The sequence below is a fragment of the Lactobacillus selangorensis genome, from assembly GCF_001437205.1.
In the GTDB taxonomy this organism is placed as follows: Bacteria; Bacillota; Bacilli; order Lactobacillales; family Lactobacillaceae; genus Paralactobacillus; species Paralactobacillus selangorensis.
The window spans coordinates 1-57671 of record NZ_JQAZ01000006.1 but is presented as its reverse complement, the minus strand read 5'-3'; the positions used below and the strand labels follow the sequence as shown (position 1 = coordinate 57671).

57 protein-coding genes (1 of these 57 running past the window's edge) are annotated in these 57671 nt (G+C 45.2%); 27 read left to right on the top strand and 30 right to left on the bottom strand.

From position 1 onward, the window contains the following. The 3 genes from IV40_RS08210 to IV40_RS08200 form a co-directional block, all read left to right on the top strand. Nucleotides 1-240, top strand: partial view of a DeoR/GlpR family DNA-binding transcription regulator gene (locus tag IV40_RS08210; RefSeq protein ID WP_057770486.1) — the 3' portion only. Its footprint begins 528 nt before the window's first position; 240 of the gene's 768 nt are visible here — the last part of the coding sequence; its start codon lies beyond the left edge, outside the window; the stop codon is at nucleotides 238-240. Between the two features lie 11 nt (nucleotides 241-251). Further along, nucleotides 252-1193 carry a sugar-binding transcriptional regulator gene (locus tag IV40_RS08205; protein ID WP_057770483.1) on the top strand — a complete coding sequence of 314 codons (942 nt, stop codon included), beginning with the start codon at nucleotides 252-254 and terminating at the stop codon, nucleotides 1191-1193. A gap of 163 nt (nucleotides 1194-1356) precedes the next feature. Further along, complete coding sequence (locus tag IV40_RS08200; protein ID WP_057770480.1) at nucleotides 1357-2043, top strand: fructose-6-phosphate aldolase; 687 nt, start codon at nucleotides 1357-1359, stop codon at nucleotides 2041-2043. Nucleotides 2044-2209: 166 nt separating this feature from the next. Here the strand turns inward: IV40_RS08200 and IV40_RS08195 are convergent, their stop codons facing one another. Together IV40_RS08195 and IV40_RS08190 are read right to left on the bottom strand one after the other, a co-directional pair. Continuing rightward, on the bottom strand, nucleotides 2210-4660 hold the full coding sequence (locus tag IV40_RS08195) for a glycyl radical protein (RefSeq protein ID WP_057770477.1): 2451 nt from the start codon (nucleotides 4658-4660) through the stop codon (nucleotides 2210-2212). Between the two features lie 150 nt (nucleotides 4661-4810). After that, a complete protein-coding gene (locus IV40_RS08190) occupies nucleotides 4811-5557 on the bottom strand; it encodes a DeoR/GlpR family DNA-binding transcription regulator (protein ID WP_057770474.1) in 747 nt (248 codons plus the stop codon). A gap of 138 nt (nucleotides 5558-5695) precedes the next feature. Here IV40_RS08190 and IV40_RS08185 point away from each other — a divergent pair, with 138 nt between their 5' ends. From IV40_RS08185 to IV40_RS08175, 3 genes are all read left to right on the top strand, one after another. Then, nucleotides 5696-6514: a glycyl-radical enzyme activating protein gene (locus tag IV40_RS08185; RefSeq protein WP_057770472.1), complete on the top strand. Its 819-nt coding sequence runs from the start codon at nucleotides 5696-5698 to the stop codon at nucleotides 6512-6514. Nucleotides 6515-6629: 115 nt separating this feature from the next. Further along, entirely contained in the window at nucleotides 6630-9170 is a 2541-nt protein-coding gene (locus IV40_RS08180; protein ID WP_057770469.1) for an excinuclease ABC subunit UvrA, read from the top strand. Between the two features lies 1 nt (nucleotide 9171). Further along, nucleotides 9172-9630 carry a hypothetical protein gene (locus IV40_RS08175; protein WP_057770467.1) on the top strand — a complete coding sequence of 153 codons (459 nt, stop codon included), beginning with the start codon at nucleotides 9172-9174 and terminating at the stop codon, nucleotides 9628-9630. Between the two features lie 44 nt (nucleotides 9631-9674). Here the strand turns inward: IV40_RS08175 and IV40_RS08170 are convergent, their stop codons facing one another. Together IV40_RS08170 and IV40_RS08165 are read right to left on the bottom strand one after the other, a co-directional pair. Then, the gene (locus tag IV40_RS08170) at nucleotides 9675-10487 is read right to left on the bottom strand and encodes a Cof-type HAD-IIB family hydrolase (RefSeq protein ID WP_057770464.1); all 813 of its coding nucleotides are present in this window, start codon (nucleotides 10485-10487) and stop codon (nucleotides 9675-9677) included. 28 nt (nucleotides 10488-10515) lie between these two features. Then, on the bottom strand, nucleotides 10516-10872 hold the full coding sequence (locus tag IV40_RS08165; RefSeq protein WP_057770460.1) for a hypothetical protein: 357 nt from the start codon (nucleotides 10870-10872) through the stop codon (nucleotides 10516-10518). Between the two features lie 216 nt (nucleotides 10873-11088). Here IV40_RS08165 and IV40_RS08160 point away from each other — a divergent pair, with 216 nt between their 5' ends. After that, entirely contained in the window at nucleotides 11089-11325 is a 237-nt protein-coding gene (locus IV40_RS08160) for a hypothetical protein (protein WP_057770457.1), read from the top strand. Between the two features lie 50 nt (nucleotides 11326-11375). Here the strand turns inward: IV40_RS08160 and IV40_RS08155 are convergent, their stop codons facing one another. Further along, nucleotides 11376-12251 (bottom strand): ROK family protein, encoded by an 876-nt coding sequence (locus tag IV40_RS08155; RefSeq protein WP_057770454.1) that lies wholly within the window; start codon nucleotides 12249-12251, stop codon nucleotides 11376-11378. Nucleotides 12252-12374: 123 nt separating this feature from the next. Further along, complete coding sequence (locus tag IV40_RS08150) at nucleotides 12375-13097, bottom strand: histidine phosphatase family protein (protein WP_057770451.1); 723 nt, start codon at nucleotides 13095-13097, stop codon at nucleotides 12375-12377. A 179-nt stretch (nucleotides 13098-13276) separates the two neighbouring features. On the opposite strand from IV40_RS08150, the gene IV40_RS08145 reads away from it, so the two are divergent. Continuing rightward, nucleotides 13277-14479 (top strand): DUF3114 domain-containing protein, encoded by a 1203-nt coding sequence (locus tag IV40_RS08145; protein WP_057770450.1) that lies wholly within the window; start codon nucleotides 13277-13279, stop codon nucleotides 14477-14479. Then, complete coding sequence (locus tag IV40_RS08140; RefSeq protein ID WP_057770447.1) at nucleotides 14476-15228, top strand: hypothetical protein; 753 nt, start codon at nucleotides 14476-14478, stop codon at nucleotides 15226-15228. The genes IV40_RS08145 and IV40_RS08140 overlap by 4 nt, the downstream gene beginning before the upstream one ends. A 116-nt stretch (nucleotides 15229-15344) precedes the next feature. Here the strand turns inward: IV40_RS08140 and IV40_RS08135 are convergent, their stop codons facing one another. From IV40_RS08135 to spx, 3 genes are all read right to left on the bottom strand, one after another. Further along, complete coding sequence (locus tag IV40_RS08135) at nucleotides 15345-16031, bottom strand: hypothetical protein (RefSeq protein WP_057770444.1); 687 nt, start codon at nucleotides 16029-16031, stop codon at nucleotides 15345-15347. Between the two features lie 110 nt (nucleotides 16032-16141). After that, nucleotides 16142-16888: a GH25 family lysozyme gene (locus IV40_RS08130; RefSeq protein WP_057770441.1), complete on the bottom strand. Its 747-nt coding sequence runs from the start codon at nucleotides 16886-16888 to the stop codon at nucleotides 16142-16144. 278 nt (nucleotides 16889-17166) lie between these two features. Continuing rightward, nucleotides 17167-17565, bottom strand: a complete 399-nt coding sequence (gene spx, locus IV40_RS08125; protein ID WP_057770438.1) for a transcriptional regulator Spx — start codon at nucleotides 17563-17565, stop codon at nucleotides 17167-17169. A 388-nt stretch (nucleotides 17566-17953) separates the two neighbouring features. Here spx and IV40_RS08120 point away from each other — a divergent pair, with 388 nt between their 5' ends. After that, nucleotides 17954-20332, top strand: a complete 2379-nt coding sequence (locus IV40_RS08120; RefSeq protein WP_057770435.1) for an ATP-dependent DNA helicase — start codon at nucleotides 17954-17956, stop codon at nucleotides 20330-20332. A gap of 19 nt (nucleotides 20333-20351) precedes the next feature. Here the strand turns inward: IV40_RS08120 and IV40_RS08115 are convergent, their stop codons facing one another. After that, nucleotides 20352-21011 carry an NAD(P)-dependent oxidoreductase gene (locus IV40_RS08115; protein ID WP_057770433.1) on the bottom strand — a complete coding sequence of 220 codons (660 nt, stop codon included), beginning with the start codon at nucleotides 21009-21011 and terminating at the stop codon, nucleotides 20352-20354. 151 nt (nucleotides 21012-21162) lie between these two features. Here IV40_RS08115 and IV40_RS10775 point away from each other — a divergent pair, with 151 nt between their 5' ends. Genes IV40_RS10775 through IV40_RS08100 form a run of 3 tightly spaced genes read left to right on the top strand, consistent with a single transcriptional unit; the run spans nucleotide 21163 to nucleotide 22870 of the window. After that, nucleotides 21163-22023 (top strand): GRP family sugar transporter, encoded by an 861-nt coding sequence (locus IV40_RS10775; protein ID WP_057770430.1) that lies wholly within the window; start codon nucleotides 21163-21165, stop codon nucleotides 22021-22023. An 18-nt stretch (nucleotides 22024-22041) separates the two neighbouring features. Further along, on the top strand, nucleotides 22042-22665 hold the full coding sequence (locus IV40_RS10770) for an NAD(P)H-dependent oxidoreductase (RefSeq protein WP_057770427.1): 624 nt from the start codon (nucleotides 22042-22044) through the stop codon (nucleotides 22663-22665). A gap of 16 nt (nucleotides 22666-22681) precedes the next feature. Beyond that, a complete protein-coding gene (locus tag IV40_RS08100; protein WP_057770424.1) occupies nucleotides 22682-22870 on the top strand; it encodes a hypothetical protein in 189 nt (62 codons plus the stop codon). Nucleotides 22871-22914: 44 nt separating this feature from the next. On the opposite strand, the gene IV40_RS08095 is transcribed toward IV40_RS08100, so the two are convergent. From IV40_RS08095 to IV40_RS08075, 5 genes are all read right to left on the bottom strand, one after another. Further along, a complete protein-coding gene (locus tag IV40_RS08095) occupies nucleotides 22915-23430 on the bottom strand; it encodes a GNAT family N-acetyltransferase (protein ID WP_057770421.1) in 516 nt (171 codons plus the stop codon). A 194-nt stretch (nucleotides 23431-23624) separates the two neighbouring features. Then, nucleotides 23625-23954 carry a DUF1801 domain-containing protein gene (locus IV40_RS08090; protein ID WP_057770419.1) on the bottom strand — a complete coding sequence of 110 codons (330 nt, stop codon included), beginning with the start codon at nucleotides 23952-23954 and terminating at the stop codon, nucleotides 23625-23627. Next, the gene (locus IV40_RS08085) at nucleotides 23941-25473 is read right to left on the bottom strand and encodes a glycosyltransferase (RefSeq protein WP_057770417.1); all 1533 of its coding nucleotides are present in this window, start codon (nucleotides 25471-25473) and stop codon (nucleotides 23941-23943) included. The genes IV40_RS08090 and IV40_RS08085 overlap by 14 nt, the downstream gene beginning before the upstream one ends. A 349-nt stretch (nucleotides 25474-25822) precedes the next feature. Then, nucleotides 25823-26743, bottom strand: a complete 921-nt coding sequence (locus IV40_RS08080; protein WP_057770414.1) for an aldo/keto reductase — start codon at nucleotides 26741-26743, stop codon at nucleotides 25823-25825. Nucleotides 26744-26839: 96 nt separating this feature from the next. Further along, nucleotides 26840-28681 (bottom strand): NlpC/P60 family protein, encoded by a 1842-nt coding sequence (locus tag IV40_RS08075; protein WP_057770410.1) that lies wholly within the window; start codon nucleotides 28679-28681, stop codon nucleotides 26840-26842. A gap of 233 nt (nucleotides 28682-28914) precedes the next feature. Here IV40_RS08075 and IV40_RS08070 point away from each other — a divergent pair, with 233 nt between their 5' ends. From IV40_RS08070 to IV40_RS08060, 3 genes are read left to right on the top strand one after another with little or no spacing between them, the layout of a single operon-like run. After that, entirely contained in the window at nucleotides 28915-29205 is a 291-nt protein-coding gene (locus IV40_RS08070) for a hypothetical protein (protein WP_057770407.1), read from the top strand. Between the two features lie 15 nt (nucleotides 29206-29220). Then, nucleotides 29221-30186 (top strand): hypothetical protein, encoded by a 966-nt coding sequence (locus IV40_RS08065; protein WP_057770403.1) that lies wholly within the window; start codon nucleotides 29221-29223, stop codon nucleotides 30184-30186. A gap of 9 nt (nucleotides 30187-30195) precedes the next feature. After that, a complete protein-coding gene (locus IV40_RS08060; protein ID WP_057770400.1) occupies nucleotides 30196-30579 on the top strand; it encodes a VOC family protein in 384 nt (127 codons plus the stop codon). 36 nt (nucleotides 30580-30615) lie between these two features. On the opposite strand, the gene IV40_RS08055 is transcribed toward IV40_RS08060, so the two are convergent. Next, nucleotides 30616-31170: an NUDIX hydrolase gene (locus tag IV40_RS08055; protein WP_057770397.1), complete on the bottom strand. Its 555-nt coding sequence runs from the start codon at nucleotides 31168-31170 to the stop codon at nucleotides 30616-30618. 200 nt (nucleotides 31171-31370) lie between these two features. Between IV40_RS08055 and IV40_RS08050 the strand changes: the two genes are divergently transcribed. After that, nucleotides 31371-32255, top strand: coding sequence for a hypothetical protein (locus tag IV40_RS08050; protein WP_057770394.1), 885 nt, complete (start codon nucleotides 31371-31373; stop codon nucleotides 32253-32255). A 5-nt stretch (nucleotides 32256-32260) separates the two neighbouring features. Next, on the top strand, nucleotides 32261-33304 hold the full coding sequence (locus IV40_RS08045) for a hypothetical protein (RefSeq protein WP_057770391.1): 1044 nt from the start codon (nucleotides 32261-32263) through the stop codon (nucleotides 33302-33304). Between the two features lie 68 nt (nucleotides 33305-33372). On the opposite strand, the gene IV40_RS08040 is transcribed toward IV40_RS08045, so the two are convergent. Then, nucleotides 33373-33978, bottom strand: coding sequence for a TetR/AcrR family transcriptional regulator (locus IV40_RS08040; protein WP_057770388.1), 606 nt, complete (start codon nucleotides 33976-33978; stop codon nucleotides 33373-33375). A 180-nt stretch (nucleotides 33979-34158) separates the two neighbouring features. On the opposite strand from IV40_RS08040, the gene IV40_RS08035 reads away from it, so the two are divergent. From IV40_RS08035 to IV40_RS08025, 3 genes are all read left to right on the top strand, one after another. Beyond that, on the top strand, nucleotides 34159-35091 hold the full coding sequence (locus IV40_RS08035; RefSeq protein WP_057770385.1) for an ABC transporter ATP-binding protein: 933 nt from the start codon (nucleotides 34159-34161) through the stop codon (nucleotides 35089-35091). Further along, the gene (locus tag IV40_RS08030) at nucleotides 35072-36697 is read left to right on the top strand and encodes an ABC transporter permease (RefSeq protein ID WP_057770382.1); all 1626 of its coding nucleotides are present in this window, start codon (nucleotides 35072-35074) and stop codon (nucleotides 36695-36697) included. Before IV40_RS08035 ends, IV40_RS08030 begins: the two co-directional genes overlap by 20 nt. A 213-nt stretch (nucleotides 36698-36910) precedes the next feature. Beyond that, complete coding sequence (locus tag IV40_RS08025) at nucleotides 36911-37822, top strand: type I phosphomannose isomerase catalytic subunit (RefSeq protein WP_057770378.1); 912 nt, start codon at nucleotides 36911-36913, stop codon at nucleotides 37820-37822. Between the two features lie 147 nt (nucleotides 37823-37969). Here the strand turns inward: IV40_RS08025 and IV40_RS08020 are convergent, their stop codons facing one another. The 5 genes from IV40_RS08020 to IV40_RS08000 are packed head-to-tail and all read right to left on the bottom strand — an operon-like array spanning nucleotide 37970 to nucleotide 41046. Beyond that, nucleotides 37970-38299: a hypothetical protein gene (locus tag IV40_RS08020; protein ID WP_057770375.1), complete on the bottom strand. Its 330-nt coding sequence runs from the start codon at nucleotides 38297-38299 to the stop codon at nucleotides 37970-37972. A gap of 42 nt (nucleotides 38300-38341) precedes the next feature. Beyond that, nucleotides 38342-39202 (bottom strand): PTS system mannose/fructose/sorbose family transporter subunit IID, encoded by an 861-nt coding sequence (locus tag IV40_RS08015; RefSeq protein WP_057770372.1) that lies wholly within the window; start codon nucleotides 39200-39202, stop codon nucleotides 38342-38344. 2 nt (nucleotides 39203-39204) lie between these two features. Then, nucleotides 39205-40059 carry a PTS mannose/fructose/sorbose/N-acetylgalactosamine transporter subunit IIC gene (locus tag IV40_RS08010; RefSeq protein ID WP_057770370.1) on the bottom strand — a complete coding sequence of 285 codons (855 nt, stop codon included), beginning with the start codon at nucleotides 40057-40059 and terminating at the stop codon, nucleotides 39205-39207. A gap of 37 nt (nucleotides 40060-40096) precedes the next feature. Next, nucleotides 40097-40591, bottom strand: coding sequence for a PTS sugar transporter subunit IIB (locus IV40_RS08005; protein WP_057770367.1), 495 nt, complete (start codon nucleotides 40589-40591; stop codon nucleotides 40097-40099). Nucleotides 40592-40605: 14 nt separating this feature from the next. After that, on the bottom strand, nucleotides 40606-41046 hold the full coding sequence (locus IV40_RS08000) for a PTS sugar transporter subunit IIA (RefSeq protein WP_057770671.1): 441 nt from the start codon (nucleotides 41044-41046) through the stop codon (nucleotides 40606-40608). 286 nt (nucleotides 41047-41332) lie between these two features. On the opposite strand from IV40_RS08000, the gene IV40_RS07995 reads away from it, so the two are divergent. Beyond that, nucleotides 41333-43867, top strand: a complete 2535-nt coding sequence (locus IV40_RS07995) for a PRD domain-containing protein (protein ID WP_057770364.1) — start codon at nucleotides 41333-41335, stop codon at nucleotides 43865-43867. A gap of 45 nt (nucleotides 43868-43912) precedes the next feature. Here IV40_RS07995 and hxlB read toward each other — a convergent pair whose 3' ends face one another. Together hxlB and hxlA are read right to left on the bottom strand one after the other, a co-directional pair. Further along, nucleotides 43913-44482 carry a 6-phospho-3-hexuloisomerase gene (hxlB, locus tag IV40_RS07990; RefSeq protein WP_057770361.1) on the bottom strand — a complete coding sequence of 190 codons (570 nt, stop codon included), beginning with the start codon at nucleotides 44480-44482 and terminating at the stop codon, nucleotides 43913-43915. A gap of 24 nt (nucleotides 44483-44506) precedes the next feature. Further along, complete coding sequence (hxlA, locus tag IV40_RS07985; RefSeq protein WP_057770358.1) at nucleotides 44507-45136, bottom strand: 3-hexulose-6-phosphate synthase; 630 nt, start codon at nucleotides 45134-45136, stop codon at nucleotides 44507-44509. A 144-nt stretch (nucleotides 45137-45280) separates the two neighbouring features. On the opposite strand from hxlA, the gene IV40_RS07980 reads away from it, so the two are divergent. After that, nucleotides 45281-46060, top strand: a complete 780-nt coding sequence (locus IV40_RS07980; protein ID WP_057770356.1) for a DeoR/GlpR family DNA-binding transcription regulator — start codon at nucleotides 45281-45283, stop codon at nucleotides 46058-46060. A 700-nt stretch (nucleotides 46061-46760) separates the two neighbouring features. Here IV40_RS07980 and IV40_RS07975 read toward each other — a convergent pair. Next, entirely contained in the window at nucleotides 46761-48530 is a 1770-nt protein-coding gene (locus tag IV40_RS07975) for an ABC transporter ATP-binding protein (RefSeq protein WP_057770353.1), read from the bottom strand. Then, entirely contained in the window at nucleotides 48523-50265 is a 1743-nt protein-coding gene (locus IV40_RS07970) for an ABC transporter ATP-binding protein (RefSeq protein WP_057770350.1), read from the bottom strand. The genes IV40_RS07975 and IV40_RS07970 overlap by 8 nt, the downstream gene beginning before the upstream one ends. A gap of 165 nt (nucleotides 50266-50430) precedes the next feature. Here IV40_RS07970 and IV40_RS07965 point away from each other — a divergent pair, with 165 nt between their 5' ends. After that, nucleotides 50431-51618, top strand: a complete 1188-nt coding sequence (locus IV40_RS07965; RefSeq protein ID WP_057770348.1) for a serine hydrolase domain-containing protein — start codon at nucleotides 50431-50433, stop codon at nucleotides 51616-51618. Between the two features lie 62 nt (nucleotides 51619-51680). Here IV40_RS07965 and IV40_RS07960 read toward each other — a convergent pair whose 3' ends face one another. Together IV40_RS07960 and IV40_RS07955 are read right to left on the bottom strand one after the other, a co-directional pair. Then, nucleotides 51681-52013 carry an MPN domain-containing protein gene (locus tag IV40_RS07960; protein ID WP_057770343.1) on the bottom strand — a complete coding sequence of 111 codons (333 nt, stop codon included), beginning with the start codon at nucleotides 52011-52013 and terminating at the stop codon, nucleotides 51681-51683. A gap of 169 nt (nucleotides 52014-52182) precedes the next feature. Then, nucleotides 52183-52836 carry an MIP/aquaporin family protein gene (locus tag IV40_RS07955; RefSeq protein ID WP_057770340.1) on the bottom strand — a complete coding sequence of 218 codons (654 nt, stop codon included), beginning with the start codon at nucleotides 52834-52836 and terminating at the stop codon, nucleotides 52183-52185. 113 nt (nucleotides 52837-52949) lie between these two features. On the opposite strand from IV40_RS07955, the gene IV40_RS07950 reads away from it, so the two are divergent. The 3 genes from IV40_RS07950 (at nucleotide 52950) to IV40_RS07940 (ending at nucleotide 56025) form a co-directional block, all read left to right on the top strand. Further along, the gene (locus IV40_RS07950; RefSeq protein ID WP_057770338.1) at nucleotides 52950-54272 is read left to right on the top strand and encodes a PTS transporter subunit EIIC; all 1323 of its coding nucleotides are present in this window, start codon (nucleotides 52950-52952) and stop codon (nucleotides 54270-54272) included. Beyond that, nucleotides 54269-55135, top strand: a complete 867-nt coding sequence (locus tag IV40_RS07945; protein WP_057770335.1) for an alpha/beta hydrolase — start codon at nucleotides 54269-54271, stop codon at nucleotides 55133-55135. The genes IV40_RS07950 and IV40_RS07945 overlap by 4 nt, the downstream gene beginning before the upstream one ends. Before the next feature lie 77 nt (nucleotides 55136-55212). Beyond that, nucleotides 55213-56025 (top strand): Cof-type HAD-IIB family hydrolase, encoded by an 813-nt coding sequence (locus IV40_RS07940; RefSeq protein ID WP_057770333.1) that lies wholly within the window; start codon nucleotides 55213-55215, stop codon nucleotides 56023-56025. 252 nt (nucleotides 56026-56277) lie between these two features. On the opposite strand, the gene IV40_RS07935 is transcribed toward IV40_RS07940, so the two are convergent. Further along, a complete protein-coding gene (locus tag IV40_RS07935; RefSeq protein WP_057770330.1) occupies nucleotides 56278-56760 on the bottom strand; it encodes a threonine/serine exporter family protein in 483 nt (160 codons plus the stop codon). An 11-nt stretch (nucleotides 56761-56771) separates the two neighbouring features. Further along, entirely contained in the window at nucleotides 56772-57488 is a 717-nt protein-coding gene (locus tag IV40_RS07930) for a threonine/serine exporter family protein (protein WP_057770668.1), read from the bottom strand. Nucleotides 57489-57671: the final 183 nt, after the last annotated feature.

Sequence of the window (57671 nt, the reverse complement as noted above, 5' to 3'; positions counted from 1 at the left end):
GGCGTTTTAGGCCGCGATGGGATTTGTTCCTCGAATTTTGCCGATGCCGAAATGAAACGTAAAATGATCGCCAATAGCAATGTCTGCATCGCTTTAGTCGATGCCACCAAGTTCAAGCAATCCTCGTTAGTCAAAGTTGCTGGCTGGGATCAAGTCGACTATGTGATCACCGATTTGCCAAGCGACGATCCTGCCCTAACGGATATTCAAAAGGAAACACATGTGATCAGTACCAATTAGGAGATGTAATGATGAAACAAGAACGAAATCATTTACTCGCTAAAGTCGCTTATCTGTATTATGAACAAGATTATACTCAGGCACAGATCGCCAAGGAATTAGGCATCTATCGCACCACAATCAGTCGTATGTTGAAACAGGCTCGTGATCAGCATATCGTCGAGATCCACATTCAAGGCATGGATACTGGTTTGTTTAACTTGGAATTCCAAATCAAAAATAAATACCACCTACAAAGTGTCGTTGTTATTGCAAGCCAAGCCCATGATTCACATCAGCAAAAAAATCAACGCTTGTCGCAAGCAGCAGCCTTACACTTAAAGCAAATCATTAAGCCACATGACATTGTTGGCTTTTCTTGGGGTTCTGTCCTCGCTGGGATCGTTTGGCAATTGCACAACCCAACTAAGACCGATGCGACTTTTGTGCCGCTTGTTGGTGGTCCTAGTCCGAGCAATTCGCAATATCATGTCAATGGCATCGTCTACGATATGGCACGGCAATTTGGCGGCAAGAGCCTTTTTGTCGATGCCGCTGCCGTCCAAGAATCAAAATATGTGCGCGATGGCATTATGAATTCGCATTATTTCCAAGAAATCCGCTACGACTGGGATCATTTGAACATTGCCATGGTCGGCATTGGCGGCCCGCTTTCAACCCAAACCAGTCACTGGCGCGATTTATTAAGTGTCGAAGACGAAGAGATGCTACGTCAGCGTGAAGCGATCGGTGATTGTTGCTGCACTTTCTTTGATCGTTACGGCAAAATTCTGAGTGGCGATTTGCTTGACCGGACGATTGCCATTCCGCTTGATCAGCTGCAAAAAGCCGACATTCGTGTTGGGGTCGCGCGCTCCGTCACGAAAGTCCCGGCAATCAAGGCACTGTTGAAAATGGGCACTTTAAATTCGTTGATCACCGATGAAGAAACAGCTCAACGCATCCTTGCCTAAAAGACTGCACATATGTGCAAATGGCAAATAACCATTTGAAAGCGATTGCCGGCCTAACAGTATTTGGACTATACCTCAAAAAACTTTGAATTTGAGAAATGTTCAAAGTTTCTTATCCCGATGGTATGCTTTAACCATCAAATAAACATATGAGGTGAAAGACATGGAATTCCTATTAGACACAATCAACATTGACCAAATCAAAAAATATCAGGCAATCATTCCTTTAAGTGGGATCACTTCCAACCCAACGATCGTTAAAAAAGAAGCACCAGCTGATCTTTTTAAGCATTTAAATGAAATTCGTCAAATCATCGGACCAGATGCAAAAATGCACGTTCAAGTTGTCGGTCAAACAACTGACGAAATGATCACCGATGCACACACGATCCTAAATCAAATCGATAAAAACGTTTATATCAAGATTCCCACCAACGAGGCTGGTTTAGCTGCAATTAAGGAATTAAAACAGGAAGGCATTCACATTACTGCAACTGCCATCTACACTAAGTTCCAAGGTTACTTAGCCATGGCTGCTGGTGCTGATTACTTAGCTCCTTACTACAACCGGATGGTCAACATGAACATCAATGCCGATGAAGTTATTTTCAACTTGGCACAAGAAATTGAACGGAATCATTATTCCAGCAAGATCTTAGCTGCCAGTTTCCATACTGTTCAGCAAGTCAACAGTGCTCTTGAAAACGGTGCTCAAGCTGTGACAATGGGTGCTGATATCATGGCAACTGCTTTAGGTGTTCCAGCCATCAGCGCTGCTGTTCAGGACTTTACCAATGATTTCGAAGGCGTCTATGGCAAGGGCGCCACAATGACAAGTATCGTTAAATAAAAACAATTACTCCCATAAAATACCGTCCTCCCTGACGGTATTTTTTTGCTTCAAAAGTGAATAAAAAAATAAATGGAAGCTTTTTGCTGCCAAAACAAAATGACCGTTTCGACATCAAATTCGATATCGAAACGGTCATTTTTTCGTTGGCTAATTTAAATTATTTTTAAAGAGATTGTTCCGTCCGGGCAATGATATCATCCTGTGTTTCCTTCGATAACCCGACGAAGAAGGCTGAATAACCAGCAACACGAACAATCAAATCACGATAACTAGCCGGATCTTTTTGTGCAGCAATCAATGTATTCCGATCAACAATATTGTACTGGACATGATAACCGTGCAGCCGATTGAAGAAAGTGCGTAATAAAGCAATCAGCTTATCGCAGCTTTCAGGCGTCCGTAAAATCTGCGGCGACATTTTCTGGTTCAAGAGGACACCGCCAGTAATATCTTTCGTTGGCAACTTAGAAACAGATTTGAAGACCGCCGTTGGACCTTCAACATCCATTGCATGTTCTGGCGAACAGCCTTCAGCCAAAGGTGTCCGTGCATGACGGCCATCAGGTGTTGCTAAGGTACTATGTCCTTGTCCAACATTAGCCGAAATTGATGACGTCCCAGCGTAACGTAACCCACCGATTGGGCCACGACCATATCGCGTATTCTTATACTTAGAAATTTCATCAACATAAGGTTCATAGGCATCATGAATCAAATCATCGACATAATCATCGTCATTACCGTATTTAGGTGCATCGGTCAGCAGCATCTGACGAATCCGTTCGCCCTCTTCACCGACAAAATCTGTCTGTAATGCATGCCAAAGCTGTTCTGTCGTCAGCTTGTGCTCCTCAAAAACTAATTTCTTGATTGCAGCGAGTGAATCAGCCAAATTAGCAATTCCGACTTGAAGACCACTGATAAAGTCATAAACAGCACCGCCCTCTTTGATTGTCTTGCCACGACCAATGCAATCATCTGTTAATGTTGAGCACAGAATATCCGGATAGCCTTGTTCCAAAACCATATCACAAGTATTTTCAATAATGACACTCTGACGAGTCATCTCACGTAAACCTTTATCCCAAGCATCAAAAAGCTGTTTGTAATTAGTCATGTCCGTAAATTTACCATAGTCGGGCAACAAACGTTTCCCAGATTCGGGATCAATACCGCCATTCATAATAATCAGCAGTGTGCGTGGATAATTGATAAAACTCATGCCAGTACAACGATAACCCCATTTGCCTGGTACGGCTGTTTCAACACAGCCGATTGCACTGTAATTGTAGGCATCTTCTTTTTTGACGCCTCTGGCAATAAAGGATGGAATGATAATTTCATCATTATTGAAGGCTGGCATTCCAAGTCCTTCTTTGATGACCGCAATACATTCCCGCATAAAGTTTTGACTTAAACCTTGGTGGTATCGAACTGTTAGATTTGGTTGTGGCAGATGTGCTTGCGCAATCGCTCTTAAAATCACATAAGAAAGATCGTTGACAGCATCTTGGCCATCTGGTGTCTGTCCGCCAATGGTAATGTTCTGATACAATGGACTGCCGGCTGAAAATTCGGTATGCTGCCATGAGCGCAATTTATTGATCGTCAAAGTCTTCAAACACAAATTTGTGATCAATTCAGTGGCCCCGTCACGATCGATCAGACCTGCCTCTAAATCACGCTGATAAAACGGATTCAGATATTGATCCAAACGACCATATGAAACGGAATGGCCGTTTGACTCAATCTGCAGAACTAAATGGATCATCCAAATAGCTTGAACAGCCTCTCGCATCGTCGAAGCTGGCTGATAAGGAACCTTATCCAAGATATCAGCCATTTTAATGAAGTCAGTTGCACGTTCTGGCGTTGCAGTTTGCGCCTCTTTCCGTGCCAACTCGGCATAACGATGGGCAAAGTTCTTAACAGCTGCAATAACGGTCAAACTAGCTTGATAGAAGTACAATTTCTTTTGTTCATTATAATCCGTCAAATCAAGTGCATCCATCGCCGTCTGAACACGTTTTTCGTACCAGACTAATCCTTTATTGATGACTGTTTCATAATTAACAGCAATATGTCCATCCCCAGAAGTGATATTCCCATCGGCCCCGATCACGCCGAGATCATAGAAAAGTTTGCTCTTTGGCGGAAATGCCGCATAGCCACGATCTTCCAATGTATTATTTTTCCAAAATGGTGCAATGTCTCGTAATTGTTGTTTTGTTTCTTCCGTAATATAGAAAACATCGCCAGGTCGTTTTTCAAATGTATCCAATTCATCAATGACCCAGTTCATCGAATATTCAGGATAAACAGGTGCCCATTTATTTTGACGGGCCTGATTGCCGGCAATCAATGTATCCGGTTCGATGAAAATGGTCATGTGCTTCAAAATATGAGCCAGCATATCGGCACGCAAAACATCTACTTGTTCATTTTGATGTGCCTGATAGGCTTCGGTAGTCAAAATAGCTCGTTCGGCATCGACATATGGTTTGGCATCAATAATCGAATCACGTAGTCGTGACATCCGAGGTGTTAATTTACCAAAATGATCTTCTGCCTTCGTAATTTTTCTTTGTGCGGTTTGTGTTTTTACAGCATCCATGACAAATGTCCTCCGTTCTAACGTAATCATTTTTCTTTCGTTCGAAACTAATGTAACACACCGCATTAAGAAATACAATCGAATCCAAATCACCAAAAAAGTTCGCCTAAACCTGTACTAAGATTTAGGCGAACTTTTTCCTTAAAGCAATTAAACTAATACGAGCTTGATATGCTGCTTTCGTAATGAAGCGGCCTGATCCTTTTGCAGCCCTTTATCCGTAATGACTTGTGTAACCTGATCAGGGCTCAATTGTTTCACTGTATTCGGAGCAGTAAATTTAGAAGAATCTGTCAGCACAGTTACCGACGAGGCCTGTGCTGCCATGGCCTGAACAATTTCAACCCGCATTAGGTCATTCGAATAAAAGCCGGTTTGGGCGTCATACCCATCTGTCCCGATAAATAATTGGCCAACATGAAAATTGGCCAGCGTCATTTTTGTCAAGGGACCCACTACGACCTCAGATTCAGGCTGATATTTGCCGCCCAGCAAAATAATCGTGATTGCTGGATATTTCTCGACATAATGCGCAATAAAGTAGGAATTGGTAATGATCGTAACGTGCTTGCCTTGCTGCCCTAATTGATCCGCCAATAAAACACATGTCGATCCCGATTCGATCATGATTGTGGCGTTCTCGGCAACTTGTTCTGCCGCTGCTTGGGCGATTCGCAGTTTTGTTTCGTAGTTTTGTGCTAAACGAAAATTAAGATTATCAGGACTATTGATGATGGCATAACCATGCTGACGCCGCAATAAACCCTTGTTTTCTAATTCCGTCAGGTCCTTGCGAATCGTGACTTTTGAGACTTTTAATTGGTTAGCTAGTTCATTGACTTCAATTTTTTTATGCTGATTAACAATTTCTAGAATTTGTTCGCTTCGTTTTGACATTTGCTTGACCTTCACTTTTTCTTCAATAAATGTATTTTAACACATTTGTGCAATTTAAATATTTTTGAAAGAAAGATATTTAAATTGCGTTCGTAAGATTATATACTTAAATAAAATAAAGAGACGGAGGTGGGCTGTATGCATATGTCCCTAAAAACGAAACCCGAAAAAAAGACTGCACCCAAAGCTTTGATTTTTAATATTCAAAAATTTAGTTTAAATGATGGTCCAGGCATTCGTACCGTCGTTTTCTTCAAAGGCTGCCCATTACGATGCAAATGGTGTTCTAATCCTGAATCTCAATCGGGACGTCAAGAAGAAATGTTTGATGAATCCACCCAAAAGAATATTACCGTTGGCGAATATAAAACCATTCCGGAAGTCATGAAAGTGATTCTGCAAGATAAAGATTTCTATGAAGAATCAGGTGGGGGAGTGACCTTCTCAGGCGGTGAAGTTCTTTTCCAAGCCCCTTTTGCAATTGAACTCGCTAAAGCTATTCATGCAGAAGGCATTTCAGTTGCTTGCGAAACAACCGGCTTTGCGCGTCCGAAAATTTTTAAAGCATTTATGGACCAAATGGACTTTATGTATTATGACTGCAAACAATGGGATAGTCAACGCCACCAGCTTGGTACTGGTGGCCGCAACGAATTAATTTTGCAGAATCTAGCAACGGCTGTCGCAGCTAAGAAAGACATGCTAGTCCGAATCCCAGTTATTCCCGGTTTCAATTACACTTTGGAAGATGCCGATCATTTTGGGCAACTATTTACCCAAATGGGCATCGATAAAGTCGAATTACTGCCCTTCCATCAATTCGGTCTAAAAAAATATCAGAATCTGCATCGAGAATATGCCCTAAAAGATGTAAAACAGCTGACAGCTGATGATTTGGAAGATTATAAAAATATTATCGCGAGTTACGGAGTCGGAACCACCGTTAATGGCTGGTAAAAATCGAGCTCATTGTGATTAGAGCCTATCGCTAATCACGATGGGCTTTTTTATACCTCAAAATGTCATTTCAAATCAAGTACGTTAGAATAGAGGGGAAAGGAGTCTTTCATTCATGCCGATTCAACATCGAGAAACGATTCCCACTGTGATTGAAGTTCGTGGTGCCCACGTTCATAATCTGAAAAACTTAAATGTCAATATTCCTTTAAATGCTTTTGTCGTGCTCACCGGTTTGTCGGGTTCCGGCAAATCGTCCTTAGCTATGGGCGTTCTCTATGCCGAAGGGGCGCGCCGTTATTTGAACGCCTTGTCGACTTACACCCGGCGCCGAATCAGCCAAGTCGAAAAGGCTGACGTCGATAGTGTCCGTTACTTGCCCTCAGCCTTAGCGCTGCGGCAGCGACCAACTGTGCCCAGCATTCGTTCAACCGTTGGCACGATGACAGAAAGTCTCAATGTGCTCCGTCTGATCTTCTCACGGCTCGGTTCGCCTAGATGTCCCAATGGCCATCAGATTCCGCCGACGATTGCCATTTCGCATGCGATGGATCTCACTGGCGAACAAATGGGCAAAATTACTTGTCCCGTCTGCGGGGTCGTCTTCGAAGCTTTTTCGGCGGAGGATTTTGCCTTCAACGCTGAGGGAGCCTGCCCGACCTGCGATGGGACTGGGACCGTCCGCCAAATCAAGGCCGATCTTTTAATTCCCGATCCAACCAAAACGCTCCGTGAGGGCGCCGTTGCATCATGGCATCTGCCAGGCCGCACCTTTGTAATCAATATTGCCCAGGCGGCCGGAATTGATATCGATACACCGTTCCAAGATTTAAGCAAAAAGGACCAGGATTTTGTTCTGCATGGTCCCCGCAACGAATACGAAACGGATATTCCATCCAAAACCGGCCGTGTCTTTCACATGGATCATGCCGTTTACGAAAATGCCTTTAACGCCGTCGAAGACAGTATGAAGTCGACCACCAATGAACGGACCATCAAGCAGCTCAATCGATTTTATTCCTTTGATGTCTGCCCGACCTGCCATGGCAGTCGTTTCAAACCAGAACTGATGACACAATTATTAGTTGACAAAAATATTGCTCAGATCAGCGATATGACCTTGACCGAATTAGCTGACTTCATTCCCAAAGTCAAAGCATGGCTGCCGGCAAATATGCAGTCGTTGGCGGATAATCTGCTTGGCGAATTGACCGACAGCCTGCAGCCGATGATTGATTTAGGGCTCGACTATCTGACCCTATCACGAGCCGGCAATACTTTATCGACTGGCGAACTGCAGCGAATCCAGTTAGGACGGACCTTGCGCAGCCAGACCACTGGGGTGCTGTACGTTCTCGATGAACCGTCTGTCGGGCTCCATCCTGCCAATGTCGATGGGTTAATCAAAGTATTGCGGTCACTCGTCTCGCAAGGCAATTCATTAGTTGTCGTCGACCATGATGAAAGTTTGATTGCTGCTGCCGATTATGTAATTGAAATCGGCCCTGGTGCCGGCGCAGAAGGTGGCACCATCGTCGACCAAGGAACCGTTCCCGAAATCGAAGCCAGTCCCAAATCATTGATTGGTCCCTTCCTGACTGGGAAAGCCCAACTACGGACACGTGCGGTTATGCCTGAAAAGGAACTCTTTAAAGAGGGCACACTGGCGCTGCACATCACTGATCGTTTCAATATCAAAGATCTGACGGCCCAATTTCCGATTGGCCGCTTCAATGTGGTCAGCGGTTTTTCCGGCGCTGGTAAATCGACGCTGATTCTCGATGGCCTGATTCCAGCCATTCAAGCCAAAGGCCAGCATCGGCCGGGACCTAAATTTGTGACCAACCTCAAAACCGGCCCGATTAAAAATGTCGTCACCGTCAATTCGGTGCCGATCGGTAAAAACAGCCGTTCAACCGTTGCCACTTACTCCGGCATTCTCGATTCGCTGCGGAAACTGTATGCCCGCACGCCCGAAGCCAAGAAACGGCATTGGACGGCCAGCCGTTTTTCGTACAACGTCAAAGACGGCGCCTGCCCGACCTGTCATGGGACCGGCACAATCTCGCTTGACATCCAGTACCTGCCGGACATGGTCGAAGTCTGCCCCACTTGTCACGGCAAACGCTATGCTCAAGATACCCTTGAAGTGAAATGGCACGGAATGAGTATCGCCGATGCTTTGGATTTGTCCGTCGAAGCCGCCCTGCCGGTCTTCAAAAAAGTACCGTCCATCGAACGCATTCTGGGCTATCTCGAAGATATGGGACTCGGTTACCTGATTCTCGGTGAAAGTACGCCGATGTTATCCGGCGGTGAAGCGCAGCGTCTGAAGCTGATCTCCAGCATGGGCCATTCGCAAAAAGACACGCTCTTCGTCTTCGATGAACCCTCTGTCGGCCTCCATCCGCTCGACATTCAAGTGCTGGTCAAAGTCTTCGATCAGCTGATTCAATCCGGTGCCACTATTATTGCGATCGAACATGACCTCGATGTGCTGTCCAATGCCGATTATATTGTCGATATGGGTCCTAAAGGCGGCATCCATGGCGGCCAGATCGTTGCTACCGGAACGCCGAAGGAGGTCGCCGCTGATCCAAACAGTATCACTGGTCATTACCTCAAGGAACACCTCAAACAGTTTGGAGTGAAATAAGATGCTGAAAAAATTACCACCGCAAATCAAAATTTATGAAGCCTATAGTGCCATTGCAGATGGCCACGTCGAAATCCAATCTGAAAATGAAGCTCACGTTTTGTCATCCAATGAAAAACGGCAGTATCTCGTTCAATGGCAAGGTTCGACCTACACATCGAATGATGCTGCCACTTATTGGCAAGGCTACCCTGGATATCCGATCATTGCCGTTTGGTTATTACAGCATAAAATTCCCTTCGATGACCAGATCGTTGCCTTTTTTGAAGACGTCAACTGGCATGAATTGAATTCTAAACACAAACGGAACTATGCCGCAGCAATCGCCGACTTCATGGCCGACCGGTCCGCCGCAAAAAAGCCAATTAAAACAGCTATTCAAGCCGATTTAGACGCCATTAGCCAATTAGACATGACCGTCAAACGAAATCGGACCCCAATCGTTGAAAAGACAGATTAAACATACAAACGGCGCTGACAAAAAAATTTGCCAGCGCCGTTTGCTTACAATTTAAAATATTTTTTCAGAAACACTGCGACCCCATTTTCATTGTTGGTCGTCGTTTCATAATGTGCAAATTTCTTAACCCGTGGCTGTGCATTCCCCATCGCAACGCTGATATCGGCCACCTGCATCATGCCGGTATCATTCATGCCATCGCCAAACACAATTGTACGTTCAGCCGGAATACCGCTCAATTTCTGAATAGCCTGAACGGCTACGGCTTTATCGTAATGGGACGGAATCAGTTCAATATTGCCCCGATTCGAAGACGACAAATTCATCAAGTGCTGCCGCCCCAAATAAGCATGCGTCACCTTCAATTGAATCTGCTTTTTATAATCGCTGATGATGCCGTTGATGATTTTATCAGCCACCCGTTCGATCTGCGCCCGTGACTGAATCTGAATCGTCTTGAGATTGGTGTTATTACGGTCAATGTTCGCCGCTCGTAACGCCGCTACAGAATACGTGTTGCGATTATCATAGGCCGTATCCAAGGTAAAAAAGTGGCCCGTCAAATGAGCTCGTTCGGCGGCATCATACGCCGCTAAAACGGCTTTTCGACCTAAATGGGCAACTTGAAGACCATCCTTGGTTTCATAAACAGCGCCGTTCGAGGCAATCACATGGACTTGGTCGTTGACTAAGTGTGCGATTGCTGTGGCCAGCACATACATCCGCCCAGAAGCAATATAAAAAAGATGGCCCTGTGCCTGGAGTTGTTCGATGACCTGCCGTGTCGCCGGCGTCACCTTTTTCTGGTCATTGACCAAGGTCCCATCGATATCCATAAAAATGAGATAAGGCTGCATCTATACGCTCCCTCCCTTAGAAACCGGTTTAGCCGCGATCCTGCGGAATGTTGACGGTCTTTTGCAAGTACCATTCTTCCCAAGGTGTGGCGACACTGGAACCGTCCTGAGCATACTGCTGATCCGTAATGTAAGTCAGCAGCCGCTTAAAACTACCAGCCCGATTCGTAATCACGCCATCCAATAATTCTTCTGGTGAAAAAGTGGCATTATTATTTAAATAAGAATTGATATCGACGACATCCCCGTTGTGATCGTCCTGCGTCAAGATATCCAAGTTTTTGGCCTTGAAATGCGGTACATAAAATTTTGCAAAGTCGCTGACGACTTTTTGCTGGGCTGCATCATCCAGCTGATCAAAACTGACAAATTTTTCTTCTGCCATTGTATTTCCCTCCATAATCGTGCGAATCACGTTCTTTTATAATAGGCGTCAGATCACAATTCCGCAACTCATTCGCCGTAAATGAAAGCGGTTCATAAAAAGACACGATTTTCTATTGTTTTTTTAGCTTTCCTGTATTATCATAGCACATATTCACAATTGGCTCGCACCTGTATCTCAGATCATGCAGGCCAGCAACTGAAGGGAATTGTTAAGATGGAAAAAGAAAAATTACACATTGGTGACCAAGTTACTTGCTCCGTTAAAGAAGACATGGATGCCCCTTTTGAGGGTGTCGTTGAAAAAGTTTATGAAAACTCAGCTTTGCTGAGCATCACTCAATATGCCAGTGCCGATCGGACCCATGCGATGGAATTGAACCACAAAATCGTAGTCAGTCTGGCCCGGATGAAAATGGCGAAAAAACAAGCTCACCAAGCTAAAGAAGCTTAATGAAACGATTCAGAAAAAAAGCAGCCGTCAGCGGCTGCTTTTTTCTGACCTTATTTATCCGGATATGTCTGCATGAAATCAACAGCGGCACCCCGCAAATTGGCTTCATTATGGTAACGGCATGTGACCACGTCCGGCATAAACGGTGCAATGTCAACTTGCTTCAAAATTGCCTGCATTTCCCGCTTAACATTCGGTAACAAATCTGGATTTTGCGACACCGCTCCGCCCAGAATGATTCGTTGCGGATCGAAACCATACTGCAGATTGTAAATGGCCCGAGCCAGATTCTTATAAAAATGTTCGACTTCTTCGGCAGCAACCAGATCGCCCTGCTTAGCCAAGTTAAAGACGTCTTCGCCGGTCGCCGCTTTGCCAGTGCGCTCATTGTAATGTCTAGCGACACCAACTGGAGTGGCAACTTCACTGAGAATCTGACCATCGCCCATCTGCATATAGCCGAATTCGCCGCCGAACAGATGCGCACCATGGAAGACGTGCCCATTGATAATCACGGCACCGCCAACACCTGTCCCCAAAACGAGGAACAAGGCGTTTTGAACGTCAGCACCGGCACCGTCGATCATTTCGGCCAGTGCGGCTGAGTTGGCATCATTTTCGAGCGTTACGGGCAGCCCGAATCGTTTGACGAGTTCCGGCTGAATCGGAAAATTGTGAATGTACGGAATTGCACTCGCCCCTTCGATGACCCCCGTTTCCTTGTTGACGGCGCCAGGCGTGCTGATGCCGACCCCAACGATTTGATCGTCAGCCTTCATTTGATCGACTTCTGCAGTTAACTGCTGATAGTATTTGTCCAAACGCTTCGGCGTCGGCAGTGAATGCTGCTTGATGACTTTCTCGCCTGTCCAGACACCATATTTAATCGATGTCCCGCCGACATCGATCACACCAATCTTTGCCATTGTTAAAACCCCTTTTTGTTTTTATTAAGAAACCGATTACATATACTTTTACAATGAAAAGTATATCCTTTTCGGCGGATAAAAAAAAGACTGCTAGGCAGTCTTTCAAAACATCCTTCATTTTTAATTCAACCCTGCTGCGTCGTCCGCACCTTCGTTGACATAATTCATCTGATTAACAGCCTCGACTTTGAATGCCCCATCCTTATAAGCAATGAGCGAAACACTCGCATTATATAAAAAGCCGATTTCTTCGTAGGAAAGGCCTTGATTGGCCAGCCACGCAAAGATGGAATTGCCATGGGAAACAACCAGTACGTTTTGGGCACCTTGCGCCTGCGCCATCATCCCGACTTGTTTCATCGCCGCATCCAGTCGGTCCGAAAGCATCTGATAGCTTTCGCCTTCTTCGGGCGTTTTAGCATTGGTATAAGCAGCAATTGCATCGGCCAGCTCCCGAACACCGAGTTTGCCGGTTGTCATCGCTTCGGCAAATGTTTTGTACTGCGGAAACAGCACTTGTGCGACACGATCGGCTTTTTCACCTTCAAAAACACCAAAGCACTCTTCCCGGAGTCCGGCTAATTGCTTGATCGGCACATCCGTTTGTTCATTGGCATCCAGCACAATCCGAGCCGTTTTAACAGCTCGAACCTGATCACTGGAAAAGGCCGCATCGAAATGCAAATCATTTTTACGAAACCCATGTCCTAAATTTTCAGCAATTTGAATCCCTTCCTGTGTTAAAGGGGAATCGATCCATCCCTGCGTCCGTTCCGTTGTGTTCAACATCGTCTTGCCATGACGAACAAGATAGATCGTCACTGGTGCTTGTTGTGTGCTCACGTCTGCGTGCCTCGCTTTCCTATTTTCTTACTAATTGTAACATAAATTTTTACAGAAACTGCCGCTGATTCAAATGAAATCGAGTCGCTAACTAACAAAAAAGTGCCTTTTTGACCGCCGTCATATTTATCCATTTATAATGATTATTGAAAGCAAAATATGAAAAGGAGGGGGTCAAGATGATACCAGTCCTACCACCGCAAGTGAATGTTCAGACAATCATGGCGCAGACGAATGCGACGTTGCAAGATTTCCTGACACCCACAAGTTATCAAGCATTGGCAGCGACCAAGGGGCATTCTTATTCAGCTGCCCAGATCAAAACCGATCTGACCCATTTTTTAGCGGACGATAAGGGCACCGTTCGCTTGCAGCATCAGCACAATTCAAAATTAACGACCACCTTAACTAGCCAGGTCAAACATTTAGCCAACAAGGATGGTTGGGATGGCGCCGCTTGTGCCGCCTATCTCAATCTCTTGGATACCAAAAAGAGTACCGTCAAAACGGCCCAGCAGGATTTTAAGGCAGCACATGAAATCGGCTCGACCGTCTACAGTAAAATGTATCATGCCTGCCAATACGAGCCTCGTAAAAAAGTGCTGCTGCTGATTGAAAAACAATTCGGCGGCAAAATCGATCAATACGGGATGCTGCAGCTGACCAACCAGCAATTCAAGTTTTATCCACATTTAGGGCCGAATTCTAGTTTCTTAGCCTATTTTGCTCAGACGGTCCAGAAAATTTACCGCCGCAAAGACGGCACATGGACCCCACTGAGCATGAATGTGCCTGGCGACCAAGCCATCCACGAATTCCGGTATTGGATCGACCGGCAGGACCTTCACTACATCCATACCTATTTCAAGGGCAAAACCAATTACGCCCAGATGATGGACTATCAGAATCGCTACGTCGACAACCTGTACTTTGGGGAAAGCTCCAGATTGCATAACAAATTTGTTTTGGGACAGCTCCCTAGCAAACAGGTCAACGACAAAATTCTCTCCAACGATATGCATGGTGAATTTATTTTCAACATGCACACCGGCAAGACGGTCTCCGAATGGAACGTCCTCAAAGTGTCCCAGAACGGCCATCATGTCAACGAAAATCCCGACATCGTCAACGGATTGACCCAGCAGCAACAATTGCAGTTGCTCGATACAGAGTCGTTTAACTACGCTTCGCCGCTGGATGAAGCCGCTCATTACGACTTGGATGTTTCACCAGCTTCGGCGTCGACACCGCAAAAGCCGAAACCAGACGATGAATATTTGGAAGATCAGCTCAAAGTCGACCTCAAGAACAAATTTGCCGTTCCTGATTATGACAGTTACACTGAAATTTATCTTGGTCCGCAGGAGGTCAGTCAAAAATGAAACACTTGAAACGCAGCTGGTTCATAGGAATCGTCTTCTTGTGTTTCCTATTGATTACACCAGCAAATACCTTAGCTGCTAAAAAACCGCAAGCGGCGACCGATCACACCAAGGTGACGACGATTATGGACAAGGCACCGATCATTACCATTACGGAAGGCGATATGTACCGTTACACTCAAATCGGCTATGACAAGAAAACCAATCGGGGCTGGGCAATTGATACTGAACATAATTATTATCCGGTCCTCCGCAAGGGCCACCACGTCTATGTGACGACCGAAAATGATAATAACCAGTATGTTTCAAAACAGTTCAACGGCACCTTCGATTTCTTCTTTAAGGCTGCTTTTAAAAAGACGACCGTTGCCGAAGTGTATAAACACCATGGTACAATCACGATTACCAATGCCAAGAAGCTGAAGAAAATCAAAAAGCATTTGGACATCATCACCATTCGGCATTACAAAACCTTAAGCAAGGTCACCGTCAAATTCGACAACCACTACCGTGTTTCTTCGATTCAATTCAAATTCAAAGATCCGACCTATCAAAAGACAATCAACAAAGTCGAATCCCGTTACAATCAGACTTATCATTATGATACTTCGCAGGCCAGTTTCGATGAACGTTACGATGCCGTCAAGAAACGTCAGGATAAACTGAAGCACCTCGACACCATCGAAGAAAAACGTGAAGATACCGATGATGGGAAGATGTCGTCATCTTCCGTTTCTTCTGCACAATAGAATAAAAAAGCCGTGACAAAAGTATCTCTTTCACAAAAAATGACTCTTTAAATGCAATTTTTGCATTTAAAGAGTCATTTTTGTTTGAACCATATAAACCTGCTATGCGCTCTTTGTTATTTCGTCGTTTTCTTAGTGGTCGTTTTGCGGCGTGTCGTCGTCTTTTTGGCGGCTGGTTTCTTAGCGGCCGCCGTTTTACGGGTGGTCGTCCGTTTGCGAGTGGTTGTCGCTTTCTTACGCGTCGTCGTGGTTTTCTTTTTGGCAGTCGTCTTGCGAGTCGTGGTCTGCTTAGCCGGTGCCTTCTTGGCAACAGCTTCTGGGACAGGCTCTTCATGCGGCTTTTGCGCCTCTAACTGCAAAAAATCATTCTTTTCGAAAATCGCATCGTTGATGTCCGCATTTGTTTCCGTAAACTGCTTCAAATAATCGTCCGTCGTTGTCATTTCGTCGATACGGAGTCCAGTGACGTTAATATCCTCAGATTCAACGATCAGATAGAGCCGCACTGGAACGGTCTCGTCTTCGGATTGGAAGAACTGCCCAATTTTGGTCGCATACCGCAGCGGCAGATTGATAATCCCCGTTTCCAAAGTAAACGTTGCCGGCCGATCGGGGTAATCGACAGTCAGCTGCAGCTGAGCGAGCCGATTGTCGCCGAGATCCTTGCGCAAACGGTCGTACAGCTCATGCGTATAGGTCGGCAGGCCTTTTTCAGCCAGATGTTCCGGCGAAACGTGCCACTCTTGGTGATCATAATCCTGGTTTTGCACCGCATCTAAATATTGTTGTACCGTTAATTCCATGGTCAGGCTCCTTTATCCGTTTTATTTATCTTACCCTAAACCCCTCCGGAAAACAAAAAGGAGTGTTCCAAGCGTCGAAACGACGTTTGAAACACTCCTTTTACAATTGCCTATGACTTAATCCAGTTGTAAATCTGGTCAGAAGTGGTCTTACTGATATCGACGTCCCCATTGATTCCGTCGACATGACCCTGACTCGTATACTGCCATAAATCGGAATTTTGCGGCTGGTTGGCGCTATAATCAGCGATCCAGGTCCCATCAAATTGGCTGGCGTCAAGCTGATTTTCCTTTAAATAGCTGCTATACGTGTACAGAACGATCTTTTTCTTGGTCAATTGACGCATACGGGCAAGCCAGGCGTTGATATACACCTGTTCTGAAGCGTCCCCAACATGATCTTCATCATCTAACACATAGAATTTCGATTGTTTGTCGGCATGAGCATAGAAACTGTCGGCCGCCTGTTTCGCTCCTTCGACACTCGTAAATTGTGAGAAGGCATAACTGGCAAACGGTAGCTTATTCTGCTTGGCGGCTTGATAATATTCGTCCTTCTTCGTGTCAAGACGATAACTGGCCTCATTGGCTTCAGAACCGTACTGCGTTCGAATAATCGCTAAGTCGACCTGCTGATTGACTTTTTGCCAATCAATATCCCCCTGCCATTGCGAAACGTCGATTACTTGACCGGTTTGCGGCCGCTGATCAACGACACGCGCCGTTTCAGTCTTCGTCGCCGCTCGTTTGGCTTTCGGGGTTGCTTCTGAAGTCCCCAGACTCGTAGTCAGCAGAAACAACATGGCAAGTGCAATTCTAATGATAATGTGCAATGATTTTTTATACTCGATAAACACTCATCCTCCTTAAAAAAAGCGTCCGGCGTTATTTTATTGCAAGAATAAATCCCCAGCCGGACGTGATCAAAAAGTAGTTTTGTTATTTAATTGTTTCTATTATACCGAGAATAAAAAGAATGTCTACCCCTTTTCAGAAAAAATATGTAACTTTTTTGTTATTTTTTGGCAACTTACCGCACTCGCCAAAAAAGAGAGTTTGAGCCCAAAAGGAACCATTTTTGATCTCAAACCCTTCAAACGATCTAAATCCTCCCAGCAGACCGTTTACGACCGATCTAACGATCAATCAGGCGTTCTGCTTCCTGAAACTCCAACATTCGTACTTCACGTGGCAGGAAACGACGGACTTCTTCCTCATTAAAACCGACTTCCAAACGTTTATCATCAAAAATAATCGGCCGTTTCAAGAGATGCGGCTCTTGAACAAGCAGATCGAGCAGTTTATCCAGCGAAAGATCCTCTAAATTACAGGTCAATGCTTGATAGGCGTTTGAATGCGTCGCAATAATATCCTCCGTCCCGTTTTCGGTGCGGCACAGTAACTTTTTCAATTCAGCTTTCGACAAAGGTTTCGAGAAAATATTCCGTTCCTGATACGGAAGATGATTTTCCTGAAGCCATCTGCGTGCCTTACGATTGGATGCATTACTAGAAGAAACAAATAATTGGATCATGAATATGAGCCCCTTTCATTGATTACGGCCGTTATGCACGATCTCCGTAAACTCCTCAATGTCTTTTCACAAAATTAGGTGGCCGCCATTAGTGATCGCGATTATTTCAATTAAAACTGTTTCACATGAATCTTTCATCAAACCTTCGCTATTATATTACCATGTTTTCAGGGCAAATGTACAGACTTTGCTCAATATTTAACTATCTATTTTTAGCTAAGCTATCAGTGGTTACACGTTTTTTTGTAGGAACAAATTCACAAACTTCACAAACTTTAGGAGTGCTATACCAATTCATTAAATGAGAAAATTTCTCTTTTTGGGAACAAACGTTTGATAAATGTTTTATAATAGATAAACTTGGGAAAAATGAAAGAAGGCGAACGGTGTGAAAAAGGTCGGTGTCCGGCAATTAGTTGAATTTATTTTGCGTAGCGGCGATTTGGGTGGCAGTTCAAACAGCAGCAATACGGCCCAGCAAGGCACACGCATCCATCACATGCTCCAAAAACAGGGCGGCGCCGATTATCAAAAGGAAGTTTACCTCGAACAGCCAGTTACCCTCTGCCACCAAGATTATCTCATCAACGGACGGGCCGATGGGGTCATCACGACGGCTAACGAGACAACGATCGAAGAAATCAAAACATCCGCACCGGCGTTTGAAGACCTGCCAGACAGCACCCTGACCCTCTATTGGGGGCAAGTTCAAGTCTATGGTCACCTGCTGATGGAAAAAGAGGATCTTGACCAGGTCACCCTGCAGCTGACCTATTACCAGACAACGACCGATCAGATTACCCGTACCCAGCACACCTACACCCGAAAGGAAGCGGCCGCATTTTTCGACCGCCTCATCAAAGAATTCGAGTCGTGGCTCGTCTTCAAACAGGATCTCGTCCAAAAACGGGATGATTCGATTCACCAGCTTGATTTTCCATTTCATGCCTATCGGCCGCACCAGCGTGAGCTTGCTATCGCTGTTTATAAAACAATTTTGACGCAGTCACGCCTCTTTGTGGAAGCACCGACCGGAACCGGCAAAACGATTTCGACCCTGTTTCCTGCCATTAAAGCTATCGGTGAGAACAAGATTCAACGGCTTTTTTATTTAACGGCCAAACAAAGTACTCGTCGCGTTGCGGAGATGGCATTAGAACTGATGGGCCAGCAGGACCTTCAGGTAAAGAGCATCACCCTTACGGCTCGAGATAAAATCCAGTTTCCAGAGGAAGCCGACCTGACGCCGGCTGAGAATCCCTATATGGTCGGCTACTATGACCGGTTGCGACCAGCGATTAAGGACATGCTGACTCATGAAAATCGCATCACCCGTGACGTAGTTGAGCAATATGCGCAGCAATACACCCTCGATCCGTTCGAATTTTCATTAGATGCCAGTTTATTTTGTGATGTTATTATTTGCGATTACAATTATTTGTTCGACCCGCTGGTTTATCTGCAGCGCTTCTTCAGCGAACCCGACCCGGACAACTTTTTTTTGATTGATGAAGCCCACAATCTGGTCAATCGTTCCAGAGCGATGTATTCGGCCGCACTTGAAAGCGGCCCGCTGGATGAGCTGATTAAAACGGCTCGTGACATCGATGAGCCGGGTGTCCAGCAGCTGCTCAAAAAAATGCGGACTTTGAAACGTGCCTTCAATGCCGTCAAAAAAACGCTGCAAGCCCATGATGTTTACGAAGCGGTTGCTGAAGCGCCCCTTGATTCTTTTAACACCGCCGTCGGCAAATGGACCGACTTTGTGCGGGACTGGCTGCCAGAACGGGAAAACGACCCCTTCACCAAGAGTGTGCTTGATTATTTTCTGACGGCGAGTGCCTATTTACGCATCAGCGACCTTTATGATGAAACGTTTCGGACCCACACCATCCGTCAGCCGCACAATGTAATCGTCAAACAGCTTTGTCTTGACCCCAGCGAATTTTTAGACCAGTCCTTGTCACTGGGCGGCGGGGCGGTCTTCTTTTCGGCGACACTGACGCCGATGCACTACTATGAAGAAACGTTGGGCTGCAAGGAAGATGCCCTATCATTCCGGCTGCCTTCTCCGTTTCCAGCGCAAAATCAGGCGATTTTAATCACCCAGTACATCCAGACGACCTACAAGCAGCGGGCCAGCAACCTGCAGGCGATTGTCCTCAGTTTGGCTGCACTCGTTCAGAGCCACCAGGGCAATTATTTATTTTTCTTTCCTTCCTATACCTACCTCGACAAAGTGTATACGGCGTTTACCGTCCAATTTCCAGACGTCAAGGTGGCCCGGCAGGAAACGGGGATGGACGCTGCGGCTAGAACCGCTTTTCTGGAACAGTTTCAGGCCGAGCCAGACGCCACGCTCGTCGGCTTTGCTGTTTTAGGCGGTATTTTTGCGGAAGGAATCGACCTCAAAGGCACCCGGCTCAGCGGTGCCGCCGTTGTTAGCGTCGGACTCCCTGGCCTGAACGTTGAAACCGACCTCGTTCGGAATTATTTTGATAAAACAAACCATCACGGCTTCGAATACGCCTACCAGCTGCCCGGCCTGAATAATGTTCTGCAGGCAGCCGGCCGTGTTATTCGCAGTGCGACCGATGTCGGCGTCGTTCTCCTGCTCGACCAGCGTTTCGCCAGTCCCCGTTATACCAGCCTTTTTCCGGCCCATTGGGATCATTACCAGCGTATCCCGACTCTGAGTCGTTTGAAGACAACTCTGGCCGAATTTTGGGAACAACATGCATCAAAAAAGACGGATTTCACAGTGTGAAATCCGTCTTTTTTAATCCTTAATCCTGGTCCCGATCGGCAACGGTGAAACGAGCTTGATGATGCTGCGGTTTTTCGATTTCATTCAGAATCGCCACGCCCATCGTACCGGAAGTAGTTACCGAATGGCCGTCCGGACTGACCAGCAATTCGTCGGTACCGGTTGTATAGTCGGTTTCAACACCTTTGTGGAAATCGGCAGATGGTGACACACCGACCCAGTTGACGTCCTTAACCCCTTGCAAGTAATGTAATTCTTCAAGCTGTGCCTTTGGAATCGCAATAAAGGCGTCGCTCTTCGGATCCTGGGCAATATCGTCCACGAACAGGTGCTTGTCGTCGCCAGTCTTAAGGCTGCCAGCGCCTAAAATGAAGAACAAACGAGGTGTGGTTGTATCGGCATACATTTTGACCAGCTTCTTCGCTAAGTCGACGTGCTGTCCTGCCTCTGATGGACCGGCCGCAAATGCATCGACAATGACCTGCGCACCAGCTAAATCATCAGTTGTCAGATCAAAAGCATCCTTCGCTAAAACATGAATCGTCGGAAATTCATTTTGTAATTGGGCTAGATGCTGCTGCGAACGGGCAATCGCAGTTACTTCGTGTCCCCGACGTGCGGCTTCGGCAGTTACCGCCGAACCAGCCATACCGGTCGCACCAATAATCATAATCTTCATCAGCAGATTCCTCCTTAAAAAAATTCGTTCAAGATGAACGTAAGCCATTCGGCGCCAAAATGCAATTAGATAGGTCTAATTTTAAGTCTCGGACGTCCAGTTGCGCTATTCTAGAGGTGAAAACATTTCCATGCGAAAGGAAGGGTGCACCATGAAATATCTTATTGCAATCATTCCAGCGATCGGCTGGGGGATCCAGCCCCTCATCGTTGGGAAAATCGGCGGCAAACCGTCCAATCAAATTCTTGGGACTGGTATTGGGGCCTTCATCGTCGGTCTCATTATTTTAATGATGAGCGGAACGACCTCTGGAATGGCATTCTGGCTCAGTCTTCTGTCCGGCCTCTTTTGGGTCATCGGTCAAGTCGGTCAGTATATTTCCTATACAAAAATGAGTGTGGCCAATACGATGCCAATCACCACCGGCCTGCAAGTCATCGGGACTTCGCTGATTGGGGTCCTGATTTTTGGGGAATGGCAAGGTACCTTTGCCAAGTGGATCGGTGCGTTTGCGATTGTCCTGATCATCATCGGGGTCACCATGACCACTGTTAAGGATAAATCAGATGGCAAAGCCAAGGAAGATCAGAGTATTCTCGCCGGACTCGCCGTTTTAGTGCCTACCACAATCGGTTATTGGGTCTATAGTGCCCTGCCCAAGATGGTCAAATCTTCTTCACTTGAGATTTTCTTCCCGCAAATGTTAGGAATTCTTTTAGGAGCACTCATTTATGTGCTCATTTCACGGCAAGGTCAAGCTTTCCGTCAAAAGGAAAGCTGGCAGAGTGTTTCGGTCGGACTCGTCTTTGGGGTTTCCGCCCTCGCCTACATTTTCTCGGCCAAGGAAAATGGGGTCGCTACGGCCTACGTCATTACCCAGCTGAACGTTGTCATTGCAACGTTAGGCAGCATTCTAATCTTGCATGAACACAAGTCGCACCGTGAATTAGTCTTTACATTGAGCGGATTAGTGCTTATCGTTATTGGTAGTGTTGCCACTGCTTTCTTATAATGAATAGGAGGATTTACGATGAGTAAAGTTTTAGTGATCGATGCACATCCCTTAGATGCTGCCCACTCACATACATTAACCGTTTTAGATACTTTTATGAAAGCCTATACAGATCTGCATCCCGATGATGAGATCGAGACTGAAAAACTATACGACGAATATCTGCCGGAAATCGACGCCGATATGCTGAATGGCTGGGCGGCCTTGCGTGGCGGAACTGCCTTCGAGTCCTTAAGCGATGATCAGAAGAAAAAAATCAATCGTTTCAATGAATTCACACAACAATTTCTGGATGCCGACAAAGTGATTGTGGCCAACCCGCTGTGGAACCAGAATATTCCGACTCGTTTGAAGGCTTGGTTCGATACGACGTGTGTTGCTGGCAAGAGTTTCAAGTACTCGCCGGATGGCAAGCCGATCGGTTTACAGCCTGATAAGAAGGCCCTGCACATTCAATCCGCCGGCGGCACTTACCATGAACAAGATATCGGCAGCCAATACGTCAAACGGATGTTCAGCATTTATGGTGTGACTGCTTTCCAGCAAATCGAAATCGACGGAATCGATTATGCGCCCGATAAAGAAACTGAAATCATGGACGCCGCTAATCAACAAGCTGAAACAGTCGCAAAGACATTTTAAAAGGAGTGTTTTTTAAATGGATCAGGATGAATTGATTGCCAAACTGAAGGGTTTGATCAGCGATGGCAAGATGGACGAAGCCAAAAGCTTTTTAGCCGACCATCAAGCCGACCTCGGTGAATATTATGACAAAGCTAAAGACCTTATTAGCGGTGACGGCACAGCCGATGCCGTTGACAAACTGAAAGGTTTCTTCGGCAAGTAGAAAGTCTAAAAAAGAAGCAGGTGACGTATGGTCACCTGCTTCTTTTAGACTTCATCAAACGCCCGTAGATACTGAACAACGCCATGGACGCCATGCAAACCATCCGGGCGCAGCGCTTTGACCCGAAAGGCGGCATCCGGCACATCATATGGGGCCGTGATATCGAACCGGCTCGCTGGCACATAACCAAAACGAGCGTAATAATCCGGCCAGCCGAGAATACTGATAAAGGGTACTTGTGCAGCAGCTGCTCGTTTTTCGAGTTCGGTTAAAAGAGCCGTTCCAAGCCCTTCTTTTTGAAATGCTGGCAGAACAGCCAGCGGCGCTAAACATTGGCCAACCACTGAACCAACCTTGATGGGACTCAAGAGCCCCATTCCGACAATTTGGCCGGCATCTGTTGTAGCCACAACCTCGAATTGTGCTTGATAATGCGAATCTTGTCGGATTTTTGTAACTAATTCGGCTTCATTGCCGTAACCATGCGGTGTGGCGCTGAACGCTGCTCGCAACAGCTGCTCCACTGCGGCAGCGTCGGTTGTCTGATAAGTACGAATCATCGGTCATCCCTCCGTTTTCAATTTTAAAAATGCTTTTATCCCCATTCATAATAAAATTCATGGTACAGTAAAACTAGAATAAGAAATTGGTGTGACCAATTTCATTTCCGACTATTTTTTTGTGTTACTCAGTCTTGCAAATCAGTTAATCACATTCCGACAAAAGGAGCTTGGGGCCATCCCAAGCTCCTTTTTTATGCACTCAGCATTTGTTTGACCAAGTCAACCGGAAGCGGCTGGGTAAACAAAACGTTGAGCCGCTTTTGGCCGGTGGAATAGCCTGCCTGCTTGGCTTTCGTCCGAAACGATTCCGGCAGATTACGATCCGACATCAGACTGACATGATCCTTATACGCCGCCATGTTGATTCGCTTGCCAGCGAATAAATAAAACGGCATCTTCCATTTAATCGTCTGATCAACAGCCGGATGGGCTGCAATGATCAGTGTATGCAGTTGGGACAACAATGGCTGTGCAGCTGGAGCAGCTGCTTCGATGTATTCAGTTGCATTATGAACGGTCATTTCGAAAAGCTCCTTTCAATGCCAGCACTTGCTGCCAGCCCTGCCAAATATGTGCGGCACTATAAACGGCCACGCTCGCCTGTGCTTGATCGCTCCATTGCTGCCAAGTAGTTTGATTCTGCTGCAGCAGCTGCAAAAGCGCCTGACTCAATTGCTGCAGGTCACCATATGGCACCAATAGGCCATTTTGACCCGGATGAACCATTTCGGTCGGTCCGTAATCGACATTATAACTGACAACGGGCACTCCGTTTGAAAGTGCCTCAAGGATAGCCCGATTAAAGCCCTCATATTGACTCGTCACGGCCAGCAGACGGGCCCGCTGATAAATGGGCCGAAGATCATCTTGAAAGCCGCCGAAACGAATTTGAGCGTCCAAATGCAGAGCGCTAACCATCTTTTTCAGCCGTTTCGATTCAGCGTAACCCGCCATCGGTGCGCCATAAATCGTCAAATGTGTTTGCGGCAGCACTGCCAAAACGGCCGGCATCGCTTGGATTAAATCGCCCAGATTTTTTTCTGGCGACAAACGAGCAATCGCAATCATCTCATGCGCATCACGGTGAGCAACCGGCACTCGTGGCGGCATCTGCTCAAACCACCCTACTGGCACGCAGAAAACTGGCAGGGTCGTCAGCCGCTGCAAGTCAGCCTGCTGGCGTTTCGTCGGTGTCACGATGCCGCTGAAGTGGCTGCTGGGCTGGAGGCTCAAATTGACATAGTAGGCCAATTCCTTTTCATGCGGCTGCTGCGGATCTTTAGTGTGCGTACTGTGCATCTGCAGAATCTTGACCGCCGGTGTCTTCATCTTGACCAGCGGCCAGCAGGCGACCTCATGCCGATCCGCAACAAACAGATTCGGGCCAGGATGCGCCGTATTTAATCGGTCCAGCAAGACACCGTACAATTCTTCAAGCGAACGAACGACGCTTATCACGCCGTTATGGTCGAGCAATTGAATCAGTGTGTTCCGATTCTGTTGTTGCGCCGCATCCCATTCATAAAACGTCTGATAAACGGGTCGCCCAGAAACACTCCAATAAGTTTCCACTTGGGCATGGCCTTGGGCATCCAGCACTTGAGTCAGTGATTTAAAACCTCGGCAATCATAAAAATCACGAGTGACCGTTTGGCCCTTTTGGTTGAGATAATCAACGTAATTCACAGCTGCCCCATGATTTTGAAACAAAAAGGCGCGTGCCAAAAGCTGATTGCCTTGTTTAAAATCATAATGGCCGGCGTCGGCAATCGGCACTAGCTGCTGAGCAAGCGGCAATTCCTGCGGCTGAAGGGCTGCCCCAGTATACCCTTCGGCTTCCTGAAGCACATCATATAAGTTGCAGACTTGCTGAGGGTCGATCTGCTGCTGGGCTAATTTCCAAGCAAACTGACGGTCGTACTGGCAAGTGATGACCTGCGCCGGCTCCTGATGGGCAGCAAACAAGGCCACCCGTTCCAGCATCGTCTGCTCGATTGCAGACAGGGGTGCCTGCAAGTCGCGTGTCATAAAATAGTTCATCCATTTATCCTCGATTTCTTGATAGTCTCATTCTAGCGTTCTCTGCAGCCGAATAAAAGCAATGTCCATCGAGCCGCATTGATTTAAAAGCCTATTGTAGAAACCCTTCACAAACTATTGTATAAAATTTGTAATTTTATTTTTAAAAAATTGACATTCAAAAAGGGCATCCATCCTACGAATGAATGCCCTCCAAAATCGCGTTGAAGCCACTACCCCCGCGCCTCAACCTAATGCCCATTTTAGCATATATTGTTCGCTTCTACCTAACTATCGTAATCATTTATACATCAATAATCATCATTTATTCTATTTTTAAGTGATTATTTCACAAACTATGCGTCTGTCCCTATGGCAGCATGTTGCCAGCAGCCAAATAAACATCGTACCATTCTTGACGAGTCAATGCGACGTCGGCACCAGCAGCACTTTCGGTGATGTGCTGCGGATTCATACTGCCTAAAATAACTTGGATTTCAGCTGGGTGACGGGTAATCCAAGCTGTGGCGATCGCATTCTTGGTGACGCCCTTCTTTTCAGCTAATTTCTGCAGTTCTTTGTTCAGCTTCGGGAACTTCGGATTGTCGATGAAAGTCCCTTCGAACCAGCCGTATTGATAGGGCGACCAAGCTTGCAAGGTCATGCCGTTCAAACGGGCATATTCAATGATCTCGCCATCATGATTGATACTGCCAGGGTCAGTCATGTTAGTGTGCATGCCGAAATCGATCGGACCCGTATGCATGATTCCAAATTGAATCTGGTCGATCATCAGACGCTGGCTCAAACCGGATTGCAGCATTTCAATCTGCATCGGATTGAAATTAGAGACCCCAAAGTGACGGACTTTGCCGCTGCGCTGCAATTCATCAAAGGCTTCCGACACTTGATCGACTTCCATCAATGGATCAGGACGATGGAGCAGAAAGGCATCCAAATAATCGATGCCGAGCCGTTCCGAAATACCGTCCACCGACTTCAGCAAGTGTTTCTTAGAAAAATCATAGCGTTTGCCGGAAACGATGCCGCCTTTTGATTGAATGTAGAAATCGTCACGTTTCAGGTCCGACTTCTTTAAGGCTTTACCGAAAACTTTTTCGGATTTGCCATCCCCATAAATGTCGGCAGAATCAATATAGTTAATCCCAGCATCATGCGCTGCTTCGAGCACCTTAACGGCAGCCTTATTGTCAAGTGCATCCATCCGCATAATTCCTAATGCAACAGCCGATACGGGCCAATCTGTATTGCCTAAATCAATTTGTTTCATATTTGCATCCCTCTCTTGATGTCTGTTTATAAACCGCTTTCATCATATCATAAAAAAAGAGCACGTTGCGAAATAAAACGTGCTCGTTTGTTTTTTCTAAATAACACGAACCCCGAAAGATGGATAGAAGTAGCTTGAAATCGAGCTGACCATGACATCTTCGCCAGGCTGTGGTGCGGCAATGTACTGATTCCCGCCGATATAGATACCAACATGATAAGTATTGCCCATGGCGCCCCAGAAGACTAAATCGCCGGCTTCAAGGTTGCTGATTGAAACGACCGTTCCGGCGCTTTCCTGAGCAACCGTATACGGTGTCAAATTGACCCCAATCGTCGAATAAGCATAGCTCGTCAACCCGGAGCAATCCAAGCCGACGTTAGCGGTATGGCCGCCCCAGACATAAGGAACACCGATTTGTGATTCAGCTGCATTGATTACAGTCTGAATCTGCGCAGCCCGATCAGTTGAAGTCGATGCAGATGAGCTGGCGGCACTGTTATCGTTGGCAGCAGCGGAGCTTTGAGCTGCAGCTGAACTAGCAGCAGCCGATGACGCCGCAGCCAGAGAATCGGCAACAGCCTGTGAAACGGCTGCACTCGAAGCAGCGGCTGAACTAGCCGCAGCACTTGAGGCAGCTGCTAAGGAATCGGCAATCGCCTGTGATGCAGCTGCACTTGAAGCAGCATCTGACGAAGCAGCACTGCTTTCAGGAGCAACCGAACTTGGGGCAGCAGAGGAAACGGCATCACTAACAGTTGCACTGGATGCTTCACTGGCTGCGGAAGAGTTAACAGCAGTCGCACTGCTGGCCGCTGAACTCGTCTGATTTTGCACAGCGGAACTCGAAGCATCGCTGGCCGTCGATGAAGCAACTGTTTCAGCACTGCTTGGCGCAGCGGAAGAAACAGCATCACTGACTGCCGAACTGGCGTTTTCGCTGGCTACACTGGAATTGACTACAGCTGAACTAGATGCTGTATTTGCAGCGGATGAATTGGCTGTTACGGCACTGCTTGCGGCAGCTGAAGAAGCTGTTTCGCTGACCGCACTCGATTGAACGGCACTACTGCTGTTAACGGTGCTGGCCGCACTGGAATTGACAGCTGCGGCACTTGATTTATTCGTACTGTGATCGGCAGCTGAAAATTCAACCTTATCATCGGCAGAACTCTTAACGAGTACCGTCGCGGCTGAAGCAGCTGAATTCGACTTAGCAGATGTCGATGGAATATCAAAGACAACTGCCTGTTTTTCAACTTCTGCAGCACTGCTTGGTGTTGCCGTAGCTGCTACTTGGTCTGAAACAACGGAAGCTGTTTGTGCCGAAGCACTGGCTGCGGAACTGTTTGCTTGGGCAAAGTAATCCGCATCGCTATATGTAACCGTCGAATCAGCTGTGTGTGCCGCCTGTGAAGTTGCTGTTGGTGCGGCTGTTCCGTTTGAAACAGTCGTGACGAACCGGGCAGCGACCCAAGCGCCGTTATTGAGCTGATAGAAGGTTTCGCCCCCAACTTGCTGCTCCTGAACAACGTCGAAAATACTCCCATAACCTAAGTAATCCCCAGTCGGCTGTGTGTAGCCTGGATGAGCCCACAGTGTCACACTACCATCACGGTAGCTGATCTGAATCTGTTTTTGGGCCGTTGCTTGGTCAAGCTTGAGATATCGTTCTGGAATCCATTCGCCAGCGCCAATCTCATACCAAGTTTCGCCATAGACTTTTTTCTGATGCTGAATCGTTACTTTTTGATTTTTAGTTAAATATCGTTTTGGCTGCTGTCCTTCTGCCGGGCTATCCCAAACAGTAGTGGCACCCTTTTCATAAGAAACGGTTGCCGTCTGCGTTGCCGCTTGAGTGGGATTAGCATTTAATAATGCGAGGCCAGTCGCACCTAAGACACCGGTGCTCAGTAATGCAATTTTAGCTTTCACCATAAATTCATTCTCCTCATTTCAAATATGAAAAATTCCGATTTTTTACGTTAGTTGAACGAATAACGAATAAAGTTATAAAATATCATTCTCATTTTAACATAAAAAGTTTTCGACTGTACTAAAACGCTTTAATGCCGATTGAAATTTAAGTTTTGATTTCAAAATCGGCGTAACCATTGTTTTCTATGCCGAAACACGGTATTTTAAAGGGAAGAGAAAGGAAGATCCTTTTCATGTTTACAGCGCAACAACTTCAAGCATTAAACACCCTTAGTGATCGTGCGCAGCGTTGTCTGGGCCTTATTTTAGTGTTCCAAAATCCGGACCGTGATTTTGTCCTCACTGCTCAGGAACTCCAAGCTGATCTTAAAATCTACCCTGCTCAAATGAGCCACGATGAAATCGTTGCTAAAATGAGTGCCTTGGTCACCGAAATGCGGACCAAACTTTATCCGGCGTTCAACCTCCACGTTGGAGATAATGATGAAGCCGAATTTGAAAAAACAGTTGAAGTTTCCTATTAGAAAGGAGTTCCATTCATGAAGCCAGACGAGCAAAATACACGGCTCGGGCGTCGCAAGGATCAAGAACAGCAGGCTCAAAAAGCCAAAGAACAGGCCAAACAAGTCAAACAGGCGAAACGATCCATTCGTCATCAAGAAAAGCAGGCCCAAAAAGCCGAACAGGCTAAAACGGCCCAAGCAGCGAAAGCAGCCCCTAAAACAAGCCGCACCAGCCGTTCCGGTCAGAACAGTCCCAAGAAGCCCAGCAAGATCATCCAGTTCTGGCGGAAAAACAAGCCGCCGCTGATTGTCGCCGGCATCCTGATTCTCGCCTTCTTCGCCTATTGGGGCATTGCCAGTGCAAACGGCGGATCCGACACGAATGACCATGCTTCCGAAACCGAAGTCACGAATGCTTCCTCTAGCAGCAAAGCGGCTTCGAAAAAGAAAAAATCATCGTCTAAGAAAAAGAAGAAGTCGAGCAGCAAATCCTCATCGAGCACAAGTTCTTCCGACACGACCGACCAAACTGTAGCCGCCACAACGGACAACACTTATCAAACGGCCGATACCAATTCAACTGACACGACCGCTGATAACAACAACACCGCTGCCAATTCTCAGCCAGCCGCATCAAGTTCATCCGTACAGCAGGCTTCTTCGTCAACGGCCCAAAACAATTCCCAGACGAATGATAACCAGACAACGGACAATAATACTGGTACTACGAATAACGGTACCACGAATAATAATACCGATAATAACGGCCAGGCCAACCAGTCCAGCTCGACGACCCAATCCTCCTCATCGACACCTGCAGCCAGTTCCTCTTCGAATAATGGAACGGCGACTGAAGGCACTTCGACCCAGTCTTCGTTCAGCTCAGCCAGCGATGCCCTGAAATATGCCAAGCAGAATCAGTCCAGCTGGCTCAGCAGCGGCTATTCCAGCTTCAATGTCAACCAGAACAACGGCAGCTACACAATCGAATATACGAAATAAGGTGGTTCAATGCAATTTGAACAACTCGATCATTTGACACTGACCGTCACCAATCTGGCCGCCAGCGAACACTTTTACCACGACCAGCTTGGACTGCCCCTCTTTCATTTTGAAAATGGGCGGTCGGCCGTTCGGATTGGAAAGCAGAAACTCAATTTTCAGGTAGCGGCACATCCGCACCCGCCAGTCGCCGCTCATCCGACGTCTGGATCAGCTGATTTTTGCCTGCTGCTGAAAGATACGACCGTTCATGCAATGATTGCCCATTGCCACCGCCAGCAGCTGTCCATCGAAGTCGGCCCCGTCGACCGCACCGGTGCTCAAGGTCCGATGACCTCGATTTATTTGCGGGATCCCGACCAGAATTTAGTCGAACTCAGTGTCTTAAAGTAAAGAAGCACCCCAAGCAAATGCTTGGAGTGCTTCTTTTTACTTCCGTATAAACTGCAAATAATACAGCAACGATGAAATGGCTTGGCTTGAAGTGATTTTATTGGTCCGGACCCACTCGATTACTTGTTGCAATGGGACTAACTGGCTGTTGACGTATTCATCCTCATCAAAATGGGTGGCGATGGGGGCCTTATTTTTGAGTTCGGCAAAAACGAGCGTCACTTTTTCATCGGTAAACCCTTCGGAAGAAGTGACGGTTGTCATAATGTGCGGTTCCCCAATTTCATACCCCGTTTCCTCTAACACTTCTCGTTTAGCGGCCGCCAGAACATCCTCACCGGGATTGATCAAACCGGCTGGAAACGCAATTGCCTCTTTGTTGACACCGACCCGGTATTCGGCGTTCATCAGCACTTGGTCATCGGCGGTAATCGCCAGAATGTTGACGGCAGGCTGGTGTTTAACTAAATCACGTTCGACAATCAGGTCATCAGGTGTTTTGATTTTTTCCTGAACGACATCGAAAATCCGGCCCGAAAAAACGTTTTTGCTGGCTTGGACCTGACCATGACGATTTTCATTGGCTAACATTTTATAAAAACCCCTTTATGTTTCGAATTCGTTTTTGAGTACGCTTTTATTTTAGCATGCCGCGATCAAACTTTCTTTACACCGACCCCTTAAATTCTTTATAATAAAGGGGATTATAGGCCGTAAGAGGTTTCAAAGAATCTTGAATTGGCTTAGAATAAAGATAATTACAAAAATCGAAAAATCAGGGAGCGTTATTTATGGATACTGAGCAATGTTTAAATCATCAAAAACGATTCTTTACAGACTTCGCCCAAGCTTGGCAAGATCGCTCTGACCTTAACCTTTATGATGGCATCGATGCCACTGCTGACAGCCTGCGTCTTGAAATCTCAGAAGTACCCGATTACATCTTGGCCTACGACAAACAAGCTGAATCTGAACTCGAAAGTTACTTACAAGAAGGCTTGGTTAAGTGGCTGGCCGAATACTTACCTTTCTTCGAAATCAGCCCGAACGGGATTGTGATGTTCGGGGATTGGTACCACCGTCGTCAGTTCGGTGTGCTCGATGTCTGGCAGCGCCGCATCGTCCAAACCAATGAGGAACAACGGGCCATCATCCCTGAACTGCAAGAATTGTCCACTGACCCCGATAACTACTTACAAAGTCAATTAAACGATCTGCATAATCGCATCTATGAAAAAGCGGATGCTCTGAAACGGGAACTCGATGCATCGCACTCCGATGATCCTGAAGCACCAGCTAGTGCGGCAGCTGATAACGAACGTTCCCGGACGCAGCAAAAGACCCGTTCAACCGGCTTCAAGAACTTCTTCCAAGATTTCATGGAAGGTGACGACAGCGAGGTTGCTGCAACCAATGAAGCTGAACATCATGATACCAAAGACCTGCAGCAGCAATACGACGAAGCCAAGCAAACGGCCGACCAGCGTTACAATCAGCAGCAACGTCAGGTCCAAGTTGAATCGGCGGTTGTTCGTTACGAATATCAAGCAGTCGTCGCACAATATCCGTCCATGAAGGACTTTATGCAGGCTCTCAACGAAATGCCGGCCCGTTACATGGACAGTTTAAAAGTGAAAGCCGGATTAGCGACACAATCAGATAAGGACGGTGAATAAAAACCATGCTGAATTTTAAGGAAAAAGATTTACGGGCGGCCGTTGAAACACCGCAAAGCATCGGGGATACTCGCCAAGCCTTAACTGATTTGTATCATCAGCGGCTTAACTATTTATCTGGCAAGGCACAATGGACAACTAACGACCAAGCCCTTTTCGAATTAAACTGCAGCTATTCACGCCTGCTCTTGGACCGTATCTGGGAAGCTTATACAGATAACGACACAATCAAAGATTCCGAACTGCTGGACCACACTTGGCTGCAAGTACGTGGCAGCACCAGCAATTGGGTGTCCCTCGATGTCAATTATGCGACTGAAGACCACAACACCACGTTATTCTCCATCCAGCAGCCGTTAACGGAGCGGGCCGTTTTAGCCGCCCATAATTTGCCGACACTGACCAAAAAAGGCGACGAATTTATGCTGCCGGAAAGCGACTATGAACCCCTGATTCAAATGATTAAACTGCTTTATAAAGCCGACTATCGCTTTACGAGCGCACGTGAAACTATTCTGCAGCCGGTTAATAACCTGACCTTCCCAGTCGTCTTCAACCAGCCGAAAAACTTCACAGCGACCGAACAAGTCGGCACCAACGTCAACAAGCTGATCCACCTCGATACGCAAATCGGCCGTTACGACGTCCGCTCCTTCAAGGTCGTTGATGAAGACGGCAATAACGTTACTAAAGAAGGCAAGCCGCAGATTTCTGCCAGTGGTCTCTTCACTTGGAAGGCCGAAAATATCGCTCCGCTCCTCGATCATGAATTAACGCTGACTGTCGTTGGAGTTGAAACCGAATCGCTGCCAAGTCTGGATAAACTGTTTATTTCCGCCGCCAACAACAGCATTTTAATGAAGACTGGCGACACTATGAGCAGTTATCGGCTCGAATTGCCGAACAAAAAGACACTCGGCGTCAGTGTCGATGCTCGCAGCGAATCGCTGGTTCTCCATTATCCTGACGACGAAACGCAAGTTTACGAACTCATCAAACAATACCCATTCTTAGGCGAATGGTTGAATGACGTCATTATCAAAAAATAGAGCGTCAGTAAAGTCGGACTTGCTGACAGAAAAGACCGCCACAATTTTTGGTTGTGACGGTCTTTTTATTATGCCTGTTTTCCCACAAAACCATAGAAAAACAGCTGCAGCAATTCAGGGCCTTCTTCTTTGAGCTTGGTCACATCGAAATCAGCTTGATACTGATGGGTCAAGAAATAATTGATGAACATATCGGCAAAAATCATCAGCGAATCATCGGAAATATGCGGATCGATTTTGCCTTCAGCACGCCCCTGCTTGATTAAGACCAGCCAAAAATGTTTTTTCCCGGCGTTATAGGCTTGGGCGGCACTCGTCGGCCCCAGTTTGCCCTGCAGATTGGTGAGCACGAATTGGACAAAATCCATATTCAAGCGCTGGTAGCTCTTCGTTTCAACGGACATTATCGTCCGCAGCTTATCATCAAAATCCATGTCGGGATCATCCAGAAAGCGGCCGTACGCTGCATAGCCGTCTTCAATGATACGAACCAAAACGGCATTCCCCAAATCGAGCTTTGAAGGATAATACTTATATAGGGTTACCTTCGACACATGGGCTCGTTTGGCGACGGCAGCCACCTGAGTCGGATGATACCCCTCCTGCGTAAACATTTGCGTCGCCGTTTGCAGGATTCGATTTGCAACTTGCTGTTTTTTAAGGACTCGTTTCATGTTTTTACCTGCTTTCAAAACCGGAACTCTGAAAAAAACTTTTTTGCGAAGAATCCGTTTAACGGCTTTTCTTCGTTTCAAAAGATGAACAATAAATATATTATAGTTCACTTTATTGACTTTTACCAGAAAGCGCTATACGCTGTAACCAGCTTGAAAACAGCATTGGAGGCGATTTAAATGGCAACGATCTTAGACGTTGAACATTTACAAAAGAGATTTGGCAAATTTCAGGCATTAAGCGACGTGACCTTGCAATTACATACAGGCGAAGTCTTAGGCTTCATCGGCCCTAACGGCGCCGGCAAATCGACCACGATTCGCATCATTCTGGGCATTTTGAAAGCCAGCGGCGGCCAAGCCAATGTTTTTGACATGGATGCTTGGTCACATCGGGTCCAGATTCACGACCGTTTGGCCTATGTGCCCGGCGATGTTTATCTGTGGCCAAATCTGACCGGCGGCGAAATCATTGACCTGATGCTGCGGTTGGGGCATCATCAGCATACCGCTAAAACCGACGATTTAATCAAAAAATTCGGGCTCGATACGACCAAAAAGGCCAAAGATTATTCAAAGGGCAATCGCCAGAAAGTGGCTTTGATTGCCGCCTTTTCAGCTGATTCGGACCTTTACATTTTCGACGAACCGACTTCGGGACTCGACCCCCTCAATGAAGTTGTCTTTCAAAATTGTGTGATGGCCCTCAAACAGGAAGGCAAATCGGTCTTATTGTCGAGCCACATTTTATCCGAAGTCGAAAAAATGTGCGACACGATTGCCATTATTCGGCAAGGCAAAATTATTACGTCGATGCCTTTGAAACAAATGCAGCAGCTGACACGCAATACGGTTGTGGTCACCACGAAAGAACCGCTGACCGGTCTCCAGAGTTTGCCTGGTGTCCATGATTTTAAAGCTGACAAACAGCCGAATACTTGGACGTTTGCGGTTGATTCCAATCATCTGTCGGCGGTGATGAGCAAGCTCGCCACGGCTCAGATTCAGAATCTGCAGTGTACGCCGCCAACGCTGGAAGACTTGTTCCTGCGTTATTACCAGTCCAATCCGGACCAACAGGAGGCGGACACGCATGCGCACCAATCAATTTAGTCAATTCGGCGCCCTGCTGAAAATCCAGTTGCGACGCGACTGGGTCAAACTGCTGGCCTGGTATCTCTTCATCTGCGGCATGGTCCTAGCCGTTGCCTACAAGTTCACCGATATTTATGGGACTCGCAAAGAGATTTTGGCAATTACGCCGACGCTGAAAAGCAAAGCCGTCGTCGCAATGTTCGGGGCATTTACCTTGCCCAATAAACCAACGACAACCCAGATTTTTGCGAATGAAATGCTGGTCTTTACTGCCATTTTACTAATTATTATGAACATTTCACTCGCTGTCAAAAACACCCGTTTCGAAGAGGACACCGGCAGCTTGGAAATGATTAGTGCCCTGCCCGTTGGCCGTTCCAGCAACCTGCTCAGTGTGCTCTCCGAACTGATCCTGATCAACGGTCTGTTAGGCGTGTCAATCAGCGTCGGCCTGCATTTTTCCGGGATGGTCGGCACCACATCAACTGGAAATTGGCTGTTGGGGCTGGGATTAGCCAGTTGCGGCCTGTTTTTTGGCGTCATCGCACTGCTGTGTGCAGAAGTCGCCAATAATGCCAGTCAGGCCACCACGTTAAGCTATGCTGTGTTCGGTATTGCCTATCTGCTTCGGATGATGACCGATATCAGTCATCCCCGTTACACTTGGTGGTCGCTGATGGGCTGGCTCGAAAAAACGCAGCCCTATTTTAAAAATAACTGGCTGCCGTTATGGCTTTATTTAGGCAGCAGCCTAGTCCTCATCTTAATTGAATTGCAGCTCAATAATGTTCGCGACCTCAATGCCGGATTATTGCCGGAACGCAACGGCCGTGCGACGGCACCAGCCTGGCTGCGAGGCGTCTTCTCACTGCAATTCCGTTTGAATTGGCGCTTTGCCTTAACATGGCTCATCGTTTTATTGCTGCTGGGTGCCTCGTATGGGTCCATCTTCAAAACAATCGGCGACATCCTCAAATCGAATCCGACCATGCAGCAGGTTTTTGGCCAAGGGGCAGTCAACTCGGCCAACCACACATTACGGCTCAACTTTTTGAATCTGCTGAACGTCGTTTTTGCCGCCGCCAGCACCATTCCAGCTTTGCAGTTAATGCTGAAACTGAAACGTGATGAAAGCAAAGGCTGGCTGGAATCATTAAACGCCACTCCCACTTCTCGCATCAAATTATTCAGCAGCTACTTAGTCAGCGGCATTATCGTCGGCATTTTAGCCATGCTGGTCGCCATTACTGGTGCTTATTGGGCCAACGTCGCTGTCTTAGGCAAACATGCTTTGTACTGGACCACCTTTATGAAAGGCTTCGACACCTATGTACCGATTATTCTGCTGATGCTGGGACTGGGGGCTGTGCTGGTCGGCTGGCTGCCGAAATGGATCAATCTAGCTTGGTTCTATTTGGGCTATGGTTTCATTTCGATTTATATGGACGGTTTGCTGAAGATTCCCAAGTGGGCCAAACGCCTGACCCCTTATGGCTGGACACCCAAAGTACCGGTTAAAAACGTCAATTGGACACAAACCTGGCTGTTTTTAGCGATAGCAGTGTTCCTAATTATTATTGGAATTGTAGGCTATCAACGCAGAGATTTGATGACGGAAAGATGAGCAATATCGATTGAACAAACAAAAAAGTCTGGTAAGCACCAGGCTTTTTAATATGTTATTACATTTAATGATGCATTTTTGTGTGTCAATAGTTTTCATTTAAAGCATTGACATTGTTTAAACGATTTTTTATAATAATAGCGTTCAAATATGTAATTACATATTTGAACGCTTAAAATTTCGGTTCATTTAGCCTTCCTTAGGAGGAATATAATGCTTATTCTAAAACCATTCAGTCAGGACCGTATTTGGGGAACGCCACGATTAAAAAAATACGGTGCTAACAGCAAACATGCTGGTTCTGTTTATACAGTTGCCGGTACCGAAAAACTTGATTGCGCAGTTTATGATTCACAAACTGGCGAAAATACCACATTACATCAAGTTACACAACAAAAGCCTGAACGACTTGGGTTACGTAATTATGAAGATTATCCCTTAATCATTGATATGCTTGGTGCGGACCAAGATCTTAGTATCCAGGTTCATCCCAATGACTCATTTGCTCGCCATTTAGGACTTCCTTACGGGAAACGCGAGTCATGGTATTTTCTGGAAATTCCTAAAAGTGGTTCGATATACAGCGGTTTACGTGACCCACAACAATTTCCAACTAGTGATGAGTTCAAGGCTGATCCAACTCGTTTTATCGGTACCGAACCAGTTGCAAAAGGTGATTATCTTTATGTTCCGGATGGAACACTACATGCTGTTCGTGCAGGTGCACTCGTTTATGAAATTCAGCAGTCAACTGATATCACTTTTCGACTCTACGATTATGAACGCAAAGGGTTGGACGGTAAGCCTCGCCAATTGGATGTAAAAGATGCCCTTGCAAATCTCGATCCAACTCATCATGTCGAAAAACGTCTCTTTACTGATAAAATCGCTGTTGATGAGCAACCATATCGCTTAAAATTAATTCATAGTGATCAGATAGTGACTAACCGTGAAGAAATTGCCGTTGCCATTACAAATATTGGCGATTCACTTATCCAAATCAATGATCATTCATTAATATCTGGTCAAAGTTTTTTGCTGCTTCCTGACGAAACGGTACAGTTGAGTGGCGGCGATCGTCTCATCATTGCAACACCTAAAACTTACTGGCATAAAAGCAAATAATGTCTTTAAATAAAGTCAATTATCAGACTGGGTCTTATATTCTTTTCTAAGATTCGGTCTTTTATTTTAAGCACTAAAAAATCCCTTTGCGGCGCGAAGTACAAATACTAGCGTTCCAAAGAGATTTTTACAATTTAAAAACGATGTCTATTTTTTGGTACTAGAAGTCAGTTTTGCTTTGGACTCCTTTTTAAAATATGCGATTTTCTTTTCATAATCATCCACAACGGCTTGAACATTCTGCTGTCCTTTCCATCCTGAATACCCAAATAATAGCATTCCTAACGCACCAATTACCAATAATATAATGCCGATAACATTCAGCCACAATATTTTATGGTGGAAGAAGTAGATTAAAACAATTCCAACGCCACTGATAATAGTGCAAAGCTGAAACCAATAACCTAGATTTCTAAGCATATGCTTTTGATATGTAACTTCATTTTCATATCCTTTTGTCATTTCATCAATTGTCATTTCAATTTTCCTTCTTCTATTTTCATCTATTGTTCTGAACTTTTAGTATGAAAGACCTGGGTTGAAGAAACCAACTAGAACACCAACGAACGAGATCACAACCAGAATGACCATTGTCCAAATGGCGGAAACATGCTTTTTTGACATTAACCACCAGCAGAAGAATGTGATTAAAACAGTAAGCAATCCTGGATAAATACTGTCTAACTTACTTTGGAGGTTCAGAAAGACTTTACCATCAGCGCCACGTAATTTCAGTGAGGTTGTTACATTAACCCATGAAGCAAGAACACCACCAACAACCATCGCACCAACAATTCCGATCGCACGACGAATGGCTGCACCTTGCGCACCAACTAAAATGTTAACAGCTCGAGAACCAAGCGTATAACCACGGAAATACAAGAAACGTTGACCAAAGTATGCGATAAGAACCCAAGCAACGATATAGAAGATGGCACCAATCGGTGAACCGCCAGATGACATCCCCAAGGCAATCCCTAAAAGAATTGGAATTAAGGTACCATCAATTAATGAATCCCCAATCCCAGCGAGTGGCCCCATCAGACCGGCACGCATATCATTGATTGTTTCGCCATCAATATCTTGCCCATCGGCACGAGCCTCTTCCATGCTGGCCGTGATTCCGACAATAACAGTCCCCAACATTGGATTTGTGTTAAAGAATGCGGTATAAGCATGGATGGCTTCGACTTGATCATCATGATCAGGATACAATTTTTTCAGAATCGGCAACATAGATGCCATGTAGCCAAAAGTCTGCATGTGTTCCTGAGAGAAGCAGGTCAAGGCGCCCCAAAACCAGAGATAGAAAGACTTTGTTAATGTTTTATGATCAAGTGTTTTTTGATCTGTGTTTTTAATATCATTTGTTGATTGCATGGTCAAATATCCTCCTCATCATCGTCACCATTTGTTTCTATTGCTGCTGAACCACCGTTTGAAGAACTGTTGTGAGCCATTTCAATTTCATAGATAAGAATCGCAAACAATAATGAAATGATTGTGACAGAAACTAAGTTTAACTTCAATGAAGCGCAAAGTGTAAAACCAACTAAGAATGGGATAAAGTCTACCGGACGGTTAACAATCTGACGAAGCAAGATCGCAATTCCGACACATGGCAACATACCGCCAACTGTGAACAGTGTCTTCATTGCAATCCCATCCATTGGTAAGGCGGTACGTAAAGCAGTAACGGCTGTAGCACCATAATGAGTGAGTAGCATAGCTGGAATAAATGAGAACAGCATCTGTGAAATCCATGGCCAACCGAAATTGACGCCTGTAATCCGATCAATTTTACCCTTTTCAATATCTTTCCAACCGAATGACTGCCAAACCAGGTTCATTGTGGCAACGGCGTAGTACAAAACAGTACCAACAGTACCAACTAAAGTCCCAATTGATTTAGCTAAGTTTGCGGCAGTACCACCAAGTGGATTCAAGCCTTGTGAAGTAATTGCAACCATTGCCAGCGGAATACCAATATATGAAATAGCACGAACATCAGCTGAAACAGTACCACCTGGTGTTACTAAAGCAATGTAAACTAACTGCATCGCAACACCACAAGCAATACCTAATTTAATATCGCCAAGAACAATACCGCAGACAAGACCACCAACTAGTGGACGGCCGATGGTATAATTACCAACCGCTTGACCAGCCATACATGAATTGGAACATAAGCAGGCAAATAAACCGAATATAGCAGCTTGTAACCAACTAATTGTCATTTTTCTTACCTTCCTTTTTCAAATCCTGTGTCATTAATTAATAATTAAAACGCGATTTAAATTTGTCCCAATCGCCGATCCGCTTATCTGGTAAAAGTGCAAATTCAACTTTATAACCAGCATTTTGAATAGCTTCAAATGCATCGGCTTCTGACTGATTAAACGACTGATTATCGCCTAGCTTGATTGTATTTTCACGATCATTTCCAGGGCCAACAATAACGGTCTTGATATCACTTGGTTTAAAGTTCATGTCAACCAGGATCTTCTTCATATCTTGCGGATTCTTTGTAATCAAGAAATACCGTGTTGATGACTTTAAAACCTTATCTTTTACTTTGTTAAAATGATCAAGCGTCCAGATAAAAGTTTTCTTATCTGAAGCAGCCTTATAAGCTTCCGACAAAATCGGATCTGTAGCTGCCTTATCATTTACGGCAATAATACCATCGCAAGGATATTCTTTACCCCAACGAGTTGTAATTAAACCATGAATCATCCGATCATCAATACGTACAAACGAAACTGACATATTCATTCACTCCTTTAAATATCGTCGTCATTATCATCAGTATCTGAAGGCTCGGTCTTAAAATCTTTAAGAGCCGCTGCTGCTTCTGATAACGCTTTTTCCTTTAATTCCGAATTCTTCATACTATCTTTCGACATGAGTGTTGTTAACGCCATCGGAAAGTTCATTCCACCGAGAACAACCGCATCCTGCAATTTGCCATGTTCATTTAAAACGCTGCACACAGTCGTGAGCGGACTGCCACCAATAATATCAGCCAAAACAACAAAGTTTGAATCATCTGGTAGTGTTTCTAAAAGCACTTTGAAACGAGTTTCAAATTTTGACACGGATTCATCCGGTTTTAATCCAACGGCAATCACTGATTTCATTGCCTCATCACCTGCAAACATACTCAGGGTTCCTTTTAAACCAGTTGAAAAGGAACCATGGCTAACAAGAAGCAAATATTTCATCGGTTCCATCTCCCCTCTCTCTCGTTAAAAAAATGTAAAAATGCAGATCTGCATATCACAATCAATCAAAATAAAATAGCGTGATTCTAATTTTTACGTAGATGCATGGTTGATTCCCTGTTAAAAAATCCTCCTTTCGAATTATTAATGAGAAGTGTCATTTCCGCTAACCTGGACTTGGCTTTAGTTAACGCTTACAATGGCTATATTAAGCGCATGTAATATGAAAGTCACGAAGATATTTTGACTAATTTTCAATGCTAGTGCTTAAATTGGAGGCGATTTTTTGAAGGCAATTGAAAAACTATACATCACTATCGCTCAACATTTCCCAGATGAACGCGTTACGACGACACAAATTGCAAATGTTGCTGGCCTTACTCGTGGCGTGACTAGCAGCTACCTATCCCAGTTGGCCAAAGAGGGAAAGCTGCTGAAGACAGGCGGCCGTCCTGTCTATTGGCAGATCAAGCGTGAACGTTCTGCATTTGATGATTTAATCGGTGTGAACGGCAGTTTAAGCACTAATATTCAAAAAGCAATCACTGCGATTGTTTATCCGACGAACGGACTGCCGATCTTTCTAACTGGTCCCGCCGGCAGCGGTAAATTACCATTTTCACGAGCCATTTTTCATGAGGCGATCCGGCGTAAAGTGATTCATAAAACAGCCTTTTTCGAAATTATTGATTATGCTAATTACAAAAATCATTTTGATGATTTTATGGCAGATTTGCGTACTAAAATTGTTCATTCATCAGAAAAAGATAATACCGACGATGGCTATCTATATATCAGCAATTTGCAAATGCTGCAATCATCGGATCAGCAATACCTTTTTTCCCATGCCAGTCAACAAAAAAATACCAACACCCGTCTTATTTATTCTTCAACAACAAAAATATTCGCTGCCGCACAAGGATGGTTTAAAAGCGCAGCCATTAAAATTACACTGTCTGATTTTGCTAATCGACCCTTAAATGAACGTATTTCGCTTGTGGCACGATACTTACAACAACAGGCTGATCAGATCAACAAAAAGATTTTAATTACGCCCAATAAGCTGATTGCACTTGCTAATTTTACACATCCGAATAACATCACGGAATTAAGCAATCATATCCAATTACTATGTGCGAAGGCATACGCACGAACACCCGAAAACAGTCAATTAGTGATCGGAACAGCTTCAGACAATGCCATTTCAATTTTTCCGAAGCAACACACCTTGCAAACAAATATCAAAGCTCTAACGGCTAGTGTGCTGCAACTGGGACCCACAATTGATAACTTATATAAGAAACTTGCCGATTCGCTTCTCAGAGGTGAATCAATTACCGAACAAGATTTCTTGGTAACAAAAGTACTTAATCAAATGAGCACCATCGCAAGCGATAAATTAGTTGCCCTATCGTCACAATCCATTCAGAAAGCGTGCCAATCGATTATTACCAAGCGTTACGGAGTCGTATTTCCATCCAAAAGTGATCCTTTTTGGCATAATATTGCACGTGCGTTTTTGTTTGCCGGAACCTGCAGTGATAATCTTTCTGATACAAAAGTCACTCATCAATTTCAAGTTACTGCAAAACGTCGTTACCCAAGAAGTTATTACTTATACAAAAAATTTTTAATGCAGTTTATGCCACAAAAAGCACAGAACGCTTATTATTACCTACCCTTCTTCCTGCTATTCGTAAAGTGCGAAAAAAAGATCGATTCGGTTAACTACAATGCAATTCTGTTAGCACATGGCGAGAATACTGCTTCAAGTATTCAAAAAGTGGTCAATTCGTTGTGTGGTAATTATTTCTTCGAAGCATTCGACATGCCAATTGATATCACATTGAGCGAAATTAATATTTACGTCCAGCATTATTTGTCACAACAAGATCCCTCCGCAAAAGGAAATATTGTTCTCTTTGATATGGGATCATTACGACAAATGTTCAGTGAAATCAAAAAGGTATCCAATCAAGAATTAATCGTTGTTAACAATATGACTACTGCAATGGCACTCGATATTGGTTTACGAATTCAACGAAATGATACTTTTCAATCAATTGCCGAAGCTGGCGAAAATTTTGGTGCATCGACGAATGCACAATATTATGAAGGTTTATCAAACCAACGGAACATTATTGTTTCTTGTATGTCCGGTGTTGGTTTGTCCGAAGAACTCAAGAAATTACTTGATGATAATCTCTCGCCATCACTCGAAGTGATCACGCTTGACTATAAGAAATTACATACTTTATTAACCAACAACGATCGTAAGTTTTTTGCGAATACACAGTTGATCTTAACGACAACTAATGTGAGCGATGATATCAGTATTGATATTGGTATCGATATCGTTAATGTCTATAATGTTTTTGACAAAGCGTCTTCACTCAGATTGCAAACTGTGCTGCTACAAGCCGGCGAAAGTCAGGAATCCATTAATAAGTTGATTGATCAATTAATCCGCTTCTTATCGATTGAAGGTATTCGTGGTCGTTTGCAGATTTTAAATCCAGACATTGTCATCCAAGAAAGTCAGGATATTGTTGCTCATTATGAGAATTTCTACAACGTCAAATTTGAGTCAAAATTAAAATTAAATCTTTATATGCATTTATCATTGATGTTCGAACGAATGATGACCAGCAACCACAGCAATATATCCGATATGCAACAATCCACACTCCCTAGACAGGAACAGGATTTCTTTTCACTTTCAAGCGGCATCTTTCAACCTGTCGAACAAAAATTCAACATCAAAGTCGAAGATTATGAAATCGATCTGCTTTACCAGCTTCTGAAGGACTATATTTTTTGACAAAAAAGACTCAGAACAAAATATTTTGCTCTGAGTCTTTTTCAATTACTCAAGATTCGCATGACGTGCAAACATTGTTTCGTTGCTCTCATTCAGCACATCCATTAAGGATAATACCATCCCATCATAAATCAGAAAGCAAAGTTGCTCAAAGGACGAGCCCATTGGTTGAAGTGATGTTCCTTTTGAATTCTGATGAGTCACTTTAGGTGAGGCACCTGGCAATTTCACAATTGCAGTTGCTAGATTGGCAATGGTTGATTCAGGATCAATCGTAAATAATAAAATCTGAAGGTCATTAGCAGCAGCCTTTTTAGCTAAGGCCACCAAGCTATCCGTTTCACCGGAACCGGAGCCGATGATCAAAAGTTCATCTGCCCCGTTGGCATAACCAGTTGTAACGTCGCCAATAACACTGACATCTTTGCCCAAATGAGTCAACCGATTTGCAAACGCACGAATTGCCACGCCTGAGCGACCTGCTCCAGCCATAAAAATTTTATTTATACTTGCGATTAAATGAACGGCCTGCTGTAATTCAGCTTCGCTGACCAATTGCAGATTACCTTCCAATTCCTCTAAAATCTCTTGTGTGTTTTTTTGCGTATTTTCCATTTAAAATCACACTTTCTATTCATTTTAGCTATGAACGACTGCAGCAAGTTTTTGTGCGGCTTGAGCCGGATCATCCGCATGCAAGATGCCGCCGCCCACAATGACAATATCTGGTTCCAAAACTCGATACTGATTCACCGTATCTAATTTGATTCCGCCAGCAACGGAAAGACATGATTTTTTACTGGCCGCTTTAATTTTTTTCAAAGATGATAATGGCGATTCACCCAATGATTGTTGATCGACACCCACATGAACGCTGATATTGCGCACACCTAGCGCTTCCAATTTTGGAATTCGTTCGGTCGGATTAGAAATACAGATGGTATCAACAAATAAACGTTTGCCATATTTTTGAGCCGTTTTTACACATTCTTTGATTGTTTGATCATCCGTGATCCCCATGACCGTACAATCATCTGCGCCAGCAATGTAAGTCAATGCAGCTTCATAAGCACCAGCATCCATGATTTTAGTATCGGCTAAAATCTCATTATTAGGGAATAATTTGCTGAATGTTCGTACCGAACGCATCCCATTTTCAATAATAAATGGTGTTCCCATTTCAAAAATGTCGACCGAGCCGCTGACCTTTTTTGCCAATTCAATCGCATCATCAAATTGAATATCATCCAATGCAAGCTGTAATTTCATTTTTTTCGCCTTTCTTGTAATCGATTTCATTACTCAATAAGCAGTATAATTCTTTATGTGTTATTTCGCAATTGCTTTGTTGCATATTTCAACATTGTTGTGTAAAAATTACACAAATGTTAAAATAGCGATGGAGGTACTTCAATGACACGAATAACATCTATACAGCGACAAAAATCTATTATGGACCTCATTCAAACAAATGGTTCAGTTAAAATGGTCGATTTGGCAAAACAATTTAATGTTTCGAGAGAAACGATTCGCCGTGATATTCTTTCTCTATCGAATACTGGAAAAGTTAAAAAATTATTTGGAACGGTCATTTCTGAGAATAAGTTTACCATTCCGACTGTTAACAGCCGTATTGCCACTCATCGTCAGGAAAAGGAAGCAATCGCAAAAAAGGCAGTTTCATTGTTGCCGGAACATTGCGTCTTATACATTGATGCTGGTAGTACAGCACTTGCTTTTGCCAGAGAATTAAAACAAAAATCAGGTTATACAATTCTTACTAATTCTTTTCCTGTTGTCAATGAATTAAATGAAAGCAAAAATAAACTAATTTTTATTGGCGGCTCCGTTGATAATCTCACTATGGCGACCACCGGCACCCAAGCACTGGATTTCATCAACAAAATCAAACTAAACGTTGTTATTTTAGGCACATCGGGGTTTTTAGACCACCATGGTCCAACCAGCAATAGTCTCGACGATTTCCAAATTAAAACGAAACTGATTGAAGATGCCAATATCGCAATGGTTTTAACAGATAGCAGTAAAGCAAATGAATCGGCTCTAGTAGAATATGCTGATTGGAACAACATTCGTTATCTGATCACGGATGCTCAGCTATCCAAATCCGCATTGAATGAAATTCAAAAGAAAACAGATATTATCCAAGTAACCACACTAAAAAGTAACTAAGGTAGACAACAATTTTTAGTCAAAAAATCAATCTCTAAATAAAACAACCTAAAATTAGAGGCTGCTTATGTCACAATTTCTTCAAAAATATAATACTTCACTTATTGTCCACAATATTCTCTCCCCAAAAAACTTGGCTTCGAATTGATCGAAGCTAACAAATTATTAAGATCGGTGTCACGAAACCCATTGACTCTGTTGACCACCCTAAAAACAAAATTGCAAGCTAATCTCTAAGTCGATCAGCAGTTGCTTACGGATACTATTGACGCCTTTCTGCCCAACAATCAATATGTTTTGATCCTGCTGAATCAGAAATACTGACAGATAAAGCCGAATTAAAAGGAATCGGTTTCTCAGCGTTGAATAATACCGGTGTTTGGAGCGATATCATCAAAGAAAATATTCCCGAGATCAAATTTCTTTATCGGCAGCAGACTAAATTTTTTCCGAAATCATTAAATATTCCAATTTTCCGTTTTTCAGCGCCAACCTTTCTAAATTCGATCCAAACTTCAGGGAACGCTTAAACTCTGATAAAAATCGGGTTGAATTTCCACTTTTGGATCAGACCGCTCATATGAAAATTTACACCAATTATTTAGTACACCAAAAACCATCTAGACTATTATTATTGACAAAAAAGGGTCCTGAAATTCCAAAAATGGAATTTCAGGACCCTTTTTTAAATTTACGCAGCTTAAATTTTCTTCCCTTTAAATTGTGCGTTATACAAATCATAATAAGCGCCTTTTTTAGCTAACAATTCTTGATGATTGCCCATTTCAACGATATGCCCATGAGCCATGACTAGAATGGTATCGGCATTTTGAATCGTCGCTAATCGATGGGCGATCACAAAACTGGTTTTACCCTTCATCAGGATGTCGAGGGCATGCTGAATATCAGCTTCCGTCAATGTATCCAGTTCCGAAGTAGCTTCATCGAGAATTAAAATCGGCGGATTCATCAGCATCACACGTGCAATCGTCAAGAGCTGCATCTGCCCGCTAGAAATGCTGGTCGCATTGCCGCCGATAACGGTATCAAGCCCATTCGGCAAACTGGCAATGAAATGATCCAGCTGGGCATCATGGATTGCCGCTTTGATTTGTGCATCGGTTGCATCAGGATTGCCGAACGTCAGATTTTCACGGACAGTGCCCTTGAAAATCCAAGTATCCTGCAAAACCATCCCGAATTGCCGCCGGTAGCTATCCCGTGTGTAGCTGCGAATATCATTACCATCGACTTGAATGGCGCCGGAATTGACATCATAAAACCGCATCAGCAGGTTGACCAAGGTGGTCTTGCCGGCCCCAGTTTCACCGACAATTGCAACCGATTCGCCGTTATGAACGGCCAAATTGAGATTTTCAATCAATGGTTCATCGGGTTCATAAGCAAAGTAAACATGGTCGAAATCGATTTCTTTCGGAGCCGTCAGCAGCTGCTGTTTGTCGGCATCGCTTGGTTCTGGCGTTGCTTCGACAACTTGGAAGATACGGGTCAAGCCCGCCAGCGCCGTCTGAATCTGCTGCGTGACGGCCGATAAATTCTGGAACGGCGTTGTAAATTGGGACGAATACAGAATAAAACTGGAAATCAACCCAACACTGATACCAGGATAACCGCCGAGAATCATCAGGCCGCCGACAACGCCGATACTCAGGTAGCCTAAATGATCGACAAACCGAGTCGTCGGATTGGATAATGCCGAAACAAACGTCGCTTTCTGGCCCCAAGTGTAATAGTTGTTGTTGAGTTTAGAAAAACTGTGTTCCTCATGTTTTTCTTCGGTAAAGGCTTTGACGGTTTTCTGCTGACCGACGTATTCGGTCACAAACCCAGAAATCTGGCCTAAAATCTTCTGCTGCTTGCTGAAGTAAAACTGCGAACCACGCGCAACAGCCATCGTGACGATATACATCAGTACGGTTGCACAGGCAACCACAATCGTCAGAATTGGGCTCAAAAACAGCATAAAGACGAAGGACAAGGCAACAATCATCATCCCTGAAAAAAGCGTATTGAAAATCTGAACAATCGCATCGGAAACAAAATCAAGATCGCTAGTGAAACGGCTCAGCAAATCCCCTTCGCTATGTTCATCGAAAAACTGGACTGGCAGACTGTTCAAATGCTGAAAGGCATCGTTGCGCAGATCACGGACGGCAAAGTAACCAACTTGATTGACAAATAAATTGATTGCCCAGACTGTGACCACATTGATCACATACAACAAGAGCAATAAGCCTAAGATTGGGAATAAATGGGCAAAGTCGACATCATGCGTACCTTTAATCTGATTGACGGCACGACCGACCTCATAAGTAACGATCACACTGCTGCCGCCACCTAAAATACCAGAAACGAAGGCCCCAAGAATAGCACCTCGATAATGCCCTAAATAGGGCATGAAGTTTTTGAGGGACGTCTTATCAGCCTGCGAAAATTGTCGTTTAGCCATTCGACTTCACCCCTTCCATATTCTGCTGGGTGGCCACAATCTTCTGATAGACCGGCGATGTCTTCAGCAATTCCGCATGAGTCCCCAAACCAACCTGTTTACCGTTATCGAGTACTAGAATCTGGTCGGCATCTTTGATCGAACTCAGCCGCTGCGACACGATAATCATGGTCGTCTCCTTGAGCTGATCCTGCAAAGCAAGCCGCAAGTTTAAATCGGTTTGATAGTCGAGCGCCGATAAGGCATCATCCAGCAATAACAGTTTCGGCTTGCGGATGACCGCTCTGGCAATCGCCAGCCGCTGTCGCTGTCCACCGGAGAAATTGGCGCCCATCGCCGCAACGGGACTGTCTAATTGCTTGGCCAGCGGTTTAATGAAGGAACTGGCTTGGGCAACATCGAGCGCCCACCACATATCGGCTTCGGTTGCATCGGGATTTCCGAATTTTAAGTTATCTCGAACCGTACCGGCAAACAGGACGGTCTTCTGCGAGACATCGCCAATCTGATGGCGCAGCTCCGTCAAGTCGACCTTGTTCAACGGGTCGCCGCTATACTGAATCGTGCCGCTGGTTGGGTCATAAAACCGTAAGACGAGTTCCAGCAAAGTAGTCTTCCCGCTCCCGGTCGGCCCAGTAACGCCAAGCCACTTGTGCTGCAGCAAGGTAAAGGAAATGTCATCCAACGCATTAGCGGCCCCTTTCTGATAGCCGAAGGACACATGCTGCAAATCTAAAATTGGAGCGTCCGTTGTTGTCGGCAAGGCCACTGGAGCATCCGGCGACTGAATGGACACTTTTGTGGTCAGTACTTCATCGATACGGCTCGCCGAAGCACTGGCACGTGTAAAGTAAATGGTAATGTTAGCAACCACTGTTAAGGCCGCCAGCATATACGTTAAGTAATTGATTAGGGCGAGCACGTCGCCTTGGGTCATCGAGCCCAGATTGACTTGGTAGCCGCTTAAACTCAAAACGGCTAATGTACCCAAGTTCAATAATAAAGTCGTTAATGGGTTCGTCAATGCGGCGATGTTGCCGACATGCCGGTATGTTTTGGCGAGCTGATTGCTGTCGCCATCGATCTCTTTTTCCATCGTCTGCCGCTTGGCAAATGCCCGAATAACTCGGACACCAGTGATGTTTTCGGCAATATCCAAGTTGAATTCATCGATTTTTTGCTGCACCTTTTTATATAAAGGCACTGTTTTAACCATGACGACATACACAATTAGCGAGAATAACGGTAAAATGACCAGAAAAATCAGCCCCATCCGCCAATCAATCATGGCCGCCATGATAATCGACCCGATGCTCAGGAACGGCGCTCGAATGACCAGCCGTATCATCAGTGCCAAGGCATTCTGAACCAGATTGATATCCGACGTCATCCGGGTAATCAAAGTCGAAGTCCCAAAATGATCGAGTTCCCGGTTCGAAAAAGTATTGATTTTTTCATAAGTCGCCCGTCGTAATTCTGTCCCGAAGCCCATTGAAGCGACGGAAGCCGAATACTGGCACACCAGCACACAGGCGAGTCCAATCACGGAAAAGAGCAGCATCAAACCGCCCATGTGCCAAACGTACCCCACATCGTGCTTTAAAATCCCATTATCAATCAAACGTGCCATCAGTAACGGCAAAATCAATTCAAAAATGGCTTCGAATAATTTAAAAATCGGCCCGACGATTACATATTTTCGGTACGGGCGAATGAAACGTGTCAACTTAAGCATACAAACAATCCTCCCACTTCTTCCTCTCCCTTTTATGATACTCCCTTTTAATTCAGGAGGCGGCCTTCTTAACTGAATCTTAACTGGCAAAATCGGAAACGTTAAATGCCAGCTGGCGATACTTTACGGCTATAATAAAAAGTGAATAAAGGGAGCGACAGCAAAATGAAACAGAAAAAGTTCTGGCGCTGGTTCTCCTGGTCGCTGATCGCAATTGTCATCCTTGCGGCCGGTGCAGGCGCCTATTACCACTACCAATACTTACCCAACCATCCGCAGGCCACCAAAAAAGTGGCGCTAAACGAACAGCAGGCTGAGGAAACCTTCTCGCAGAATAAGCAGAATCAAAAGAATTATCCATCCCGGTTCGACCATGATGTCCCCAGCAAATTAACGAAAGCAGATACGAAAAAAATCGCCGGGATTCTCAATCGTTCGCAATTTGTCGGGACGGCCCTCATCGTCCGGAACAATAAAATCATCTATCAAAGAGGTTTTGGCTATGCCGATAAAGCGGCCGGTCGAAAGAATAACGCCAAATCGCTCTTTCAGATTGCTTCCATTCAAAAGTCGATGACGGCGACCTTATTGATGCAGCTGGTCGATGAAGGCAAAGTCAAATTCAGCGACCCAATCTCGAAATACTATCCCAGCATTCCGCATGGTAATAAAATTACGATTCGGATGATGCTCGATATGCATTCCGGTCTGTTTCCCGGCAAAGCTCCGACGACGATGCTGACCGACAAAGAACTGGTCAAATATGCCGTCAAGCACATTAAGGTCCACTCAATCAACCTCCATTCCTATCAGCCGATCAATTACACCCTCCTATCAGGGATTATCGAACGTAAAACCGGCAAAACTTATCATGACCTGATTCAAACCGAATTCTTAGACCCGCTGCATTTGGGGCATACCGGCTTTATGGATACCTTCGACAAAGAAAAAGATCGGACTCGGGCTTATGAAGCCATCGATCCGCTCAATTACTACAAGAAAGTTCAAACTGAAAATTATGTCCAGTACAATAACCAGCTGGGAACAGGGAATGTTTATACCTCCGTCGGCGATCTCTTCAAGATTGAACAAGCCATCACGCAAGGCAAAATCATCCCGAAGTCATCCGTTAACAAATTACGGGATACCAATGGCGGCCAATATGGCGGTGGGGTTTACAACTTCACCGACTACTTCAGCAGCCATGGTGTCGAAGGCGGTTATGATTCCGGCCTCACCCTCTCTAAAGACGGTGAAAACGGCGTCGTCCTCTTGTCGAATCATAAGCCGCTGACCACGACGATGATTCTTTCACAGCAGCTTTATCAAATTATGCTGAATGAGACGAAATAACATTCTAAGGAACATACAAAAAGCTGCGGCACATGCCGCAGCTTTTTGATTTGCAATTCACTTTAAAAGACTTTGATTTCAATTTTCTGATTAGGAAAATCAACGTTGAATTTTTGTACTTCACGGGATAAATCAGAAACGATTTCCATGACGGTATAACTCTTGCTCAAGTTGCTGTTCAATTGGTCTAATTCTTCCGGTGAAATCTCATAATCATCGATATTGCTGGGTGAATCCGGCTTATTGAAGTACGTATACATGACGTTGACCAAGTCAGCATTCGTTAAATTCAACGGATCGCGTTTGCTATCGGTTGAAATACTAAAATAATTTGCATCTGCTTTAGGGGCCTGATCATTGGCGGTAAAGACACGAAAAATATCATATAGATCCATAATGAAACTCCCTTTCCAAAAAAGATTCCAAATCAAGCATAGCATTTTTCTAAATAAAAGCCATTAGGAACACCTTCGTTTTTGTTGAATGGTACTATGAAGATGGCAGAACAAAAAAAGCCCGCAGCCAATGCGGACTTTGAATAATAGCAAGTTTGATTCGTGACCCTTAGTCTTCGCTGCCGAAGAGGAATTTGCTGCACCATGCCGCTAAGATCCCTCCAACACAGGGCGCCAAGATAAAGACCCATAAGTGACTCAATGCCGTCCCGCCAGCAAACAGTGCGGGCCCGATACTACGCGCCGGATTGACGGAAACACCCGTCAACTTCAAACCGACTAAGATCAGCAAGGTCAATGTAAGTCCGATGACGAACCCAGCCATTTGACTGTTGCCGTACTTTTCGGAGGTTACCATTAAGATCACAAAAATGAACAAGAATGAGAACACGGTTTCGACAACGAAAGCACCACCAGCGGATAAGGTCGTGAAATCATTCTGACCAAAGTTGGTTTTCGGCAGCTTGTCGAGCCCTAAGAAAAGATCCAATAACCCTGACGCGGCAATTGCACCTAAAATCTCAGCGACAATGTACCATAACGTGTCCGTTAAGGAGAGCCGTTTATTGATGTACATTGCCAGTGAAACGGCTGGGTTGACCATCGCACCGGAAATTGATCCAATCGCATACGCACTAATCGAGATTCCCAGACCGAATGCCAAGGCAATCATCAGCGGTGAGCCTTTTCCTAAGACAACCGTACCTGTCCCGATGAAAACAAAAAACATAGTTCCAAAAAATTCAGCTAGATATTTCTTCAAAGTTTTTCCACCTTTTTTAAATGAGATTGTTCTAGCAAACTATCTTTATTTTACGCCATTCATGATCCGTTTTCAGTAAATATTTGATAATCTTAACAAAGAAGGTTTTATTGATGGAAGCAGTCGAACAACGAATTGCCAAGTGGTTCCTTCACATCAGTTTTCTCTTGAAACGGCAGCGTCTCTACCGTGCCGCTCAGCAGACCTTAGTCATTATTTTCCCGTTTGCGCTCGTCGGCTCGTTTATGAAAGCAATCGACGCCGCTTGTTTCATGCCGGACGGCTTTTTAGCCGAAATTTATGGTTTTGATACGACCAACACGTTTTTCACGGAGGCCCATTCAGTATTGCAAGCTTTCAGCAACCTCACTTTAGGACTGGTCGCCATGATGACGGCTTACTATGCCTCCAAATACGTTGCGCGTTCCTATCAAAAAGATGATCAGCTGGCCGGTTTTACCAGCCTCTGTGTTTTTCTAATCTTCAATTACCAGCTATCGGCCCGCACCAACCACATTCGGGTCAATAACCTTGGCATGCGGGGCATGCTGCTGGCGATGATCACCGGTCTAATCGTCGGCTGGCTGTTTAACTTGCTCTGGACCAAAAAAGCCGTCTACACTTGGGAACGGCCGCTGCATTTAATCATGGAACGCTGTCTTTCTTCAATTTGGGCCATTCTGATTTTGATTAGCGGCGCCCTCTTAATCAACGTCGGTTTTTCATTCCTGACCCCAGGAGCATCGGACAACGGCGGTTTAAATGGGCTCATCTACATGGTCTTCCGACTCCCAGCCCATTCATCATCGGCGCTGCTGCAGATTCTCGGCTTGACTGGGATTAATAACTTTCTGAATACAATCGGTGTCGAAGGCCCGTTCAGTGCCTTAACACCATCAACTAATTCGACTTACGATACCCAGAATTTAAATTATGCGCTCTCGCATAAAACGGCCTACAATGTACCGCATCCATTGACACTGCATACGACTTTTGATACGTTTGCCAATTTTGGCGGCAACGGGATGACCTTAGCTCTGATCATTGCCATTCTGATTCTGCATCATTCCAGCGATCAAGGCAAAATCGCCAAGTGGTCGCTCCTGCCTGGTTTATTCAATATCAATACCCCACTGATGTTCGGGATTCCACTGCTCTTCAATCCCTTGCTGGCGATTCCGTTTATCATTGCACCTTGGGTGAACATTCTCATTGCATCAATTTTTCTGAAACTGCGGTGGATGCCCGCCGCCATCTATCCAGTACCAGGCACTACCCCAGGCCCGCTGAGTGCCTTCTTAGGGACAAACGGCAATTGGGTGGCCCTCTTCGTCAGTCTCTTGTGTCTGGCCGTTTCCGTCCTGATTTACCTGCCATTCATTAAAATCAATAACGAAGCAATCCGTTTAGCAAGTAAAGAAGGTGAACAGAAATGATCCGGAAACATTGGCGTCTCATTTTAGGAATTCTCGCCAGCTGCATCATCGCACTCGGCATCATCATTCCCGCCTATCAATGGATGCACGAAAACGTCAGCTACGCTCGTGTCCAGCACAATTCACGGATGGATCCGATTATCTTCATTCCGGGCAGCAGTGCCACTCAGGAGCGTTTCAACGCCCTGGCAACAGAACTGAACAAAGGCAGTTCGACCAAGCATAGTTTGCTGAAAGTCACCGTTCAGGAAAACGACACCCTCAAATATTCCGGCCGCATCCGGCCCAACGATACCCAGCCGTTTATCGTCGTCGCCTTCCAGAATAATAAGGATGGTTACAGTAATATCAAGAAACAAGCTCGTTGGTTCAGCATCGCCATGAATGCCTTGATTGATACCTATCAGTTCAATCATTTCAGCGGCGTCGGCCATTCCAACGGCGGCCTGATTTATACCCTCTATCTGGAAAAATACCTCGATCAGAGCGACGTCACCATCAATCGGCTGATGACAATCGGTTCGCCCTACAATTTCAACGAAACGAGCCTGCAGAATCACACTCAAATGCTAAATGATTTCATCAAAGGCAGCAGCAACCTGCCGAAAGATCTCATTGTCTATTCGATCGCTGGGACTGAAGACTATGCATCCGATGGCATCGTGCCTTATCAGAGTGTTGAAGCTGGCAAGTATATTTACCAGAACAAGGTCAAACAATACACCGAAATTACCGTCACGGGGGCCGATGCGACCCACTCTGATTTGACCCAGAGCAAGCAGACCGTTCAGCTGATTCGGCAGGATATCCTGCGGCAGTCGAATAAAAAGAACGGTACCGATAACAATAATGACGATGATTAACCATGAAGACGACCTGCCCGCAGGCCGTCTTTTTTGCTATAATGAAAATGTTAAAACGTTTTCATGGGAGAGATAGTATGTATAAAATGATCGTATGTGACTTAGATGAGACCTTGCTCAATAATCAGAAAAAAATCGACCCGGCAACAGTAACGGCAATTAAGGCCGCGCTTGCTAAAGGCGTCTATTTTGTGCCGAATACAGGCCGCAGCTACTTAAGCGTTGATAATGTGCTGACCAAGCTCGGCATGCTGCATGAACCGGACACTTACATTATTTCATATAACGGCGGAATCACCGTTGAAAATAGCCAGCATCGTGTGCTGGCTATGCACCCGTTGGAATTCGACACAATCAAGCAGATTTTCAATATTGGAATTGCAGCCGGCGTCTGTCTGCATGTCTATGCCAAGGAACGGGATTATATCGCCAATATGGATGACAATGAACGCGCTTATTTAAACGGCCGGGCCAACGATTGGGTCCTGCTCGACGAACCGAATATCGATTTTCTGAAAAATGAACCGTTATTTAAAATCATCTTCCAAGCCGATTTAGCGACCCGACAGCAGTTGGCCCAAAAGGTACAAGCTGAAGTAAAACAGCCGTTAGCCGTTACCTATTCCTCCGACCGTTACGTCGAATTCAACCATGCCGGCGTCAATAAGGGCGCCGCTGCCCTTGAGTTGGGCGGAAAGCTAGGCATTAAACCTGAAGAAATCATTGCAATCGGCGATAACAGCAACGATATCCCGATGCTGAAAGCCGCCGGACTTGGCGTCAGTGTTGCCAATGGGACTGATGAGGCCAAAGCCGCCAGCAACTTTGTAACAACCGCCAACAATGACCATGATGCAGTCGCCGAAGTGATTCAGAAATTCATTTTATGAGACAAAAAAAGAACCGTTCCTAAAATTAGGAACGGTTCTTTTTCGCAGTACCGCCGAAGCGGCAAACGCCATGTGCTCCACAACACAGCGGACGTAAACATCCCCTACGATCCGGTAGGTCGGTCTAGCCTGATGATGCCCTGCTATCTTTTTGATCCCGAGCCGCTTGCGCAGAATATTTCAAAGAAATATCGGATCATACTCGACTCATCGCATGCAAATAGTATAACACGTTTTTCAGAAACACACAATTCATTTATAACGCTGTCCTGGCCGTCGCAATTTAGGCAAGGACCGAGAATGATAAACGGTCAGCTCTCCAATCAGCTGGGCCAGCATGAAACCGACAGCAATCGAACCGGCTACCATCGTCACTGATACAATCAGCTGAATTGCCAGATCGATATTGCCTAACACAAGCGCCCGAATGGCTCGATAGGCCGTTGCACCAGGAACTAAAGGGACTAATGCCGGAATATTGAAAATAATCACCGGCATGCCTTTGCGGCGCGCCATTAAAATTCCGCAGAATCCGATGGCGAGTGCACCCATTAGATTGGCGACCATTCGCCCAGTCGATAGATTTTTCAATAACCAGTAAACGATCCAGCCGACACTCCCGGCAATTCCGCAAGCATTCAAAGCCTTGCGGGGAATGTTGATACAAATTGCAAAGGCACATGTCGCCAGATAACTGAATGAGATTTGAACGACTAATTGTAACCAGTATGGCATGGCTTTTCCTCCTAAACAAAGAACCGAAAGATAAGGGCAATCCCAGTCCCAATTGCACAAGCACTGAGAACGGCTTCCGTTGCTCGTGAGATCCCTGTCAGCAAATGACCGGCCAATAAGTCACGGAAGGCATTGGTGATGGCCACACCAGGCACCAGCGGCATCACGGCACCGATGATGATGTTGTTAATGTTATGTCCTAACCCTAAGTGAACGCCGACAAAGGCAGCCAGCCCCAGTATAAAGGAAGCCATAAATTCACTGACGAAACGCACATTGCTCCACAAATTCAAATAATAGAAAATCGCATAGCCGATTGCACCGACTACCGCACACAACGGCATATCAATCCAGTCATATTCACCAGCAAAAATGATCATCAGTGTGCAGCTGACAATTGCCGCCGCCACGACTTGCTCCCAAAATGGGAAAACTGGCGTATTGCGGTCCACCAGTTCAAGTTCGTGATGTAACTGATTCAGGTTAATTTGATGCTGAGCAAACTCACGGGAGAGCGAATTGACCCGACTAACCTTTTCGAGATTCATCGTGCGGGACTGAATGGCTCGTAATTGGACATAATGTTTATTTTTAATCCCCATAAACAGCCCCATCGGTGTTGTGAAAACAACGACATCTTTCTCACCAGCATTTTGGGCGATTCGATTCATTGTGTCTTCGACTCGGTACATTTCGGATCCATTTTCGATCATAATCCGGCCCGCCATTAAGCATGTATCTAGGATTTCATCTTTTTTATCAGGGCGGCTCAACGCATCGACCCCCTTTACTTCTTTTTTTCTAGTTTATGCTAAAAAGCCCATGACGGCAACCAAACATTCAATTTGAAGGTACAAAAAAAGCCCGATTTCCATCGGACTTTCAACTTAGCGCGGCAGCTACCTACCCTC

Bases quoted from the DNA above. Each gene is read 5' to 3' on its own strand.
- IV40_RS07940 (WP_057770333.1), top strand. From the start codon at position 55,213: ATGTATAAAATGATCGTATGTGACTTAGATGAGACCTTGCTCAATAAT.
- IV40_RS08100 (WP_057770424.1), top strand. From the start codon at position 22,682: ATGGATCAGGATGAATTGATTGCCAAACTGAAGGGTTTGATCAGCGAT.
- IV40_RS08045 (WP_057770391.1), top strand. From the start codon at position 32,261: ATGCTGAATTTTAAGGAAAAAGATTTACGGGCGGCCGTTGAAACACCG.
- IV40_RS08185 (WP_057770472.1), top strand. From the start codon at position 5,696: ATGCATATGTCCCTAAAAACGAAACCCGAAAAAAAGACTGCACCCAAA.
- IV40_RS08200 (WP_057770480.1), top strand. From the start codon at position 1,357: ATGGAATTCCTATTAGACACAATCAACATTGACCAAATCAAAAAATAT.
- IV40_RS08015 (WP_057770372.1), bottom strand. From the start codon at position 39,202: ATGCAATCAACAAATGATATTAAAAACACAGATCAAAAAACACTTGAT.
- IV40_RS08135 (WP_057770444.1), bottom strand. From the start codon at position 16,031: ATGGAATTAACGGTACAACAATATTTAGATGCGGTGCAAAACCAGGAT.
- IV40_RS08140 (WP_057770447.1), top strand. From the start codon at position 14,476: ATGAAACACTTGAAACGCAGCTGGTTCATAGGAATCGTCTTCTTGTGT.
- hxlA (WP_057770358.1), bottom strand. From the start codon at position 45,136: ATGAAATTACAGCTTGCATTGGATGATATTCAATTTGATGATGCGATT.
- IV40_RS10770 (WP_057770427.1), top strand. From the start codon at position 22,042: ATGAGTAAAGTTTTAGTGATCGATGCACATCCCTTAGATGCTGCCCAC.
- IV40_RS07980 (WP_057770356.1), top strand. From the start codon at position 45,281: ATGACACGAATAACATCTATACAGCGACAAAAATCTATTATGGACCTC.
- IV40_RS08050 (WP_057770394.1), top strand. From the start codon at position 31,371: ATGGATACTGAGCAATGTTTAAATCATCAAAAACGATTCTTTACAGAC.
- IV40_RS08205 (WP_057770483.1), top strand. From the start codon at position 252: ATGAAACAAGAACGAAATCATTTACTCGCTAAAGTCGCTTATCTGTAT.
- IV40_RS08190 (WP_057770474.1), bottom strand. From the start codon at position 5,557: ATGTCAAAACGAAGCGAACAAATTCTAGAAATTGTTAATCAGCATAAA.
- IV40_RS08095 (WP_057770421.1), bottom strand. From the start codon at position 23,430: ATGATTCGTACTTATCAGACAACCGACGCTGCCGCAGTGGAGCAGCTG.
- IV40_RS08155 (WP_057770454.1), bottom strand. From the start codon at position 12,251: ATGGCAAAGATTGGTGTGATCGATGTCGGCGGGACATCGATTAAATAT.
- IV40_RS07960 (WP_057770343.1), bottom strand. From the start codon at position 52,013: ATGGATCTATATGATATTTTTCGTGTCTTTACCGCCAATGATCAGGCC.
- IV40_RS08000 (WP_057770671.1), bottom strand. From the start codon at position 41,046: ATGAAATATTTGCTTCTTGTTAGCCATGGTTCCTTTTCAACTGGTTTA.
- IV40_RS08175 (WP_057770467.1), top strand. From the start codon at position 9,172: ATGCTGAAAAAATTACCACCGCAAATCAAAATTTATGAAGCCTATAGT.
- IV40_RS07970 (WP_057770350.1), bottom strand. From the start codon at position 50,265: ATGCTTAAGTTGACACGTTTCATTCGCCCGTACCGAAAATATGTAATC.
- IV40_RS08040 (WP_057770388.1), bottom strand. From the start codon at position 33,978: ATGAAACGAGTCCTTAAAAAACAGCAAGTTGCAAATCGAATCCTGCAA.
- IV40_RS07965 (WP_057770348.1), top strand. From the start codon at position 50,431: ATGAAACAGAAAAAGTTCTGGCGCTGGTTCTCCTGGTCGCTGATCGCA.
- IV40_RS08035 (WP_057770385.1), top strand. From the start codon at position 34,159: ATGGCAACGATCTTAGACGTTGAACATTTACAAAAGAGATTTGGCAAA.
- IV40_RS08080 (WP_057770414.1), bottom strand. From the start codon at position 26,743: ATGAAACAAATTGATTTAGGCAATACAGATTGGCCCGTATCGGCTGTT.
- IV40_RS08005 (WP_057770367.1), bottom strand. From the start codon at position 40,591: ATGTCAGTTTCGTTTGTACGTATTGATGATCGGATGATTCATGGTTTA.
- spx (WP_057770438.1), bottom strand. From the start codon at position 17,565: ATGATCCAATTATTTGTTTCTTCTAGTAATGCATCCAATCGTAAGGCA.
- IV40_RS08060 (WP_057770400.1), top strand. From the start codon at position 30,196: ATGCAATTTGAACAACTCGATCATTTGACACTGACCGTCACCAATCTG.
- IV40_RS08180 (WP_057770469.1), top strand. From the start codon at position 6,630: ATGCCGATTCAACATCGAGAAACGATTCCCACTGTGATTGAAGTTCGT.
- IV40_RS08020 (WP_057770375.1), bottom strand. From the start codon at position 38,299: ATGACAATTGATGAAATGACAAAAGGATATGAAAATGAAGTTACATAT.
- IV40_RS07975 (WP_057770353.1), bottom strand. From the start codon at position 48,530: ATGGCTAAACGACAATTTTCGCAGGCTGATAAGACGTCCCTCAAAAAC.
- IV40_RS08165 (WP_057770460.1), bottom strand. From the start codon at position 10,872: ATGGCAGAAGAAAAATTTGTCAGTTTTGATCAGCTGGATGATGCAGCC.
- IV40_RS08090 (WP_057770419.1), bottom strand. From the start codon at position 23,954: ATGACCGTTCATAATGCAACTGAATACATCGAAGCAGCTGCTCCAGCT.
- IV40_RS08010 (WP_057770370.1), bottom strand. From the start codon at position 40,059: ATGACAATTAGTTGGTTACAAGCTGCTATATTCGGTTTATTTGCCTGC.
- IV40_RS08160 (WP_057770457.1), top strand. From the start codon at position 11,089: ATGGAAAAAGAAAAATTACACATTGGTGACCAAGTTACTTGCTCCGTT.
- IV40_RS08085 (WP_057770417.1), bottom strand. From the start codon at position 25,473: ATGAACTATTTTATGACACGCGACTTGCAGGCACCCCTGTCTGCAATC.
- IV40_RS08115 (WP_057770433.1), bottom strand. From the start codon at position 21,011: ATGAAGATTATGATTATTGGTGCGACCGGTATGGCTGGTTCGGCGGTA.
- IV40_RS08025 (WP_057770378.1), top strand. From the start codon at position 36,911: ATGCTTATTCTAAAACCATTCAGTCAGGACCGTATTTGGGGAACGCCA.
- hxlB (WP_057770361.1), bottom strand. From the start codon at position 44,482: ATGGAAAATACGCAAAAAAACACACAAGAGATTTTAGAGGAATTGGAA.
- IV40_RS10775 (WP_057770430.1), top strand. From the start codon at position 21,163: ATGAAATATCTTATTGCAATCATTCCAGCGATCGGCTGGGGGATCCAG.
- IV40_RS08055 (WP_057770397.1), bottom strand. From the start codon at position 31,170: ATGTTAGCCAATGAAAATCGTCATGGTCAGGTCCAAGCCAGCAAAAAC.
- IV40_RS08030 (WP_057770382.1), top strand. From the start codon at position 35,072: ATGCGCACCAATCAATTTAGTCAATTCGGCGCCCTGCTGAAAATCCAG.
- IV40_RS08195 (WP_057770477.1), bottom strand. From the start codon at position 4,660: ATGGATGCTGTAAAAACACAAACCGCACAAAGAAAAATTACGAAGGCA.
- IV40_RS07945 (WP_057770335.1), top strand. From the start codon at position 54,269: ATGATCCGGAAACATTGGCGTCTCATTTTAGGAATTCTCGCCAGCTGC.
- IV40_RS08145 (WP_057770450.1), top strand. From the start codon at position 13,277: ATGATACCAGTCCTACCACCGCAAGTGAATGTTCAGACAATCATGGCG.
- IV40_RS08065 (WP_057770403.1), top strand. From the start codon at position 29,221: ATGAAGCCAGACGAGCAAAATACACGGCTCGGGCGTCGCAAGGATCAA.
- IV40_RS08170 (WP_057770464.1), bottom strand. From the start codon at position 10,487: ATGCAGCCTTATCTCATTTTTATGGATATCGATGGGACCTTGGTCAAT.
- IV40_RS07935 (WP_057770330.1), bottom strand. From the start codon at position 56,760: ATGCCATACTGGTTACAATTAGTCGTTCAAATCTCATTCAGTTATCTG.
- IV40_RS08070 (WP_057770407.1), top strand. From the start codon at position 28,915: ATGTTTACAGCGCAACAACTTCAAGCATTAAACACCCTTAGTGATCGT.
- IV40_RS07950 (WP_057770338.1), top strand. From the start codon at position 52,950: ATGGAAGCAGTCGAACAACGAATTGCCAAGTGGTTCCTTCACATCAGT.
- IV40_RS08075 (WP_057770410.1), bottom strand. From the start codon at position 28,681: ATGGTGAAAGCTAAAATTGCATTACTGAGCACCGGTGTCTTAGGTGCG.
- IV40_RS07930 (WP_057770668.1), bottom strand. From the start codon at position 57,488: ATGGCGGGCCGGATTATGATCGAAAATGGATCCGAAATGTACCGAGTC.